This is a genomic window from Sinorhizobium sp. M4_45 (genome assembly GCF_002885915.1).
GTDB classification, from domain to species: Bacteria; Pseudomonadota; Alphaproteobacteria; order Rhizobiales; family Rhizobiaceae; genus Sinorhizobium; species Sinorhizobium meliloti_A.
The window spans coordinates 1-55,715 of sequence record NZ_NWVE01000010.1 but is presented as its reverse complement, the minus strand read 5'-3'; the positions used below and the strand labels follow the sequence as shown (position 1 = coordinate 55,715).

55 protein-coding genes and 2 pseudogenes (1 of these 57 running past the window's edge) are annotated in these 55,715 nt (G+C 62.4%); 15 read left to right on the top strand and 42 right to left on the bottom strand.

Annotated elements, in window-relative coordinates; all coding sequences use genetic code 11:
- Positions 1–406 carry the beginning of an osmoprotectant NAGGN system M42 family peptidase gene (locus CN933_RS24300; protein WP_102762796.1) on the bottom strand. It extends 752 nt beyond the left edge of the window, so only the first 406 of its 1,158 coding nucleotides appear in the window; it begins with the start codon at positions 404–406; the stop codon falls past the left edge of the window.
- 177 nt (positions 407–583) lie between these two features.
- Here CN933_RS24300 and CN933_RS24295 point away from each other — a divergent pair, with 177 nt between their 5' ends.
- Complete coding sequence (locus CN933_RS24295; protein ID WP_102762660.1) at positions 584–1,654, top strand: ROK family protein; 1,071 nt, start codon at positions 584–586, stop codon at positions 1,652–1,654.
- 152 nt (positions 1,655–1,806) lie between these two features.
- On the top strand, positions 1,807–2,109 hold the full coding sequence (locus CN933_RS24290) for a hypothetical protein (protein WP_102762659.1): 303 nt from the start codon (positions 1,807–1,809) through the stop codon (positions 2,107–2,109).
- Positions 2,110–2,223: 114 nt separating this feature from the next.
- Here CN933_RS24290 and CN933_RS24285 read toward each other — a convergent pair whose 3' ends face one another.
- The 6 genes from CN933_RS24285 to CN933_RS24260 are packed head-to-tail and all read right to left on the bottom strand — an operon-like array spanning position 2,224 to position 8,217.
- On the bottom strand, positions 2,224–2,733 hold the full coding sequence (locus CN933_RS24285) for a DUF995 domain-containing protein (RefSeq protein ID WP_100672326.1): 510 nt from the start codon (positions 2,731–2,733) through the stop codon (positions 2,224–2,226).
- Positions 2,733–3,710 carry a glycoside hydrolase family 26 protein gene (locus CN933_RS24280; protein WP_102762658.1) on the bottom strand — a complete coding sequence of 326 codons (978 nt, stop codon included), beginning with the start codon at positions 3,708–3,710 and terminating at the stop codon, positions 2,733–2,735. The genes CN933_RS24285 and CN933_RS24280 overlap by 1 nt, the downstream gene beginning before the upstream one ends.
- Positions 3,707–4,318: a DUF995 domain-containing protein gene (locus CN933_RS24275; RefSeq protein ID WP_180980797.1), complete on the bottom strand. Its 612-nt coding sequence runs from the start codon at positions 4,316–4,318 to the stop codon at positions 3,707–3,709. The genes CN933_RS24280 and CN933_RS24275 overlap by 4 nt, the downstream gene beginning before the upstream one ends.
- Positions 4,319–4,322: 4 nt before the next feature.
- On the bottom strand, positions 4,323–6,188 hold the full coding sequence (locus CN933_RS24270) for a glycosyltransferase family 2 protein (RefSeq protein ID WP_102762657.1): 1,866 nt from the start codon (positions 6,186–6,188) through the stop codon (positions 4,323–4,325).
- Complete coding sequence (gene galE / locus CN933_RS24265) at positions 6,185–7,171, bottom strand: UDP-glucose 4-epimerase GalE (protein WP_102762656.1); 987 nt, start codon at positions 7,169–7,171, stop codon at positions 6,185–6,187. The genes CN933_RS24270 and galE overlap by 4 nt, the downstream gene beginning before the upstream one ends.
- Positions 7,171–8,217, bottom strand: coding sequence for a UDP-glucuronic acid decarboxylase family protein (locus CN933_RS24260; RefSeq protein WP_018098495.1), 1,047 nt, complete (start codon positions 8,215–8,217; stop codon positions 7,171–7,173). Before CN933_RS24260 ends, galE begins: the two co-directional genes overlap by 1 nt.
- 358 nt (positions 8,218–8,575) lie before the next feature.
- Here CN933_RS24260 and CN933_RS24255 point away from each other — a divergent pair, with 358 nt between their 5' ends.
- Positions 8,576–9,724 carry an AraC family transcriptional regulator gene (locus CN933_RS24255; protein WP_102762655.1) on the top strand — a complete coding sequence of 383 codons (1,149 nt, stop codon included), beginning with the start codon at positions 8,576–8,578 and terminating at the stop codon, positions 9,722–9,724.
- A 79-nt stretch (positions 9,725–9,803) separates the two neighbouring features.
- Here the strand turns inward: CN933_RS24255 and CN933_RS24250 are convergent, their stop codons facing one another.
- Positions 9,804–10,550, bottom strand: coding sequence for an SDR family NAD(P)-dependent oxidoreductase (locus CN933_RS24250; RefSeq protein WP_018098493.1), 747 nt, complete (start codon positions 10,548–10,550; stop codon positions 9,804–9,806).
- 105 nt (positions 10,551–10,655) lie between these two features.
- Here CN933_RS24250 and CN933_RS24245 point away from each other — a divergent pair, with 105 nt between their 5' ends.
- Positions 10,656–11,270, top strand: coding sequence for a TetR/AcrR family transcriptional regulator (locus tag CN933_RS24245; RefSeq protein WP_102762654.1), 615 nt, complete (start codon positions 10,656–10,658; stop codon positions 11,268–11,270).
- 106 nt (positions 11,271–11,376) lie between these two features.
- On the opposite strand, the gene CN933_RS24240 is transcribed toward CN933_RS24245, so the two are convergent.
- Positions 11,377–11,796: a DUF1236 domain-containing protein gene (locus tag CN933_RS24240; RefSeq protein WP_102762653.1), complete on the bottom strand. Its 420-nt coding sequence runs from the start codon at positions 11,794–11,796 to the stop codon at positions 11,377–11,379.
- A gap of 259 nt (positions 11,797–12,055) precedes the next feature.
- Between CN933_RS24240 and CN933_RS24235 the strand changes: the two genes are divergently transcribed.
- Positions 12,056–12,967 (top strand): SMP-30/gluconolactonase/LRE family protein, encoded by a 912-nt coding sequence (locus CN933_RS24235; protein WP_102762652.1) that lies wholly within the window; start codon positions 12,056–12,058, stop codon positions 12,965–12,967.
- Between the two features lie 36 nt (positions 12,968–13,003).
- On the opposite strand, the gene CN933_RS24230 is transcribed toward CN933_RS24235, so the two are convergent.
- The 23 genes from CN933_RS24230 to ehuR form a co-directional block, all read right to left on the bottom strand.
- Complete coding sequence (locus tag CN933_RS24230; protein WP_026168975.1) at positions 13,004–13,342, bottom strand: slr1659 superfamily regulator; 339 nt, start codon at positions 13,340–13,342, stop codon at positions 13,004–13,006.
- A 14-nt stretch (positions 13,343–13,356) separates the two neighbouring features.
- A complete protein-coding gene (locus CN933_RS24225; RefSeq protein ID WP_102762651.1) occupies positions 13,357–13,914 on the bottom strand; it encodes a slr1658 superfamily regulator in 558 nt (185 codons plus the stop codon).
- A 4-nt stretch (positions 13,915–13,918) separates the two neighbouring features.
- Positions 13,919–16,279 (bottom strand): SpoIIE family protein phosphatase, encoded by a 2,361-nt coding sequence (locus tag CN933_RS24220; protein ID WP_102762650.1) that lies wholly within the window; start codon positions 16,277–16,279, stop codon positions 13,919–13,921.
- Positions 16,276–17,454, bottom strand: coding sequence for a class I SAM-dependent methyltransferase (locus tag CN933_RS24215; protein WP_102762649.1), 1,179 nt, complete (start codon positions 17,452–17,454; stop codon positions 16,276–16,278). Before CN933_RS24215 ends, CN933_RS24220 begins: the two co-directional genes overlap by 4 nt.
- Positions 17,451–17,969, bottom strand: coding sequence for a ubiquinone biosynthesis methyltransferase UbiE (locus CN933_RS24210; protein ID WP_100672339.1), 519 nt, complete (start codon positions 17,967–17,969; stop codon positions 17,451–17,453). Before CN933_RS24210 ends, CN933_RS24215 begins: the two co-directional genes overlap by 4 nt.
- A 72-nt stretch (positions 17,970–18,041) precedes the next feature.
- Positions 18,042–19,736: a putative bifunctional diguanylate cyclase/phosphodiesterase gene (locus tag CN933_RS24205; RefSeq protein ID WP_018098484.1), complete on the bottom strand. Its 1,695-nt coding sequence runs from the start codon at positions 19,734–19,736 to the stop codon at positions 18,042–18,044.
- Positions 19,737–19,985: 249 nt separating this feature from the next.
- A complete protein-coding gene (uxuA, locus tag CN933_RS24200; RefSeq protein ID WP_018098483.1) occupies positions 19,986–21,194 on the bottom strand; it encodes a mannonate dehydratase in 1,209 nt (402 codons plus the stop codon).
- 9 nt (positions 21,195–21,203) lie between these two features.
- Positions 21,204–22,247 (bottom strand): L-idonate 5-dehydrogenase, encoded by a 1,044-nt coding sequence (locus tag CN933_RS24195; RefSeq protein WP_026168974.1) that lies wholly within the window; start codon positions 22,245–22,247, stop codon positions 21,204–21,206.
- Between the two features lie 14 nt (positions 22,248–22,261).
- Positions 22,262–23,668 carry a TRAP transporter large permease gene (locus tag CN933_RS24190; RefSeq protein ID WP_018098481.1) on the bottom strand — a complete coding sequence of 469 codons (1,407 nt, stop codon included), beginning with the start codon at positions 23,666–23,668 and terminating at the stop codon, positions 22,262–22,264.
- A gap of 5 nt (positions 23,669–23,673) precedes the next feature.
- Positions 23,674–24,246 (bottom strand): TRAP transporter small permease, encoded by a 573-nt coding sequence (locus CN933_RS24185; protein WP_018098480.1) that lies wholly within the window; start codon positions 24,244–24,246, stop codon positions 23,674–23,676.
- A 67-nt stretch (positions 24,247–24,313) separates the two neighbouring features.
- Positions 24,314–25,288: a sialic acid TRAP transporter substrate-binding protein SiaP gene (locus CN933_RS24180; protein ID WP_018098479.1), complete on the bottom strand. Its 975-nt coding sequence runs from the start codon at positions 25,286–25,288 to the stop codon at positions 24,314–24,316.
- A 34-nt stretch (positions 25,289–25,322) separates the two neighbouring features.
- Positions 25,323–26,063, bottom strand: a complete 741-nt coding sequence (locus tag CN933_RS24175; RefSeq protein ID WP_050563214.1) for a FadR/GntR family transcriptional regulator — start codon at positions 26,061–26,063, stop codon at positions 25,323–25,325.
- A 253-nt stretch (positions 26,064–26,316) separates the two neighbouring features.
- On the bottom strand, positions 26,317–27,591 hold the full coding sequence (locus tag CN933_RS24170; RefSeq protein WP_018098477.1) for an MFS transporter: 1,275 nt from the start codon (positions 27,589–27,591) through the stop codon (positions 26,317–26,319).
- 406 nt (positions 27,592–27,997) lie between these two features.
- Complete coding sequence (gene doeB, locus CN933_RS24165; protein ID WP_018098476.1) at positions 27,998–29,002, bottom strand: N(2)-acetyl-L-2,4-diaminobutanoate deacetylase DoeB; 1,005 nt, start codon at positions 29,000–29,002, stop codon at positions 27,998–28,000.
- 4 nt (positions 29,003–29,006) lie between these two features.
- Positions 29,007–30,188 carry an ectoine hydrolase DoeA gene (gene doeA / locus CN933_RS24160; protein WP_018098475.1) on the bottom strand — a complete coding sequence of 394 codons (1,182 nt, stop codon included), beginning with the start codon at positions 30,186–30,188 and terminating at the stop codon, positions 29,007–29,009.
- Between the two features lie 42 nt (positions 30,189–30,230).
- Positions 30,231–31,220, bottom strand: coding sequence for an ectoine utilization protein EutC (eutC, locus tag CN933_RS24155; RefSeq protein ID WP_018098474.1), 990 nt, complete (start codon positions 31,218–31,220; stop codon positions 30,231–30,233).
- Positions 31,217–32,221, bottom strand: coding sequence for a hydroxyectoine utilization dehydratase EutB (eutB, locus tag CN933_RS24150; protein WP_102762648.1), 1,005 nt, complete (start codon positions 32,219–32,221; stop codon positions 31,217–31,219). The genes eutC and eutB overlap by 4 nt, the downstream gene beginning before the upstream one ends.
- Positions 32,218–33,003 carry an ectoine utilization protein EutA gene (gene eutA / locus CN933_RS24145; protein ID WP_102762647.1) on the bottom strand — a complete coding sequence of 262 codons (786 nt, stop codon included), beginning with the start codon at positions 33,001–33,003 and terminating at the stop codon, positions 32,218–32,220. Before eutA ends, eutB begins: the two co-directional genes overlap by 4 nt.
- Positions 33,003–33,665, bottom strand: a complete 663-nt coding sequence (gene ehuD / locus CN933_RS24140; protein ID WP_018098471.1) for an ectoine/hydroxyectoine ABC transporter permease subunit EhuD — start codon at positions 33,663–33,665, stop codon at positions 33,003–33,005. The genes eutA and ehuD overlap by 1 nt, the downstream gene beginning before the upstream one ends.
- Before the next feature lie 2 nt (positions 33,666–33,667).
- The gene (ehuC, locus tag CN933_RS24135; protein ID WP_003525889.1) at positions 33,668–34,327 is read right to left on the bottom strand and encodes an ectoine/hydroxyectoine ABC transporter permease subunit EhuC; all 660 of its coding nucleotides are present in this window, start codon (positions 34,325–34,327) and stop codon (positions 33,668–33,670) included.
- A 103-nt stretch (positions 34,328–34,430) separates the two neighbouring features.
- Positions 34,431–35,282, bottom strand: coding sequence for an ectoine/hydroxyectoine ABC transporter substrate-binding protein EhuB (gene ehuB, locus CN933_RS24130; protein ID WP_003525887.1), 852 nt, complete (start codon positions 35,280–35,282; stop codon positions 34,431–34,433).
- Positions 35,283–35,340: 58 nt separating this feature from the next.
- On the bottom strand, positions 35,341–36,126 hold the full coding sequence (gene ehuA, locus CN933_RS24125) for an ectoine/hydroxyectoine ABC transporter ATP-binding protein EhuA (RefSeq protein ID WP_018098470.1): 786 nt from the start codon (positions 36,124–36,126) through the stop codon (positions 35,341–35,343).
- Between the two features lie 169 nt (positions 36,127–36,295).
- Positions 36,296–37,681 carry a MocR-like ectoine utilization transcription factor EhuR gene (gene ehuR, locus CN933_RS24120; RefSeq protein WP_102762794.1) on the bottom strand — a complete coding sequence of 462 codons (1,386 nt, stop codon included), beginning with the start codon at positions 37,679–37,681 and terminating at the stop codon, positions 36,296–36,298.
- A 104-nt stretch (positions 37,682–37,785) separates the two neighbouring features.
- Here ehuR and CN933_RS24115 point away from each other — a divergent pair, with 104 nt between their 5' ends.
- The 4 genes from CN933_RS24115 to CN933_RS24100 all read left to right on the top strand — a co-directional run bounded on the left by CN933_RS24115 (position 37,786) and on the right by CN933_RS24100 (position 42,516).
- The gene (locus CN933_RS24115; RefSeq protein WP_100672351.1) at positions 37,786–38,280 is read left to right on the top strand and encodes an Lrp/AsnC family transcriptional regulator; all 495 of its coding nucleotides are present in this window, start codon (positions 37,786–37,788) and stop codon (positions 38,278–38,280) included.
- A 157-nt stretch (positions 38,281–38,437) separates the two neighbouring features.
- Positions 38,438–39,934, top strand: a complete 1,497-nt coding sequence (locus CN933_RS24110; protein ID WP_102762646.1) for an NAD-dependent succinate-semialdehyde dehydrogenase — start codon at positions 38,438–38,440, stop codon at positions 39,932–39,934.
- A 120-nt stretch (positions 39,935–40,054) separates the two neighbouring features.
- Positions 40,055–41,431: an aspartate aminotransferase family protein gene (locus CN933_RS24105; protein ID WP_102762645.1), complete on the top strand. Its 1,377-nt coding sequence runs from the start codon at positions 40,055–40,057 to the stop codon at positions 41,429–41,431.
- Between the two features lie 11 nt (positions 41,432–41,442).
- Positions 41,443–42,516, top strand: coding sequence for an alcohol dehydrogenase family protein (locus tag CN933_RS24100; protein ID WP_102762644.1), 1,074 nt, complete (start codon positions 41,443–41,445; stop codon positions 42,514–42,516).
- Positions 42,517–42,623: 107 nt separating this feature from the next.
- Here the strand turns inward: CN933_RS24100 and CN933_RS24095 are convergent, their stop codons facing one another.
- The 5 genes from CN933_RS24095 to ugpB form a co-directional block, all read right to left on the bottom strand.
- Positions 42,624–43,250 (bottom strand): glutathione S-transferase family protein, encoded by a 627-nt coding sequence (locus CN933_RS24095; protein ID WP_102762643.1) that lies wholly within the window; start codon positions 43,248–43,250, stop codon positions 42,624–42,626.
- 120 nt (positions 43,251–43,370) lie between these two features.
- Positions 43,371–44,420, bottom strand: a complete 1,050-nt coding sequence (locus CN933_RS24090; protein WP_102762642.1) for a sn-glycerol-3-phosphate import ATP-binding protein UgpC — start codon at positions 44,418–44,420, stop codon at positions 43,371–43,373.
- A complete protein-coding gene (gene ugpE / locus CN933_RS24085) occupies positions 44,420–45,268 on the bottom strand; it encodes a sn-glycerol-3-phosphate ABC transporter permease UgpE (protein ID WP_003525871.1) in 849 nt (282 codons plus the stop codon). The genes CN933_RS24090 and ugpE overlap by 1 nt, the downstream gene beginning before the upstream one ends.
- 8 nt (positions 45,269–45,276) lie before the next feature.
- Entirely contained in the window at positions 45,277–46,158 is an 882-nt protein-coding gene (ugpA, locus tag CN933_RS24080; protein ID WP_102762641.1) for a sn-glycerol-3-phosphate ABC transporter permease UgpA, read from the bottom strand.
- 116 nt (positions 46,159–46,274) lie between these two features.
- Positions 46,275–47,567, bottom strand: coding sequence for a sn-glycerol-3-phosphate ABC transporter substrate-binding protein UgpB (gene ugpB / locus CN933_RS24075; RefSeq protein ID WP_102762640.1), 1,293 nt, complete (start codon positions 47,565–47,567; stop codon positions 46,275–46,277).
- Positions 47,568–47,934: 367 nt separating this feature from the next.
- On the opposite strand from ugpB, the gene CN933_RS24065 reads away from it, so the two are divergent.
- Complete coding sequence (locus CN933_RS24065) at positions 47,935–49,224, top strand: SDR family oxidoreductase (protein ID WP_102762639.1); 1,290 nt, start codon at positions 47,935–47,937, stop codon at positions 49,222–49,224.
- Positions 49,224–49,697 carry a DUF2269 family protein gene (locus tag CN933_RS24060; protein ID WP_102762638.1) on the top strand — a complete coding sequence of 158 codons (474 nt, stop codon included), beginning with the start codon at positions 49,224–49,226 and terminating at the stop codon, positions 49,695–49,697. The genes CN933_RS24065 and CN933_RS24060 overlap by 1 nt, the downstream gene beginning before the upstream one ends.
- 140 nt (positions 49,698–49,837) lie before the next feature.
- On the opposite strand, the gene CN933_RS24055 is transcribed toward CN933_RS24060, so the two are convergent.
- From CN933_RS24055 to CN933_RS24045, 3 genes are read right to left on the bottom strand one after another with little or no spacing between them, the layout of a single operon-like run.
- The gene (locus tag CN933_RS24055; protein WP_102762637.1) at positions 49,838–52,078 is read right to left on the bottom strand and encodes a xanthine dehydrogenase family protein molybdopterin-binding subunit; all 2,241 of its coding nucleotides are present in this window, start codon (positions 52,076–52,078) and stop codon (positions 49,838–49,840) included.
- Positions 52,078–52,575: a (2Fe-2S)-binding protein gene (locus tag CN933_RS24050; RefSeq protein ID WP_102762636.1), complete on the bottom strand. Its 498-nt coding sequence runs from the start codon at positions 52,573–52,575 to the stop codon at positions 52,078–52,080. Before CN933_RS24050 ends, CN933_RS24055 begins: the two co-directional genes overlap by 1 nt.
- Before the next feature lie 2 nt (positions 52,576–52,577).
- Positions 52,578–53,966 (bottom strand): c-type cytochrome, encoded by a 1,389-nt coding sequence (locus CN933_RS24045; protein WP_102762635.1) that lies wholly within the window; start codon positions 53,964–53,966, stop codon positions 52,578–52,580.
- 141 nt (positions 53,967–54,107) lie between these two features.
- Here CN933_RS24045 and CN933_RS24040 point away from each other — a divergent pair, with 141 nt between their 5' ends.
- Positions 54,108–54,281, top strand: a complete 174-nt coding sequence (locus CN933_RS24040; protein WP_100672369.1) for a hypothetical protein — start codon at positions 54,108–54,110, stop codon at positions 54,279–54,281.
- A 25-nt stretch (positions 54,282–54,306) separates the two neighbouring features.
- Entirely contained in the window at positions 54,307–54,570 is a 264-nt protein-coding gene (locus tag CN933_RS24035) for a hypothetical protein (protein ID WP_102762793.1), read from the top strand.
- Between the two features lie 11 nt (positions 54,571–54,581).
- Here CN933_RS24035 and CN933_RS31985 read toward each other — a convergent pair.
- Positions 54,582–54,716, bottom strand: a pseudogene (locus tag CN933_RS31985) (alpha-ketoglutarate-dependent dioxygenase AlkB); the annotation flags it as partial.
- Here CN933_RS31985 and CN933_RS32280 point away from each other — a divergent pair.
- A complete protein-coding gene (locus CN933_RS32280) occupies positions 54,704–54,829 on the top strand; it encodes a hypothetical protein (RefSeq protein ID WP_268815810.1) in 126 nt (41 codons plus the stop codon). The pseudogene CN933_RS31985 and the gene CN933_RS32280 sit on opposite strands and share 13 nt — an antisense overlap.
- Before the next feature lie 298 nt (positions 54,830–55,127).
- Positions 55,128–55,313 carry a hypothetical protein gene (locus tag CN933_RS24025; RefSeq protein WP_018098454.1) on the top strand — a complete coding sequence of 62 codons (186 nt, stop codon included), beginning with the start codon at positions 55,128–55,130 and terminating at the stop codon, positions 55,311–55,313.
- 287 nt (positions 55,314–55,600) lie between these two features.
- Here CN933_RS24025 and CN933_RS24020 read toward each other — a convergent pair.
- Positions 55,601–55,715, bottom strand: a pseudogene (locus CN933_RS24020) (IS5/IS1182 family transposase); the annotation flags it as partial.

Sequence of the window (55,715 nt, the reverse complement as noted above, 5' to 3'; positions counted from 1 at the left end):
CGACCTCCTCGTTGAAAGTGTGACCGGAGGCTTTCAGCGGGAGAATTGAACCGCGATAGGTGCCCTTGCCGGAAAAGATCGAGGCGCGAGCCCCTTCCGCGAACCGTGCAGACCAGTGCCCGATCGATACCAGTTCGAGGCGGCCGTTTTCCTTCAGCGCCTTCACCTGCGCGCCGAGGGTGTCCAGGTGCGAGACGATCCCGCGGGCCGGGCGCTCGGCAGCCCCCGGCCGAAGAGCGCGGATCGCACCCCGGCGGGTCAGCTTGACTTCCAGGCCGAGCCGCTCGAGCTCACGCGCCGTGTGGCGCACCGCCTCATCGGTGAAACCGGTCGGGCTCGCAATGTCGAGCAGAGCTTTCAGGCGGCTGGTGAGATAGTCCGGGTCTATATTGATCGGTGTCTGCATGAATGCGTTGTCGCAATCATGGATGCCTGCGTCAACAATGTTGCCGAAGCGACGCGCGCTCCCGCAGATCGTCGCGCGCGTCTCGAAAATCGCCAACGGGAACATCGCACCGCCCGCCACGTTGTAAGGTACTCAGCTATTCGGCAAGGCCAGGCCAGGCGTCACTCGGGAGGTTGCGTGGGCAAATCCGCGAACGAAAAACGAAACGGCGTCCCGCTCATTCATGGCGCCAGCAATCTGCCGTCGGTGACGGTCGACGATTATAATCTGGAGCTGCGTGACGGCGACGGCTTCCTTGGCGACAGAGCCAACAAATTTGCCTTCCAGGAGAAGCTCGACGCCTGGCGCAAACGCGTGCGCAAGGGCGGCGACGACCCGCTGGGCCAGGCCCTGACCCAGGATCTGTCCAAAAAGCGGGTCGATGCCCTTCTGCGCGGCGACGACAAGGAGGCGGCCGCGCTGATCATGGGTGCGGTCGACGAATTCGCCGGCGAGCTCGCCAGCGTTCTCGAACGATTCCTGCAACAAAAGAGCTGGAAAAATACGGAGCGCGTCGTCATCGGCGGAGGCTTCCGGGGAAGCGCAGCGGGCGAACTGGCCATTGCCCGCGCAATGGTGCTGCTGAAGGCTGAAGGCATCAAGATCGAACTTTCCCCCATCGTTCACCATCCCGATGATGCCGGGCTCATCGGCGCCGCGCATCTCATGCCCGCCTGGATGCTGAAGGGCCACAAGGCGATCCTCGCCATCGACATCGGCGGCACCAATATCCGCGTGGGCATAGTCGAGCTGCACCTGAAGGATGAAACCGACCTCTCCAAGGCAAAGGTCTGGAAATCGGACATCTGGCGACATGCGGATGACAAGCCCAACAGGAGCACCACCATCGAGGAGCTCATCGGCATGATCGAGAAGCTTATAGCCAAGGCGGACAAGGCGGACCTCGCGCCGGCGCCGGTCATCGGCGTGGCCTGCCCCGGCGTGATCAACGAAGATGGCTCGATCCTTCGCGGCGGCCAGAACCTGCCGGGCGGCAACTGGGAAAGCGAGCATTTCAACCTGCCTGCCGCGCTCAAGGGCGCCATTCCGCAGATCGGCGACCACGAGACCTTCGTGATCATGCACAACGACGCCGTCGTGCAAGGTCTGTCGCAGATACCTTTCGTACAAAATGCATCGAGCTGGGGAATCCTGACGATCGGGACCGGCCTCGGCAACGCGCATTTCAGCAACAAGGCCGAAAATTGAGCAGCCGCGCGGCAGCTTCCGGGCCGCCGTGAGTGCCCGAATGGTTAAGCGCCTGATGCGCAATCCCGGCGAATTGTCGGCTTTTCCTCGACCGTGAGTTAAAGGCTTTCGGCTAACCTTCCTTCACAAGCAAAAAACGGGGAGTTCCGATTGTGAAGGTAAAGTCGAAAGCATTGGCCGGACTGTTCGAAGCCCGCAAAACCGTCGCCCGCAGCACCCTTGCCGTCATCCTTGCCGTGACCACCTGGGGCTGCTCCTCGACGGTCAGCCAGGAAACGACCGCTTCGATCGCCAGGGAAGTCGGCTATCCTTTGCCTGAAAGAAAGCCCGCGCCGGGCAAGCAAGCGGTCACGCAAAAAACGCCCAAACTCGTGCGCTCGGTCTATCTCGGGCGGGCTCCCTATGTCTGCACGCCCAGCGGCTTCGGCAGCACCTCGCGCTGTTTCCTTCGCTGAGCGATTCCGAAAAGGCGTGGGGCGGGGTTGCGGGCCTTTCGACGCCGGGCTCATCTGCGGAGCCGGTTTGAACTGCTGACACCGGCCAGCCGCGCAACCCCTTCCCGGCCGGGGTTACTCGACCCGGCCGAGTCTCGCCTCGATGCGGCTCAGGCTCGCGCCCACGTAATTGCCGCGTCGAAGCTTGGCGAATTCGTCATCTGGCCTTACCCGTGCGTTCTTGAAGACGTACCAAGTGCCGTCCGGCTCTCGCCTTTGATAGATCACGCCACCCCGCTTGGCGTGGCTGAAGCAGGTCGTCGCCGGCGCCGAGCCATCCCTGGCGTGCCATTCGGCGCGGAAGCAGAGTTTCCCCGGGCCAGTGATGAACCAGCGGCCGACCCCATAGGACGGTTTGCCGTTCTCCTTGGACCAGGCGGTAAACCGGCGCGCCTGTACCGAGAAATAGCCCGCTCCCTCTTTCCATATCCAGGATTTCTGGCCGTAGAGTTGGAGCAGTTCCGCGTGCGTCAGCGGAGTTGCCTTCCTCTCCGGGCGCGCAGTGGCGGCCTCGGCGAACGAAGCACCGGCTAAGCTGGCGGCCAGCGCGATTGCCAAAGGTATTCCTCGGGATATCGATTTCATCACATGCCTCCATCGGGCACCTGCCCGCTAATGGTTTCGCGGACGACCCGCCAATCGGGGCGGCCGTAGCCCTGCGGCCAGTCATAGATCTCGCGATCGTTGAAATAGACTACGGCTGTCAGCTGCGGGAACTCGGCGTGGCGCTCGGCGACCGTTGCCGCCCAGCTTGCTACGTATGAACCACCGCCCTCGTAGCCGAGTTCGGCGACCATGATCGGCTTGCCATAGTTCATCACCCGGCCGTATCCGGGCGCCAGTCGCTCCGCAAATGTCTGATCACGGCCGGTCGTGCCCTGGTCGTAAGGCTGGTAACCAAACACCGAGAGCCCGACGATATCGACGACATCGTCACCTGGATAGAAGGCTTCCAGCCCCTCGTTGCCCTTGGGAGACCACATGAACTTTGCGTTCTTCAGGTGGCTGCGGCAGACGTTCACCACGCGGCGATAGGCTTTTTTGAAGTCGTCGCCCCCCCAATGGGACCAGGAGAACTGGTTGTCGGTTTCGTCCATTTCCTGGCCCCAGCGGATGATGACGGGACTCTTGAGGGCAGCAGCGGCGGAGCAGACCTGGGCCATGTTCTCGTCGCGTTCGCCGCTCAGGATCGAACGCAGGAGCTCCCCTTCGGTCACGCGCCACTCGGGCGACCATGACCAGGGTTCGATGGTGATCATGAGCGAACGGCCGCGGGCTTGGGCATAGTCGTCGGCAAGCGTCAGTGTCGACAGATCGACGTCTTCCCAGGGCAGGAAGAGATGCTCGATCTTCGAGCTGCCCGGCGCGCCGAAGTCGCCGTGGGGATCGTAAGCGCCGAAATCGATCGAGTTCTCCGTCAGTATGGGCCGCTTGTCCGATGGTGTCGCCATCGTCGGCGAGTTGGGTTCGGGGATACCCCTCGGCATGTTGGCCGCGAGCACGGTACCCGACAGCAACAGTCCGAGAGATGCAAAGGTAATGGCCTTTGATTTCCTGTTCATTGAACACCTCCAACAGCGTTCATCCCGGCTTGCCGGCCAACGCTATTCTTTGTTTCTTTCACTTGTCCCTCGATACGCTCCTTGAAGACTGTGAGCTTGGCGGCAACCAGATCCTCCCTGACCAGACGGTTGAACTCGTCGCCTGTCTGCGTCTTGGCATGTCTGAAGACGTACCAGTCGCCGGACGGCTCCCTCTTCTGGTAGATGGCTCCGTCGAGCGTGCGGTGGCTGAAGCAGGTCTTGTCGCGGGCGGCGGAACCCTGGCTGTGCCACACGGCCGTCAGGCAGAGTTGCCCGCGGTCATTCACGCTCCAGCGGCCTTCGGCCCAGCTCTCCCCCGTGGCCGATTGCACCCAGGCCCGAAAGGCGCGGCCTTCACGGTCCATCCGGCCGGCGCCGCTCTCCCATTTCCAGGTCTTGTCCTGGAAGATCATGTAGAGCTCGACGCCCGTCATGGTGCGGGCCTTTTCGGGAACTGCAACTTCCGCGGACGCCGGTGATTGGCAGAGGGCAAGGACGGTCAACATGCCAAGGGTGAAGCGCCGGCCGGGCAGCGCATGTCGGGTGCCGCGGCCCTCTCTCCCGAAGAATGGGACTTTCACTTTCATGTTCTTATCCCCTCTTAGAGTTGCCGTCCCGCTGTTCCGCGGGGGCGGAAATCCAGCGTGGCCGGAAGACGATCTTGCGCAATGCCGTACCGCCCTGCCCGGCTCCGGCCACCGCATAACGCTCCTCGAAGAGGCGCAGGTGCCCACTGCCCCATGCAAGCGCCTCGAGCCCGTCCTTCCCGTGTTCGGCAGTCGCAATGCCGGGCAGTGCGACGACCGCCAGGAGTCCGGCCGCTATTGCAGGACGATAGAAACGGGAGGCGGAACCAACGGCGTTTTCTCTCGAATGCCGCAGGACGATGACTAGCAGAAGCAGGCAGTAAATTGCCGCATTGAGGATCGCGAAGAGGTAGAACCCCTTGGCCTTCGCGGCATCTTCGACGAACAGGACCGGCAGGGCGGCCGAGACCGCCAGGAAAAAGTAGGGCGCGAGCACGCGCAGGGGCAGCGGATCGACCTCGGATGATCCCTTCGGCGTCACACGGAAATCCACGAAGGACCCGGTGAGCCAGTCGCGCAGAGCGGCCAGCGTACCGGCAAGCGCCCAGGGCCAGCGCGCAAACAGGAAGAGCATGCACTCCCAGCTCAGGATGTTCGCGTCGTAAGGTCGGAAGGCGCCGGTTGCCCGCCAGCGATAGGCCAGCAGGACGAGGATGATCGAGAGCGGCGCGAAATAGGCCAGAAACTCCGGATAGGTCACGGCGACAAAGGTCTCGCCGCGCGCAAGGGCGAGGATCGGCATTGCAAACATCAGCGCCATAAAGCACGCGAAGAGCGGATACCAGAGCTGCGAGAAGAGGAACTGGAACTTCAGTCGCAGCGGCAGCCGGCCGACGAGACGCGGCGAATACTGCAGCAGGAGCATCACGAGACTGCGCGACCACTGGAACTCCTGGGTCACCAGGTCGGCAAAGGTGCGCGGTCCGTCGCCATGGGCGATCGCGTCGAGCGCGTGAATGCCGCGCCAGCCTGCCGCATTCATCATCAATGTCGTCGAATGGTCTTCGGCAAGCTCCGGGCCGAGACCGCCGATCTCCTTGAGGGCAGCCGTGCGCACCGCGTAGTGAGAGCCGATGCAGAGTGGCGCAAGCCCGCCATTGTATCCGGCCTGGAGAGCACCGTGCATGCTCGCCTCCGCATGGAGGCGGCCGCGTGCCGACCAGCTTTCTGAAGCATTGCGGTCGCAGATGCTCGGCGCCGAGACGTAACCCACTTCCGGGTCGGCAAATGGGCGCAGCATTTCGAAGAGGTATCCGGGTGCGGGCACGTGGTCGGCATCGAGCTGGGCCACAAAATCGTACCGGTCATAACCGTAGTGATCGTAGAAGAAGGCGAGATTGCCTTCCTTGCAGCGGGTGCGCCGTGGCCATGTGGCCCGGTGATAGTCTGCCCGGCCTTTGCGGGTGGAGACGAGGACGCCATGGCTGCGGCACCAGTCGAGCGTCGCTTCGGAAGGATCCTCGTCTGCAAGCCAGGTGTCGTGCGGCACGTCCTGCGCAAGCATCGCCTCCAATGTCTCGGCGACGACGGAAAAGGGTTCCGACGGTGCCTTGGTGACGACCATGGCAATGCGACTGCCGGCCGGGAGCCGCAACGGCCCGTTCGGTTTCAAGGCCCCATAAAAGACGGCAATGAAATAGGCCGGCAGCAGGGTGACCCAGGCAAGGACCGCGGTCACGATGGCACTGCCCAAGGCGTCCACGTGATGGCGCGGCTCCAGCCACCACGACCAGAAATGGACGAGCGCCGCGACCCAGAGCCCCGCGCCGAGCAGAAATTCCATCCGGCGTCCGCGCGTGAGCACAGGCACAAGCCGCGGCTCACCGTCTTCGGAAATGCGCGTCGGCTCATTGGCGGAAAGGACGGTCATGACCGCACCTCCAGCCCGAAGAACGGGGCGGCGGTTCGCACGATCGTCTCGAGATTGGAATATCGCGGCAGGAAGCCGAGCGTCCGGCAGGCAAGCCCGGCATCCGCATAAAGCGCCGGCGGATCTCCGGCACGACGCCGGCGAAATACGACCGGGACGTTATGCCCGGTAATTTCGCCGATCGTTCGCAGGACTTCCTTTATCGAGAAGCCGCGGCCGGTACCGACGTTGAGCGCGAGGTTGCCGCCGCCATTGGCGAGATGCCGGTATGCCAGCACATGGGCGCTCGCAAGATCGGCCACGTGAATATAATCGCGCACGCAGGTTCCGTCCGGGGTGTCGTAGTCCTCGCCGAAAATCTCCAGATGCGGAATGCGGCCTGCCGCGGCCATCAGAGCCCGCGGAATGAGGTGCGTTTCCGGGTCGTGCCATTCACCGAGGTCGCCCTCTGGATCAGCGCCACATGCGTTGAAATAGCGCAACGAGACGTAATTCAGCGCAAAGGCGGCCGCATAGTCGGCGAGCATGTGCTCGGCCATCAGTTTCGTCTTGCCATAGGGGTTGATCGGTGCCTGCGGCGTCGCCTCGTCGATCGGCAGCAACGCCGGTACGCCGTAGGTGGCGCAGCTCGATGAGAAGATCACCTTGTCGACACCCGTCTGGCGGCATGCATCGAGGAGCGACAGCGTGCCGGCGACGTTGTTGTTGTAGTATTTCGCAGGATCGGCGACGGATTCGCCGACATAGGCGGATGCGGCGAAGTGGATGACGGCGTCCGGCTGATAGGCCTCGATGGCCTCGATCAGGTGGCGGCCGTCCAGGATATCTCCCTGAATGAATGGTCCCCAGCGCACGGCGGAACGGTTTCCGGTCGTCAGATTGTCGTAGACGACGGGCTCGATGCCCTCGAGGCGCAGAAGCTTCGCGGTGTGACTGCCGATATAGCCGGCGCCACCGGTGACGAGGATACGTGGCGCAACCATCAGACCAGCTCCGCGCTTTCCCGTATCGACCGGGAGAGAAGGTCGTCGAAATAGCGGATCGTGTGCGCAAGCCCCTCGGCCAGATCGACCTTCGGACGCCAACCGAGCTCTCCCGTCGCGAGCGAGATGTCCGGGCGGCGCTGGCGGGGATCGTCGACAGGCAGGGGCCGACGGACGATCTTCGAACGCGAGCCGGTCAACCGGACCACCTCTTCGGCGAGTTCGCCGATCGTGAACTCTGCCGGATTGCCGAGATTGACCGGTCCGGTAAGGGACGGCGGCGATGCCATGAGGCGGACGAAGCCGTCGATCAGGTCGTCGACGAAACAGAAGGAACGGGTCTGCGAGCCGTCGCCGTAGATCGTGATGTCCTCACCCTTAAGGGCCTGGACGATGAAGTTGGAAACGACACGGCCGTCATCCGGGCGCATCCGCGGGCCGTAGGTGTTGAAGATACGGACGATCTTGATTTCGACCCCATGGGACTTGTGGAAGTCGAAGAACAGGGTCTCTGCGCAACGCTTGCCCTCGTCATAGCAGGAGCGCGGGCCGAATGGATTGACGTTGCCCCAATAGCTCTCCACCTGAGGGTGGACGTGCGGGTCGCCGTAGATTTCCGATGTGGACGCCTGGAAGATGCGGGCGCCACGACGCGCGGCCAGATCGAGGAGGTTGAGTGAGCCGATCACGCAGGTTTTCGTCGTCTGGATCGGGTCTGCCTGGTAATGCGGCGGCGATGCCGGGCAGGCGAGGTTGTAGATCTCGTCGACCTCGAGGTCGATCGGCTCCACGACGTCGTGGGCGATAACGCGGAAGGTATCGAAGCGCTTGAGCGGCGCGATATTGCGCCTCAGGCCCGTCGAGAAGTTGTCGAGGCAAATGACCTCGTGCCCGGCGCCGAGAAGCAGCTCACAAAGATGCGAGCCCAGAAAGCCGGCACCGCCCGTAACAAGTATTCTCTTTTGAAGGCTTCGGCGCCGCAGTGAATCTGTATCTTCATTCGCGCCGAAGAGCGTTCCCCTGAAGTCATTTCTGAAATAGTTCACGGAATAATCCTCACACTATCTGCCAACTTCCAAAACTCATCCACAGCAGGCACAATAAATTGGTGATCGAAACTTTACCGTTCGAAACTACCTTAATTACTTTCGGGCAATGCTTGGAACAACTGTAGGTGTTTAATACAATCAGCGGATGGGGATTGTCATTATCACCCAATCCCGATTGTTATCCCGCCGTGCATTTCTACATATAAAGGGGTATAAATTGGATACTGGCAGGTGTGCCCCGCCGATTCGATTCCACCCTGGGGCGAGTTGCGTCAGGGTGGGACAGATTCGCCGCTCGGGTAAATCGCTCGTTCGGGCTCACCCGAATGGGCAATCCATTTCGCTGGAGGGTTGCATGACGAAGGACTCCGGATCAGGAGATGACCCCGTCGAAGTTCCGGCGTGGCCTGCCCATATGGAGCGGCGCCGTTGGCCACGTGATCCCACGCCCCCAAGGGACCGTTCAGCCGAAAGGTCACCGGCGCTCGCACCTTCACGATTCTCGACCCGTGATTTGCCGCCGCAAGAGCAGTTTAGATCCTGGCGGGCGCATATGGCGCCCCTCGTGGACGTACGCCTGCCCGATGGGGTATCCGAAGAGGACGGCTTTGCGGCCGAACTGACCGGTTGGCATCTCGGCGATTTGCTGATCGTTCAACAGGTGACGCCGGCACATAGTTACGAGCGCTCCCAGACTATGTTGCGCTCGAGCCCCATCGATCATTGGAACGTCGGTCTCTTTCGCAGCGGCCGGTCGTGGACCGAAGCCGACCGCCGCGTCACCGAGACGGGGCCGGGAGAGTTTTTCTTCCGGTCGCTCGGTTATCCTTATCGTGGGCGCATGACGGATGCCGCATCGATCCTTCTCTTCATGCCCTATGAACTGCTTGCGGACGATGCTGGCAAGCTCGAAGGCGCCAACAATTCGGTCTTGTCCGGCAGCCTCGCCGACCTGCTCGCAAACTATATCAACGGCATGGAAGAAAACCTCGGCAACATCACCGTGGAAGAAGTGCCGCGCATCGTTCGCACGATACGTGACATGGTCGTCGCCTGCGTGGCGGCTGTGAGACCGGATGCGGGGGGCTCCCAGGCAAAGATGGGAGTGATGGAGCGCGCGCATCGGTATATCCACCTGAACCTGCACTCGGCCGACCTGACGCCTGAAGCCATTTGCCGGGAGCTGGGCATTTCCAGAACCCGTCTCTATCAGCTATTCGAACCGAGCGGCGGCGTGCTGAACTATATCCGCAGACGTCGGCTCCTGCAGGCGCACGCGCAGCTCAGCGATCCGACGAACAACCGGCCCATCGCGGAGATCGCTGAGGCGGCAGGATTCGACCTCGCCGCCAATTTCACACGCGCCTTCAGCCACGAATTCGGAGCGAGCCCGCGCGAAATCCGCAAGGCTGCGGCCGCCGAACGCCTCGCCACGCCCGTTGCCCCGCCGGAGCGGGACCGCGGGGCGACGATCGGCGACTGGCTCAAGTCGGTTCAAGGATAAGGGATGAGCGGCGCACACGTAGCACATGTTCGGGCGTCATGGATTATCGACATCGTCATGATCGCCGTGGTTACCGGCATTAAGCGTTGGCGCCGCCGTCTATGGTCAGCGAAGTACCGGTGACGAACTTGCCTTGCGGGCCCGCAAGCCAGGCGACCAGTCCGGCAATGTCTTGCGGCTCACCGTAGCTACCGGTGGCGATACGTTCCCGTTGCGCTTCGGCATGGTCGCCATCGGCCGGGTTCATATCGGTGTTGGTCGAGCCTGGATGAACGATGTTGACGGTGATCCCGCGCGGTCCGAGGTCACGGGCCAGGCCTTTCGTCAGGCCGGCCAGAGCCGCCTTGCTGGCCGAATAGAGGCTGATCCCCGGCCAGGGAACCAGTTCGGCCAGGTTGCTGCCGATCGTGATTATCCTGCCGCCGTCACCGAGATGCCTTGACGCGGAACGAATGGCCACGAAGGGCGCACGGAAGTTGACGGCCATCACTTCGTCGAAATCGGCGACAGTCGTCTCCTCCAGAGGAGCCGAGTGCCAAATGCCCGCGCTGTTCACCAGAATGTCCAGCCCGCCCAAGGTTTCGACAGTCTGGCGAACGGCCTGCTCGATGGCTTCGGCGTCGCGGTTGTCGGCGCGGATGGCTACCGCGCGGCCGCCCGCCTGCTCGATCTCGGACACGACCGCCTGCGCCTGGTCGGCCGCATTCACATAAGTCAGCGCCACCGCTGCCCCCTCCAGAGCAAGCCTCTTGGCGATAGCCGCGCCGATACCCCTGCTGCCGCCGGTAACGAAAGCGGTCTTTCCGCCCAAACTGATCGATGTCATCGAAAAACTCCATTTTTGTAATGATCGATACATAAAGCTTGCCTGAGCTTGCCAATGCCTGTCAAGCGATATATTTATCGATCGTTACAGAATGGAGTTGATCCTATGTCCGACAAAGGCCGGCCCCGCAGCTTTGATCGTGCCGATGCGCTCATGCGCGCCATGCAGGTGTTTTGGGAGAAAGGATACGAGGGCGCGTCCCTGACAGCGCTGACCGCCGCCATGGGCATCAATGCGCCCAGCCTTTATGCCGCATTCGGCTGCAAGGAAGCGCTCTATCTGGAGGCAATGGAGCTCTACGCGCAAACGGTCGGCACTGAGATCTGGGAGCCGCTGGAGACAGCGCCGACGGCAAGGGAAGCGGTCAAGAGATTCCTTTTCGCGACAGCCGAAGCCTATTCTCAGCCGGATGCCCCGCACGGCTGCCTGATAGCGCTCGGAGGACTTCACCAGGCAGCGATTCCCGAAGCGGTCTGCGAAGCGTTGACCCGTCACCGCACGGAAAACATCGATAAGCTATGCCACCGGCTGGAGGCTGCAATTGCCGGAGGCGAGTTGCCCGACGGGGTGGATGCCGGCGCCGTCGCGACCTTTTATGCAACGGTACAACATGGAATGTCGATCCTCGCGCGCGACGGCGGCAGCTATGAAGCGCTCAAAAACGTCGCCGACGGCGCAATGGCCGCCTGGGGCGTGTTGACGCAGAACGCGGCGTCATAGGAATGCCCGGCGGGCTTCGGACACCCGCCGGGCAAGCTTGAGGTTCACAGCAGGAGAGGAAAGGCTACGCGGCTTCTCTCGCTCGAACGCGTGTAATAGCCATAATTTACTGAACGACCTGCACCACCGTGCGGCTCTTCGGCTCAACGATGACGCGCTTCTCGTTGACAACCGCGTAGGCATAGCGCGTGTCGTCCGGGATCGGCGTGACCACCACCGTCTCGGGCAGCGGCTTTCCGACTACGATCTCCTGTTGAACGACGACCGGCTCTGCCGGAAGCGGCTGCGCCTCGACATACTCGATTACCTTCGGCGGCGGCGGGTCGAGCGCCGCACCCGCGACTGCTCCTGCGACACCACCAACGGCAGCCCCGACAGGGCCTCCTATGACTGCACCTGCAGCAGCTCCGCCGGCTGCGCCGGTAACGGTGCTGTTCTTGGTCGTGCTCTGCGCTGCTGCTGGAGCAGCAAAGCAGCCGAGCCCGAGACCCAGAACAATGGCACCTTTGACGATCAGATCTTTCATCAGGCATTCTCCCGTTATGCGAAATGCGTCCCTTCCGCCAAACAACCCGTTGGGCTCAGGAGTTGTTCCGTGGCCTGGCGGAATGCGTCACGCAGCGAGCTGGCGAAATCGCGCCTTCATGCCCTGCTGGAGGAAATCCATGCAGGCGATGGGGTGGCGCCTGTTCCCTTCGGCCGGTGTCGAACTATAAGTGAAACCCTACAGCCGGTGATATTTGCCCGCACGCACGCCAAGGCTCTCGGGAAATGGAGGAACAGCATTGGCCGACAATCCGCTCTACGACATTCGCGACGAACGTTTCCGTTCGTTGATCGTTCGCAGCGCAGCGCTCGAAGAACTTTATCGCAACTGCCGCTGGGCGGAAGGGCCGGTCTGGTTTTCCGACCTCGACTGCCTGATCTGGAGCGATATACCGAACCAACGCATGATGCGGTGGACGCCGCACGGCGGCGCTTCCGTCTTCCGCTCCCCCTCGAACTACGTAAACGGCAACACGCGCGACCGCCAGGGCCGCCTGATCTCCTGCGAGCACGGCGGCCGGCGCGTGACCCGCACGGAACATGACGGCCGCATCACCGTGCTCGCCGACAGTTATGAAGGAAAGCGGCTCAATTCGCCGAACGATGCCGTGGTGCACTCCGACGGCTCGATCTGGTTTACCGATCCGACCTACGGCATCATATCGGACTATGAGGGCCACAAAGCGGAACCGGAACAGCCGACACGCAACGTCTACCGCATCGACCCTCTATCCGGCGCTATCAAAGCCGTCGTCAGCGATTTCATCCAACCGAACGGGCTCGCCTTCTCACCGGACGAGGCGCGGCTCTTTATTGCCGACTCGGGATCTGCAAAGCACGAGGTTCCTCGCCATATTCGCGTATTCGACGTCGCCGCTGGCGGCGTCCTCGCAAACGGCCGCTATTTCTGTTCCATCGACAACGGCAATCCGGACGGCTTCCGTTTCGACGTGGCGGGAAATCTTTGGTGCAGTGCAGCCGACGGAGTGCATTGCTTCGACACCGACGGGACCCTGCTCGGCAAGATCCTCGTGCCGCAGACGGTATCGAACCTCACCTTCGGCGGTCCCAAGAAGAACCGCCTCTTCATTACGGCCACCCGGTCGCTCTATTCCATCTACACGGCAACGAACGGCGTGCAGTATCCGTGATGCCTTCAGCACGCCTTCGAACTGGGGGAGCGCCCTTCAGCTTAGCCTCAGATCGACGCCGGGGTGGAGTTTCTTGAGGTTCGGCAGGGACTTCGTCTGCCAGGGGAACTCGGAGCTTCCGCGAACGGTAAACTGGATGTTCGGCCGCTTGCGCGCTTCGATGGTGAGCTTCGCGAGCAGGTTGATTCCGGAGGAATTGAGGAACTGCAGCCCCGTGAGATCCACGGTCATGCGCTCCGGCTCGGCTTCGAGCATGTCCATTACGAGGGAGAAAATCGGGGCGTAGGCTTCGGTGCTCGGCAAGCGCATCGTCCCGTCGAAATAGATGTCCTTGTCTTCCGACCAAACGCGATATTCGTCTTCCTTGATTTCCATGTTTTTGTTGTCCGTCAATTCGAGAGGTCGGGGATGGCGATCGAAGCATAGGTTTCCAGCGGGATCTTGCCATCCGCTTCGCCGGATCCGAATATCCAGGCGAAGTGTGCACCATAATCGCTCATGAGCGTCAAAAGTCCAAGGCCGGAACCGGAGCCGGATCCCGTTGCGTTCGCCTCTATCCGCTCAATCAGAAGGTCGGACGGATCTCCTATCGTTATTTCAGAAAGCAGATGCCGGAACTTGTCGGCCGTGCCCTCGTCGACAAGATTGGAAATCTTGGTTCGGAACGTGTTGGAGGCGATCGCCGCCTCTACGACGATTTCGCCGCCTGCACGGAATTTTACGGCGTTCTCTATCAGCTCGTTTGTCAGATAGCCGACATTGTGCCGGACTTCCTTGTAGAGGCCGCGGGACGTCTTGTAGCGCAGAGCCGCGAACTCGGCGACGAAGTCGGACGTCATCGCGCAATGCTTCCAACCGAGATCGAGCGGGCCGTCGAAGAGACGTAGTTTCGTCGAATTCTCGCCCGTGCCGACGGCAAGGTCCTCCAGTCCATATAAGGTCGTCATACGCTCACCTGTGCCTCATCACCACCAGAGTGATATCGTCATGAATTTTCTGGGTACCGATATGCGCCATCAAATCCTCGATGATACCGGACTTGACGTCCTCGGCGCTGCTGCCATAGCGGCATCGCGCGCTTTCGCAGAGCCTTTCGATGCCGAAGAGTTCGCCGGTTCCGCTCTCCGCCTCCGTCACGCCATCGGTATGGAGGATGATCATGTCGCCGCGACCGAAGGAGATTTCGCGCGTTGCGACAAAGGCGGAAATATCCGGCTCCAAACCGATGGGCAGACCGAGATCGAGAGTGTCGATCCGCTCCACCCTTTCCAGATCTCTGATGACGATCAGCTCCTCGTGCTGACCGGAGAGCGTCAGCCTTGCGCCGTCATAGTCGAGAAATGCCAGGGAGAGATGCTTGTTGGTCCTGGTCCTGACGAGGTTCTTGTAGATCGCCCGGTTCACGCGATTGAGGAATTGCGCCGGCTCCATCTCGCCCATCTCCTGCAAGGCGCGGGCTACGGATTGGACCATCAGCATCAGCACGCCGCTCTCGAGACCATGCCCCGTCACGTCGCCGATGCCGATCTTCAGCCGCTTTCCGTCCTTCAGCACGTCGTAATAGTCGCCGCCGACCTCGTCGGCGGGTCGCATATAGGCGGCGATCTCCAGTTCTGCAATTTCCTCGAGTTCGCCGGCCTTCGGCAGGACCATCATCTGGATATGGCGGGCAACGGCGAGTTCCGCACCGAGACGCAGGTTCTCGCTGCGCAACTGCTGGTTCAGCGCTGATATCTGGAGGTTCGCCTCCTCGATCTCTTTCGTCCGATCCTCGACCAGCTGTTCGAGGTTCTCGGTGTGGAAGCTGATCTCTTCCGCCATACGATTGAAGGCGGCGCCGGCGTCACCGACCTCGTCACGCGTCGGAATGTCGACCCGCACCGAATAGTCCTTGGCCTCGATGCGCTTGGCGGCATTGGCAAGGGCGCTTATGCCGCCGGTGATCCGCTTGGATATGGCGAATACGGCGGCAATGACGAAAAGCAGGGATACGAGGAGCGCCAGGACCTGATAAATCAATATCCGGTTGGTCGCCTGCGAGATCCCGGCCTGGGCGGCAAACAGCGAAGCGTAGATTTCCCGCTCGGGCACGGCGATGCCGAGCAGCATCGCTTCACGGCGGACCGGGCCGGATGCCCAAAGGTTGGTCGGCTGCAACTGTTTCAGCACGACCAGATAGGGTACCCTCTCGCCGTTCTCCTCGAGGAAAATATGCTTGAGCAGGCCATCCTCGCCCAAGGGCAATTGTGCAATTTCCGGCTGGGCGCTGCGACGGAGAGAGCGATCGAGACCCGTCACACCTCCGCTGGCAGCCGCGTTCGAAGCCCGAAGGCCAATGATCTTTTCTCCAACCGGATTGATGGCAACGACATTGCCGTCTGACATCGTCAGAAAGCCGAAGCCGGTCTCGGCAACCTTAACGTTCTCGACGATCTCGGCCAGCTGGTCGAGCGTGATATCCGTGCCGGCAGCGCCCAGCACACGGCTGCGGTCGCGCGACCACAGCGGCTGGAAGAAACTCACGATGAGCTTGCCGGTTATCGCGTCGGTATAGGGCGCCGTCTGAGTGACGTCGCCATTCACGGGACGTGATTTCGGATCATGCACCCATTGTTCCCAGGATTCGTAGAGCCCGGGAAAGAAGAAAGACCAGAACTCCGCCGAATTGTGTCCCGGGTAGAGCTTATCGAAGGTTTGGGCCTGGTCCGTATAGGGCGCCGTCCTGAATATCGGTCGCTCTTTCGGGCCGATATAGTACATCTGCAGTTTCGACTGACCGTTTGCGAGCAGGCTCGGCGCGACAAGGTCTAGAACCGCGCTGTTCTCGATGTCCGTCTGCACGTCGGGAAGCGGAACGTGATTCTGGTCAAGAAGATAGCCCCAGACGCTGACGACCGATGGAGGGCCCGGCAGGTTCTGAGCCCATCCGCCTTTCTGATCATACGCGACCGTCACGGTTCCCGGCGCGCCGCGCGCCATTGCCTCCCCGATTTCCGATTTTCTCACCGGCCGATCGATCTGCTCCTGAAGAACCCCCGCCAGTGTGCCCACATCGGAGTGGACTTGGTTGAGCAGCAGGTTGACCCGAGCAGCCGTGGTTGCCGCATAGGAGCGGATATAGTCCTGGTTGGCCTCCTCAAGGCCGCGGCCGACTTCCGCCGCCGCGTCGCGGGAAAGTCTCTGCACGTTCCAGAGCGCAAGACCGCCGGTCACGAGCAGATCAAAAAGCACCGCGCTTCCGACGACCAGCACGAACTTGGCGCGGAAGGAGCGCAGGCCCAAACGGGAGGTGTTTTCCCCGGGCAGGCTCATAGCGGCTTGCGCCCTGAGGCGGCCCAGATCGGCCAGCCGGCATAACCCTTGGGATGGAGGGCCGCGAATATGTGGTCCCGGAAGCCCTGCCGGAAACGTTCGACGAACTCTGGCGGGTCGCCGCGCTTTACGGCCATTTCACCGGCATAGACGTTCTCCCAGGCCGCGATGATATCGGCGAAGTCCTGGGGGTCTCCGTCGAGATTGGTGACCATGAACGATTCAACGACGATATCGTCGAAGCCGGCGTCGACAAGATAGCGCTTGCTCTTCGGTCCGAACTCAACATCCATTTCGAAATGGCTAAACAGCCTCGCGACCTCGTTGTAGGTCCATTGGATGCTCTGCGCGCGCGGTTCGCCGAGACAGTGCGAATTTTTTTCGTTGGTTATATAGACCCGCCCGCCCGGCTTGCAGATCCGGAAGAGTTCCTTCAGCAGCACATCCGGCTGGTTGAAGATCTGCAGCGAATGGCGGCAGGTGACGAAATCGAATTGATTATCCTCGAGCAGCATCTCGGAAGCATCGCCATAGGTATATTCGATATCCGTGACGCCGAATCCGGATGCCACGTCGCGCGCATAGGCGAGGCTCGCCTTCGAATGGTCGAGCGCGACGATGCGTGCCGGCTGGAACTCCTTTCGCACCAGCATGGCGAAGTCGCCGATGCCGCAACATATGTCTGCCATCGTCATACCCGGGCGCAGGCCATGACGCGGGAGGATCGTGCGCTCGTGGCGCCAGGTCAGTTTCGTTTGCGTGCGCAGGATCGGGATAAAGCTCGTGTTTTCCACGAAGCTCTGCCCGGGATAGAACTTCGAGTCGTAGACCTCGACGGTCACTTGCGGCTCGATCTTGTTCAAATGAGCGAACATGCGCTCGGTCCAGCCCACGACGCTCGAAGTCACGACGACGAAGCGAATGTCCGACCGCGTGCGACAGGCATCGAGAAGGACGCGCGCGAAGGCGTGATAGGCCGTGTTGTTCATCTGTACCAGGCGCTTGACGTTGATGTAGAGAACGCCCCGCACCTCTTCGATTGCGCCTTTGAGCATCGATATGCATGCGGCAATCTCGTCGGCCGAGCGCGGCCGCATCACCCCGGAAAGAGCGAATTCCTGGCTATTCGGGTCGAATTCCACCTTGAAGGGAACTGCAAACGCTGTCGTACTCACCTCACCACTCCTTCAAGAGGCAGATCCACGACAAGCGTGATCGATGGCGGATCGCTTTCGTCGAGCCGGACGTCGGCATCGAAATTGATCGACAAGTCCAGAAGAACGGCCTCGCGACTCGGTGCGAGATCAGTGGAGATGGAATCAAGGTAGCGCGCATGGGCGTCGCCGTCGCGGGTCTTCGACACCGCCTCGCGATAAAACTGCCTCTGCCCGGGCGGGCACGGGAACGTAAGCTCCACCCGCTCCGTCGGCCCCCATCGATAAACCGCACAGCCGATCCGGCCGTCGGGCGAGCCGCTGCGAAACGAGACCTCGAGGAGTTCGTTCAGGGCGGACGAGAAGAAATTCGAGTGGCGAACGGGATCAGTGCGATTGTGACTTATCATTCGCGCCATGAAGGTCGACAGCTGATCGCAATGGTTCCAATCGGAAAGAAAGGCGCCCATCTCCATCTCGAACTGGAGCAAGGGCTCGAAAGCGGCTTCCGTGGGCTGGTTCTCGGCTCCGTGCATGCGGCTCCCTCCCTTACGCAAAAACGCCACGAGATTCAAAGGCTATACTAAATAATTCCGGCATTGACCCGCTCATCTTCGCTGAAGACCTGCCGCAGGGATGGCCGGCGTTTTGCGGAGAAAGTCGGCTATCGCTTCCGCGCGCATAGGCACCCCTAAAAAATATCCCTGCAGGCGATCGCAGCCTTCATTCCTGAGCCAGGCTGCTTGCTCCGCGGTCTCCACTCCTTCGGCGGTAACATCCATGCCGAGGCCGTGGGCGAGCGCGATGATGGAGCGCACGATCGTCTGGCTCTTCTCGTCCCTTTCCAGGTCCCTGATGAAATATTGGTCGATCTTGATCGTGTCGAAGGGGAAATTCTTCAGGTAGCTCAGCGACGAATAGAAGGTGCCGAAATCATCAAGCGAAATCTGCACGCCTAATACATTCAAAGTATTGAGCGTATCGAGGTTGTTGGTCGTACGCTCCAGAAGCACCGACTCGGTGATTTCGAGCTCGAGACGGTCTGCGCGCATGCCGACCAGGTCGAGCGTCTGGGCCACGCGGTCCGTAAGCCCCTCGTGAAGGAATTCGGCGGGAGAGAGATTGACGGCGATCGTGAAGTGGGACGGCCAGTCCATGGCAGCCCGGCACGCCCGCTCCAGCAGCCATCGCCCTATGTCGCTCATCAAACCGTCGGCTTCCGCCATCGGAATGAAGACACTCGGAGGGATGATGCCGACCAGCGGGTGACGCCAGCGCAAAAGAGCTTCGAAGCCGACCACCGCCGAGGAGGGCTTCACCAAGGGCTGATATTCAAGGAAGAACTGCCCCTCCTGAAGGGCGGTGCGCAGGCTTCGGCGCAACATTTCCCTTTGTTCCAGCACCATGAGCATCGAGCGGCTGAACGTGCTTGACCGGCCCCGACCGTCCTTCTTCGCAGCATAAAGCGCGATATCGGCAGCTTTCATCAGTTGCTCGACCTCGTTGCCGTCCGCCGGCGCGACGGCAATTCCGACGCTTGCTCCGACGAAGACGTTGATGCCCTCGACCGTGAACGGTTCCTTGAACGCGTTGATCAGTGCGTCTGCCAGACGTTCTGCTTCGCTCGGCTGATCGGCCCTCCACTGAATGACCGCGAACTCGTCCCCGGCCAGACGGTAGGCGAATTCCCGATCCCTCAGGACGCTCCTGATCCGGTCCGCCGCCATCTTGAGAACGGCGTCGCCTGCCCCGTGTCCCAATGTGTCGTTGATCGGCTTGAAATCGTCGAGGTCGATCTGCATGAGCGCCAATCGGACGCCGTTCGGCACAGGCAATGCGCCCCGCAGCTGATCGCTGAACTGCCGCCGGTTAGGCAACCCAGTGAGAACGTCATGGGTCGCCTGATGCAGGAGAAGAGCACGGTCGCTCTCGCCCTGACTGAACGCTTCGCGGTAGGTGGAACTGCTTTCAACTTCGACGACCCCGATGCCGCGCGCACTGCGGAAAATGACGAGCGTGCGTCGGCTCCCGGTCGATGCATGGGCAATCTCGACGGTTCGCGGCAATCCGCTTGCGACGACGAATTCGACGGCGGACTTCGGTCCGGGCGCCAGCAGTTCCGGATAGATGTACCAAAGGGACGCCTCGACGAGAGAATCAACGGCATAGGTCTGTCTGTGCCGCGGCGTGCATTCGACGAGCTGAAAACTCGCGTCATAAAGCGAGACAAGTTCGTCGGAACCGGCGAAAAAGTCGGACTCGACGGAAGATGAAGCAGGCAGTGTCGTATCGCCGTCCGGCATCCTCGCCTTTCCTTCCGTTCCGTGTCGCCCGAGCAAGCCCCTGAGGCTACAGTTCGCTATCTTCGATGCAACCCTGCCATTCCCAGAAAAATTATCGCGGAACGTGTCGCGGTCAATGGCGCACGACTGCAGAGAGTTAATTTGCGTGATTCCGGCGGAAAGATGGCTAAGGGTTGAACTCGGCTGCGGGCACGCAGCCGCGGCCGATCCATCTTGTCGGACCGGTTTCCGGACGCTACGGCGCAAGGATCAACTTCTCGCGGCAGGCAGACCATACGTCGCGTGCGAGAGAGCCCTCTCTATGCCGCGCAATTCTGCGAGCCCTTTCAGTCGGCCGATCGCCGGATAGCCGGGCTGGGCCCCACGGGAGAGATCGTCGAGAATCTCCTGCCCGTGATCCGGCCGCATCGGAATCTGGTGGTCCGACCGTCCGGCGGCGCGCCGCCGCTGCTCTTCCTTGAGCAGTTCGGCAATGACGGCCACCATGTCCGTGTCGCCCTCCAGATGCTCGTCCTCGTAGAAGGAACAGGGTGTCCGTTCCTCCTCGCGATGGACGTTGCGCAGGTGGACGAAATGAATTCGGGACGCGAACTGGCGGGCCATGGCCGGCAGATCGTTGGCGGCAAGGGCGCCGAGAGAACCCGTGCAGAGGGTGACGCCATTGGCCGGGCTGTCGACCTCCCGCAGCATAAAGGCGTAATCTTCGGCGTTCGAGAGAATGCGCGGCAGGCCGAGCAGCGCCCAGGGCGGATCGTCGGGATGGGCACAGATGTTGATGCCCGCCCGTTCCGCCACCGGCGTCACTTCCGCGAGGAACTCTACCAGGTGACGCTGCAGTTTTTCGCGACTGACGCCGTCATAGGTGCGCAGATGCTCTCGAAGCTGCGGCAGACTGTAGCCGTCGGCGGAGCCGGGAAGCCCCGCGCCGATATTGCGGGAGAGCGCGAGCCGCCGCTCCTCGGTCATTTCACGAAACCGCCGCTCGGCCGCCTCCACCGTCGGCGCGTCGTAGTCCTCGTAAGCGCCCGGCCGCTCAAGGAGATGGAGGTCGAAGGCCGCAAAGTCGATGCGGTCGAAGCGCATCGCCTTGGCGCCGTGGCGCGCGGTCCAGCGCAGATCGGTGCGGGTCCAGTCGAGGACCGGCATGAAATTGTAGCAAACCGTGTGGATGCCGGCGGATGAAAGACGGCGCAGCGTTTCCTGCCAATTGGCGATGTGCTCGCGCCAAGGACCGGTCTGGGTCTTGATGGACTCGGAAACGGGCACGCTTTCCACAACCTCCCACTCCAACCCGCCTGCGCGGACCTCCTCCTGCCGCTTGCCGATCTCTTCAACGGGCCAGACGTCGCCGGTCGGAATATGGTGCAGCGCGCTGACGATCCCGTGCGCACCGGCTTGCGCTGCATCTTGAACGCTCACCCGGTCCACCGGCCCGAACCAACGCCATGTATGTCGCATGTGAACTCCTCAGGAAAGAAATGTCAGCTGCACCTTGCATGCAGCGGATCGATCGCCGGCCTGCTCGAACGCCCGAACCGCCTCGTCGACCGGAAACTGATGGGACATGATCGGCCGCACGTCGATCCGGCGATTAGAGATGAGCGCGATGGCAATGGCGAATTCTCGGTCGAACCGCTGCGATCCGACGAGCCGCAATTCCTTGCCGACCAGCGAATGGAGCGGCAGGTTGATTTCGCCCGTCACGCCGACCTGTACGATCGTGCCGCGCGGCCGAACTGCCGCGACCGCGCTGCGCAGTGCAGGTTCGGCTGCCGAGCACTCGAAGGCCACGTGGAACTGGCCCTTATCGGCCTCGTATACGGCAAGTCCAGCCGGATCGCGACGGACATTGACGATGCGGGTCGCGCCCATGGCCTTCGCCCTGTCGAGTGCCGCATCGGCCAGATCCGTCACGACGATCTCATCGGCTCCCGCATGGCGCGCCGCCGCCACCACGAGCGCGCCGATAGGCCCCGCTCCGGTGACGAGTACCTTCTTTCCTCGGATCTCGCCGGCCTGGGCGACCGCGTGAAGACAGACGGCCAGCGGCTCGGCGCAGGCTGCCTCGCCGGGGCTGACCAGCGAGCCCGCGGGATGACATTGGACGGCCGGAACCACCAGCCAGTCGCGGAACATGCCCTGCGTGTGGGGGAGACGCATTGCACTGCCCAGGAAGCGCATGTCGAGGCAGTGGACCGGGAGGCCTTCGCCGCAAAAGCGGCAGGTCCCGCAAGGCTGGCTCGGATTGACCGCCACCAGATCATCGATAGCAAGGCCGGAGACGCCGGCCCCGAGCGCCGCGACGCGGCCCGAGGCCTCGTGGCCGGGTATGATCGGCTCACGAACCCGTACGGGCCCGAATCCCCCTTCCTGGTAATAGTGAAGATCCGAGCCGCAAATGCCGCCTGCGGCCATCTTCAACAGCACCTCGCCATCCCCCGGCGCAGGAACGTCGGCGACTTCCAGCCGAAGATCGCGTGGGCCGTAAAGCCGGGCAAGGCGTGTGCGCATGTGTGCTCCCGACATCAGCGGATCAGTCCCACGGACTGCGGCAGCCACAATACCACAGCCGGAACGAAGGTGATCAGAATGAGAGCGATGAACAGCGGCACAAGCCATGGCAGGATCGCCATGGTCGTCCGCTCGACCGAGAGCTTTGCCACCCGCGACAGTACGAAAAGCACCATGCCGAGCGGCGGGTGAAGCAGGCCGATCATCAGGTTGAGCGTCATGATCAGGCCGAAATGCACGGGATCGATTCCGAACTGGGCGGTCAATGGCAGAAGGATGGGCACCAATATGGTGATTGCCGCGATCGTATCGAGAAAACAGCCGACGAACAGCATCAGAAGGTTCACCAGGATGAGGAAAACCCATTTGTTGTCGGTGATCGTCAGGATCGCGCCGGAGAGCATCTGCGCGGCCTGACTGACCGTCAGGAGCCATGCGAAGATCGACGCCGCCGTGACGATGAAGAGCACCGATGCCGTCGTCTCGATCGTGTCGAAGGTCGCGCGGGCGAGCGTCGACATCGTCATCGTGCGGTAGCGTACCAGACCCAGGAACAGCGACCAGATCACGGCGGCGACGGCCGCTTCCGTCGGCGTGAACCACCCCATGGTCATGCCGCCGATCAGAATGATGGGCGTCATCAGCGCCATGACGGCGGAAAAGTCGAAATACCAGTCGAGGGCCAGCAGCACCACGAGTGCGATGCCGACCGCAAGGTTCATCGACAGTCCGGCCGCCATCAGAAGATAGATGAGAAGCGGAACGGCAAGCACGACCACGACCTCGAGCGAAGCCGCAAGCAGCCGCTTCATTTCGAAAGGCGTATCCGAGCCCCAGCCGCGTTTATAGGCGAAGATCGCCACCGTCAGCATCATCAGCACCGTCATCACCACGCCCGGCACGACACCGGCCATGAACAGCGCCCCGATGGAGACGTTCGCCATCATGCCGTAGATGACGAAGGGCAGAGACGGCGGGAAGATCGGACCAAGCGTCGCCGAAGCGGCGGTAACGCCGACCGCCGCTTCGACCGGATAGCCGTGATCCTTCATCGCCTTGATCTCGATCGTCCCGATGCCCGCGGCGTCCGCAAGCGCGGTGCCCGACATGCCCGAGAAGATCACCGAGCCGACGATGTTGACCTGTGCCAGCCCGCCCTTCATCCAGCCGACGAGGGCGACCGCGAAGGAATAGATGCGGCCGGTGACGCCGGCGGAGTTCATGAGGTTGCCGGCCAGGATGAAAAAGGGCACCGCAAGCAGCGGAAAGCTTTCGACGCCCGCAATCATCCGCTGCGCCGCGATGATGTCGGGCGCGACATTGTAGGAAACCAGATAGAGGACCGACGCTGCAGCCATGGAGATGGCGACGGGAACGCCGACCAGCATGAGGACGAGAAAGGAACCGACGAGCAGGAGCATGGGGATCAGTCCTCGACCTTGTGGAATTCTTCGGGCTTTTCGAGAACCGAATAGCCGCGGCGCTGATTGGCCACGAAGACCTGGACGGAGCGGATCAGCATCAGAACGAAACCGGCCATCACGCTATAGAAGACGATGTTGCGCGGCAGGTCGACGGTGACCATACGTTCGTGGGCGACGATCGCCACGTAGCGCCACATCAGCCAGCAGGCATAGGCGAAGAAGACGATACGCACCAGATCCACGAAGATCGCCAGGGTACGGGCGACGGTCGGCGGCAGATAATGGTAGAGCACGTCGACCTGGATGTGGCGCGACAGCCGCACGCACATGACGGAGCCCAGAAACACGACGCCGATCAGGCAGTTGGTGGCGATCTCCTCTGTCCAGGCATAGGAGTCGTTGAGCACGTAACGCGTGAAGAACTGCAGGAACACGCATCCGGCCATCAGCCAGAAGACGGCGAGCGTCACCCAATCCTCGAAGGCATAGTTGGAGAGATCCGCGGCTGGCGGAGCCTCTTCGAAGGCATGGGCGATTTCTTCGGGCGTCGTTTGCAAATGGACTTCCTGGGACATGGCATCATCCGGCGTCTGGAAAAACGAAACGCCGGCCCGCCATGGAGGGCGAGCCGGCGAGAGTGGTTCACTTGATGGCGCGGATGGCCTCCCAGTCTTCCTTGTTGTAGCCGAAGTCTTCGAGCTTCACCTTTTCATTGACGGTCCTCTCGAAGTCGGCCCTGTCGACCTCGGTCACTTCGATGCCACGCTCCTTGAAGGTGGCCACGAGCTCCTTTTCGCGCTCTTCGATGATCTTGGTGGCACGCACGGCGGCCTCCTGCATCACCTCGGTGAAGATCTGCTTGTCGGCATCGGAGAGCTGCGACCAGAGGTTCTTCGAAACGACCGTGTTCAGATGATCGACGATGTGGCCCGTCAGAACGATATGTTTCTGCACTTCGAAGAACTTCTTCGCCTCGATCGTCGTCAGCGGATTTTCCTGAGCCTCGACGGTACCGTTCTGGAGCGCGAGATAGACCTCGGCAAAGGCGATCGGGGTGGTGTTGGCACCGCAGGCCCGCGGCATGGCGAGATATGCCGGAACGTCCGGCACACGCATCTTCAGGCCCTGCATGTCGGCGCATTTGGCAATCGGCCTGTTCGATGTGGTGTGGCGCGTACCGTAATAGGTGACGGCGGTGATGTGGTTGCCCGAGGCCTCTTCATATCCCGCGGCCAGACGCTTGAATACGTCGCTTTTGGTATAGGCGATCATATGGGCGGGGTCGCGGAAGATATAGGGGAAATAGGTGACGCCGATCGGCGCATAATCGCGCGCGGCGAAGCTCGAGCCCGAAATGATGATATCGACGGTGCCGAGCTTCAGGCCCTGATTGATATCCGCTTCCTTGCCGAGCTGCGACGCCGGGAACACGTCGATCTTGTAACGCCCCTCGGTGCGTTTGGCGATCTCTTCCGCCGCCCAGACGGACTCGGTATGGAACGGCTCCGACGTTTCGTAGACATGGGCCCATTTGAGCGCCGTTTGGGCATGAGCCGATAGGGCCGATGCCAGGATCGTCGCGGTGGCACCGAGTAGCGTCAACAGTCTGATCGTCATCTTTTTCCTCCTCCCAAAGTGAAGTCTGTGTGGATTACCGCCCGACGCGCCTCCACGCGGCGGGTATCGTGCTGTCTGACGGCTCCTCATCGAAGCTTGCGGACAGGCGAAGCTGAGACTGGTCGAGATGCGCCCGCATGGCTGCGCGCGCGGCGGCGGGATCCCCGAGCGCGATCGCGTCGCGGATGACGCGATGCTCCTCCATCGCAGCCCGCCAGGTCTCGGTGTTTTCGAAATAGCTCGCCAGCTTTTCGAAATAGGGCGTCATGCGCATGTCGTGGATACTGCCGACGAAGCGGTTCAGAGTCGCATTGGCGATGATGCTCGAAACGATGACGTGAAACTCGCGATCGATCGCAAGCGCGAGGCGGCGATCCTCGAGTGTGGCGGCCATCCGGGCAAGATTGTCGTCGAGAACGGAGATATGCTCCGGGCGTGCCAGCCGGGCCGCTTCCTCGGCGATGGCGCATTCGACCACGGCCCTGGCCCGCAGCAGTTCGAAAGGGCCTTCGAAATCCTCGGGCGGCGCATCGGCCGCCGGCGCCGGACGCGCCGTCACATAGATGCCCGAACCCATGCGGATGTCGATGAAGCCTTCCACTTCGAGCACTATCAGCGCTTCTCGGATGGTGGGTCGCGAAACGCCGAACATCTGCGCCAGCTCGCGCTCCGCCGGAAGCCGCGACCCGTGCGCCAGTTCGCCCCGTTCGATCAGGGCTCGCATCTGATCCGCCACCTGGCGATAGAGGCGACGCGATTCCACGGCAGAGAACATCATGATCCCCGTTGAGGCGACCTGCGGCCAGGTGGCCAAGTGGTCATACCAATCGCTCCACATTACTCGTGCTTGCGTCCGTGTCAACGGTGACCGCTGGGCCGCCTCACGACAAGTTCCGCCTCCAACAAAAATGCCCGGCACTGAATGCCGGGCAGTCGGCAGGGAATTGGCTATCCCTGCAGGGGAAGTGGATATCGCGACGCATGGATCCCCGGACCACGACGGCCCCGCGGAGCGACGATCCGAACGGCTATCGCACAAGCGCGCCGGCCGGGACACCTCGGTCGGCCTCGCGCTTGATCTGCCGGATCGAGACATTCATCCAGACCATGGAGACGGCTACGATGACGAAGAGCAGCATGAAGCAGCTGGACCAAAGGCCGGTCACATCCTTAAGGAAGCCGAAGGCGATCGGCAGGACGAAGCCGCCGAGCCCGCCCATCATGCCGACGATGCCGCCGACGGCGCCCACATGGGAGGGATAATAGACGGGTATGTGCTTGTAGACCGCCGCCTTGCCGAGGCTCATGACGAAGCCGAGCACGAAGGTTACGACGACAAAGACGACCGGGGTCACCAGGATCGGCATCGCACCGCCGGCCCCACCTGCGGGTATCGAGAGAATGGCGGTCGCGACGGCAGACACGGCGAACATCGCATACATGATCTTGCGGGCCCCGAGCTTGTCCGACAAAGCGCCGCCATAGGCGCGAAAGATGCTGCCGGGAATGGAATAGGCGGCGGCGATCATGCCCGCGGTCTCGATGTCGAAACCGTAGACGCCGACGAGATAGCGCGGCAGCCAGAGCGCGAGCGCCACGAAACCACCGAAGGAAAAGAAGTAGTAGAGCGAGAAGCGCCAGACCTGAACGTTCTTGAGTGGCTCGAATTCGCTAAGGAAGCTCTTCCTGGGTGCACCAACATCGCGGCGGGCACGGAACTGAGGATCGTCTTCCGTCGAGAGCCAGAAGACAACCGCCGTGAGAAGGAGCGCGGCCGCCCAGACCTGCGCGACCGCCTGCCAGCCGAAGGCGACGAGAACGAATGGCGCCAGAAATTTCGTGACCGCGGCTCCGACGTTGCCGGCACCGAATATCCCGAGAGCCGTGCCCTGTTTTTCCGGCGGAAAGAAAGGCGAGACATAGGCGACCCCCACGGCGAAGGAGCCTCCCGCCAGTCCGACGCCGAGTCCTGCGAGGAGCATCTGCGGATAGGTCGTGGCATAAGCGAGCAGGAAGGTCGCGAGTGCGGCCGCCAGCATGGTGAGCGTGTAGACGAGGCGGCCGCCATAGCGGCTGGTCCAGATGCCCAGCACGATGCGGACGAGCGAACCGGTCAGGATCGGCATGCCGATCAGGAGGCCGAACTCGGCTTCGCTCAGGCCGAGTTCATCCTTTATGCGCACGCCGATGATCGAAAAAATGGTCCATATGGCGAAACAGACCGTAAATGCACCCGTTGAGACCCACAAGGCGCGTCCTGATGCGCCCTTGTAGGTCGACTGCGTCTGGTGAAGAGCGGACATGATATCTCCCTGCGCGATAGCTCGCGCGATACGCGTCGTTGATCATGGGAATAGCCGCGAACAGGCATCGCACTCACCCAAAGGGGCGCGTCGATCCTCTCCGGCAACCTTGCTCATGGCGCGCGACATTGGGCGCCACCGGTGGCTTGCTCGGGCTCAAAACATTGGATGCAAGCAGCGTGCCAAACCGAAATCCGCAGAAGGCGGGAGAGAATTCAAAAGATTAGCCGGCCCGGGTTTCATGCACTTTGCCGTGATGGCCAAATATTGGGCCGCCCGCCACGTCATGCCCAATTATCGTGCAGGCCGCACTTGCGCTTCGCAGATAAGCAAAGACCCGCCGTCCGGAGCAAGTCCGGAGACGGGTCTCTTGCAAGAAGTCCTACGACTCCGGGCTGGACTAGATCTATACCTCGACACCCAGGACTGCGCAGCAGTCGCCCGACTTGATCAGCCCGGGGTTATGTCGGGCCACCAGAACGCCATCCATCTTGGCTCGAACCTCGATCGGTGCGACACCGGTGCGTCCGATCGGATAGATGCACGCGATCACTGCGCCGCGGTCGACCGCTTCGCCAAGGTCGATGAGGAACTCGACGAGACCGCCATCCTCCGCGAAAGCGAAGCAATCGTCGCTGGGCATGTCCAGCCATTTGGTGGGTTCCGCCTCGATCTCGCCCTTGAGTATCCCGGCATGCCTCAGCACGTTCGCTACGCCGCGTTTTGCGACTGAAGCAGTCCGGGCAGTCGCCGAACCGCCACCGCCGAGCTCCGTCGTGATAAAGATCTTGCCCATCTCCTCGGCCGCGGTGTCGTACATTCCGACCGCGTCGATCTCCAGCATCTTCATGGAATAGGGTGCCCCGAATGCCCGGACGAAGTCGAAAGCTTTCGCTTCCTGGGCCTTGTCGGGCAGGATGTGCGCCGCGCAGAAGGGCAGGAAGTCGAGCGTCTTCCCGCCCGAATGGAAATCGAGCACGATGTCGGCGAGCGGCAGCAGGACACGCTGGAAGTAATCCGCGATTTTCTCGGTGACCGTTCCATCCGGCCTCCCCGGGAAGCTGCGGTTCATGTTGCCCTTGTCGATCGGCGACGTCCGCGTCTGCGCCTGGAAGGCCGGGTAATTCATCGCCGGAACGATGATCACCCTTCCCTCGACGTCGGCCGCATCCAGCTTGCGGGCGAGATCGAAGAGCGCGATCGGCCCCTCGTATTCATCGCCGTGATTGCCGCCCGTAAGGAGGGCAGTCGGGCCCTCCCCATTCTTGACCACGGTAATCGGAATCATCACCGAACCCCAGGCGGAATCATCGCGACTATAGGGAAGGCGCAGGAAGCCGTGCTGGACGCCATCGGCCTCGAAATCGACCGTCGCGCTGATCGGCGACGGCCGCAAGTGGTGCTCCCTCATGCTCTCAGTCCTTGACCATCAGCTTGCGCGGCACGGAGGCGAGGCACTCGACACCGCTCTCGGTGATGAGAATGCTCTCGGTGGTTTCGAAGCCCATATCCTCGAGCCAGAGCCCCGTCATGAAGTGGAATGTCATCCCCGGCTTCAGTTCCGTCTTGTCGCCCGGACGCAGGCTCATCGTGCGCTCGCCCCAATCCGGCGGATAGGAAAGACCGATCGGGTAGCCCGTGCGGTTGTCCTTGACGATCCCGTATTTCTTCAGCACAGCGAAGAAGGCGTTCGCGATGTCCTCGCAGGTGTTGCCCGGTTTCGCGACGGCAAGCCCTGCCTCCATGCCCTCGATCGTCGCCTTCTCGGCGTCCAGAAAGGCCTGGGTCGGCTTACCCAGGAACACCGTGCGCGACAGCGGCACATGATAGCGGTTGTAGCAGCCGGCGATTTCGAAGAAGGTGCCCTCGCCCCGCTTCATCGGCCGGTCGTCCCAGGTGAGATGCGGCGCTGATGCCTCGACGCCGGAAGGAAGAAGCGGCACGATCGCCGGATAGTCGCCGCCGATGCCGTCGACGCCGCGCGTACCCGCATCGTAGATTTCCGCCACCAGGTCGCACTTGCGCATACCCACTTCGATCTTGTCGAAGATGCGCTGATGCATGGCTTCGACGATCCGCGCCGCGTTGCGCATGTATTTGATCTCGGTCTCGCTCTTGACCGCACGCTGCCAGTTCACCAGCGCCGTGGCGTCGCTGAAACGCGCATTGGGCAGGTGTTTCTGCAGCGAGGCGAAGGCGGCCGCCGAGAACCAGTAGTTGTCCATTTCGACACCGATGCTGAGCGAACCAAAGCCGCGATCGGCGAGAATGCCCGAGAGATAGTCCATCGGGTGGCGTTCGGTCGACTGCACGTAGTGGTCGGGATAGCCGACGATATTCTTGTGATCGAGATAGGCAGTCAGCTTCGCGCCATTCGCATCCTGGCCGCGGCCGAACCAGATCGGTTCGCCCGAAGGCGGCACGATGACCGCCTGATGCACGTAGAAGGACCAGCCGTCATAGCCGGTGAGCCAGGCCATGTTGGAAGGATCGCTCACGATCAGGAGGTCGACGCCTTTCGCCTCCATCGCCTTTCGGGTCTTCGCAAGCCGCGCTTCATATTCTCCAAGGGAGAATTTGAGGTTGGGTTGGGTCATGTCTCTTCCCTCGTTCTTCCGGCCCCTTGCAGGGTGCCGGTCTCAACTTTCCAATGTGGTGCCTGCGTCCGCCGCGTTGGCCCGCGCGAAGGCGAGCGTGGCGATGGCCGTGTCCTGGATGCCGGTGCCGGTCAGGTCGGCAATGGTGATCTCGTCGGCGCGCGTGCGTCCGGGTTTCAGGCCGGCGATCACCTGGCCGAGTTCAGGGAACTCGGCCTCCGCCGACACGAGATGAGCGGCAATCGCGTGATGCAGCTCGCCGAGCCTGCGTGTCTGTTTGAGGCTGTCGGCGACGTAAGTCGCGCGGGCGATCGCATGCGGGTCCAGTTCGTTCTTGTGTTCGGCGTCCGAACCCATGGCCGTGACGTGCTGCCCCGGCTCGAGCCATTCGGCCTTGAGGACCGGCGTCTCGGACGGCGTCGTGGTGACGATGACGTCGGCACCTGCGATGGCCGCTCTCGGATCGGTTTCGGCTTTGATCGGAAAGCCGAGCTTCCCGGCAAAAGCAGTGGCCGCGGTTTCAGCCTTGGCCGCATCGCGGGCCCAGATGCGTGCTTCCCGGATCGGGCGCACGAGCGCGAGCGCTTCGAGCTGAAGCCTTGCCTGCATGCCGGCGCCGAAGACCGCGGCCACCGAGGAATCTTCCCGCGACAGATGTTTCGCCGCGACCGCCCCTGCCGCCGCCGTACGCACATCGGTCAGATAGCCGTTGTCGAGCAGCAGCGCCTGCACCAGCCCGGTTTTGCTGGACAGAAGCACCATCAGGCCGTTGGTGCTCGGCAGGCCGATCTTCGGATTGTCGAAGAAGCCCGGGCTGATCTTGATCGCAAAGCCGTCGAGCCCCGGCACATAGGCCGTCTTGACGTCCACCTCGCCGCGGTGCTCCGGAATATCGAGCCTCAGGATGGGCGGCATCGCCACCGCCTTGGTGGCGAGAGCGCGGAACGCATCCTCGACGCAGGCAACCGCTTCGCGATCGAGCGGCACGATGCGGCGCAGTTCCGCCTCGGTCAGTATCTTCATCCGTGTCATGCCGTCTCCTCGCGGAATGGATCCGTTTCGCCGTTCATCACGCGCAGGTGCAGGTCCATGTCGACGTTGCGCCCCGAGAGAATGACCGCGATGGGACCGTCGACGTCCTTGATCTTGCCGGCGAGAAGCGCCGCAATGCCGACGGCGCCCGCCCCTTCGACGATCTCGCGCTCCTCGGCATAGGCGTGGCGCATGCCGGCGGCGATTTCGGCTTCCGTCAGAAGGATGATGTCGTCGAGGAGGTCCCCGCACATGCGGAACGTGACGCGATTGTCGAGGCCGATGCCGCCGCCGAGCGAATCCGCAAGGCTCGGCTGTTCGTCGACGAGCACGGGTGTGCCGGCGGCGAAGCTCGCCTTCATCGCCGCGCCGCGCTCCATCGTCAGGCCTACGACACGCGTCGCCGGTCTTCGCGCCTTGACGGCTGCCGCCACCCCGGCCGCCAGCCCGCCACCCGAGACGGGTACAAGCACCATGGCAACATCGGGCATCTGCGCCACGACCTCGAGTCCGAGCGTCCCCTGCCCTGCGACGATCGCCGGATGGTCGAAGGGCGGCACCATTACGAGACCATTTTCCGCAACGAGCCGTTCGACTTCTTCCTGCGCCTCGTCCTGGGAATTGCCGACAATCCGCACATTGGCGCCGAGGCGTCTGATTTCGGAGACCTTGTTCACGGGCACCAGATGCGACATGCAGATCGTGGCGAGCGAGCCTTCCGCCTTTGCCGCGTGAGCAAGTGCCCGGCCATGATTGCCGGTCGAGGCCGCGATCACGCCGAGCGCACGGTCGCCGGCAGAAAGCGAAAGCACCGCATTGGTCGCGCCGCGCAGCTTGAAGCTTCCGGTCGTCTGGTGGTGCTCGAGCTTCAAGCCGACGGGCACGCCGCAGAGCTCGCTCAACGAGCCCGACATTGCCAGCGGCGTCGTAAGTACACGGCCGGAAATGCGTCGTGCCGCCACCTCGATGTCGTCGATCGTCACGGGGAGAGAAGCGCTCACGGCCTTTCCCCCTCGAGTGGCAGCTCCATCAGCCGTCCGAGTTGCGGGCGTGCTTCCCGGTCGCCGCAAAGGCGGAGGCAAGCCCAGGCGGTGGCGTAATTGCTGCTGACGACGGGCTTGCCGATCGCCTGCTCGATTTCGGCGATGACGCCTGCCGCGCGAACGGCAGTACAGGAAATGAAGAGCGCGTCCGATTCCGGCGCTGCCGCATCCTTTGCGAAGGCCACGATCTCCTTCGGGCTGATCCGCGCCATCTCACGGTCGTCGGTAAGACCCAGGCAGGTAAACCTGTCGATTGCGAAGCAGCGCTCGGCGAAATAGTCGGCCATGGGCCGGCTGGTCTCGATCGTGTAAGGGGTGAGCACCGAAATCCTGTTTGCGCCCAATGCACGCAAGCCTTGGACCGAAGCAGCCGTCGGCGTCACGACGGCCGCCTCCGGCTTTGCGGCCTTGATCGCCGCAGCCACCTCCCTGTCGCCGATGACCACGGAGGCCGAGGTGCAGGAATACATGACGACGTCCAGGGTCTCGTCCGGCAGGATCAAGGCTGCCGCTTCGGTGAGCGACGGCTGCATCGCCCGCAGATTCTCCGGCGTCACCGGATTGGCGTAGGGGATACGGGTGACATAGACCCCGATCCGGTCCGACGCGACGATGCGCTGGAAATCGACTTCCGTCGTATGGTCGGTGGCGAGGATGACGAGGCCGATCCGCTTGTCGAGCGGCCGATCGTCGAGACGCGGCCTGCGCGCCGCAAGCGAGAGGGCGACAGGGGATCTCATCAGCGCTCCTCCACCCGGGAATAACGCTCTTCGAGCCAGCGCAGGAAGAAGACCGAGATCAGGCTCATGATCAGGAAGAACACCCCGACCAGCGTCATCGGCTCGATATAGCGATAATTGCTGTTGGCGATGCTCTTTGCCTGGTTCATCAGTTCGAGCACCGTGATTGCCGAAAGCAGGGGTGTCTCCTTGAACATGGCAATCAGGTAATTGGCGAGCGCCGGTATCATCGGCGGGATCGCCTGCGGCAGGATCACGTGTATCCAGGTCTGCCGGGTCGTGAGGTTCGCCGCCTTGGCCGCCTCCCATTGTCCGCGCGGCACGTTCTCGATGCCGGCACGATAGACCTCGGCGGCATAGGTGCCGTAGTGGATGCCGAGACCGATGACGCCGGCGACCAGCGCAGGCAGGCGGATTCCGATGTCCGGAAGCACGTAGAAGATGAAGTAGAGCTGCACGAGCAGCGGCGTTCCGCGGATGAACTCGACGGCAAAGCTCGTGACACGCGCTATCGGAGCCGGTGCGGTCATCCGCAGGATGGCGAAGACAAGGCCGATCACCGCTGCGACCACCGAGCCGAGCGCCGTCGCGAGGATCGTGATCTTCAGCCCCTCGATGAGGGTCGGCATGATCTGGCGGACGAATTCCCAGTCCCATTCCATGGTCAGACCCTCACACCGTCGAGGCCGCGCGAAACGCGCCTCTCGAGCCACCGCATGCCGAGCGAGATCAGCCAGGCCATGACGAAATAAAGCAGCAGGATAGTCGCGAACGGGATCAGCGTGCTCCCGGTCTGGGCGCGGACCACCTGGGCCTGAAACGTCATGTCGCTGAGCGAGATCAGCGACACGACCGCCGTTCCCTTCAAGAGCTCGATGGCGTTGTTGCCGAAGGTCGGCAGCATCAGGGGCAGCGCCTGGGGCAGGACGATGTGGCGCATCGCCTGGAACCGCGTTAGGTTGAGCGCGATGCAGGCCTCGCGCTGCTCGCGGCCGATCGCCTTTACCGCGCCCCGCACGACCTCCGCTCCATAGGCACCGACATTGAGGCCGAGCGCGAGGACGCCCGCCTGCAGCGGCGTCAGCGTTATGCCGGCGAACGGCAATACGAAATAGACCCAGAAGAGCTGCACGAAAATGGAAGTGCCGCGGAAGAATTCGATATAGGTCGTGGCAAGCGCGCGCACGGCCATGAACCGGCTGAGGCGCCCGAGGCCGGCAGCGAAGGCAACCACGACGGCGAGCGCCGAACCCATGAGGGTCAGTTGCACGGTCACCCAGGCGCCCTGCAGGATCAATCCGATATAGCCGGACCAGTCGATCATCGTTTCGTTGTTCCAGTCAGAGTTTCGGCTTGGTCGTCGCCGCCCACACCGCCTTCCTCCGCGTGGTGCGAACGGAAGGCGGCGGGAAGCCCCAGCCCGGGGCTTATTTCGCGGCGCAGAGCTTTTCGCGGGTGGTCGACATCGCAGCCTTGGCCGAGAAGCCATAGGGTTCGATGATCTTCGCGAATTCGCCCGACTCCTTCAGCTTGGCGAGCTCGACATCGAAGGCGTCACGGAGCGCCTCGTCGCCCTTTCTGAAGGCGGCGCCGTCGCAATAGACCGGCGCACCCTCGACGGGGGCCAGCACCTCGACGTTCGGGTCGTTCGCCTTGGAGACGAGATCGTTGATCGAAAGGACCGGCAGCGAGTAGACGTCGATGCGGCCGTCCTGCAGCATCTTCAATCCGCTCTGGCCATCCGGCACCACGATGACGCGGTCGCGCGGCACGCCGGCTTCGAGCGCCAGCTTCTCCTCGGTACCGCCCCCCGGCGCGCCGATCTTGGCGTCCGGATTGTCGGCGATGTCCTTGTAGCTCTTAAGTCCGAGCGGGTTGCCTTTCTTCAGCGCGAAGGCCTCGGCGTCGCAGAGGATCGGCTGCGAATAGGCGACGGCGGCGCAGCGTTCCGGCTTCATGAAGAGACCGGCGGTGATTGCGTCATGGCGCCCGGCCTGCAGGCCCGGGATCATCGCGCCGTATTCGGAAATGGAGGCGACGACGTCGGCAACGCCGAGCCGCTTGAAGATCTCGCGGGCGACATCCGGTGCTGCACCGGAGACCTTGCCGTCGGCTCCGACGGCGGTAAAGGGCGGCTCGTTGGCGATGGCGATGCGCGCGAAGCCCTGCTCTTTCAGCTCCTCGAGCTTGTTCTCGTCCGCGGCGGCTGGCGTCGCCGCAGCAACTGCCATCAACGCGGTGGCGCCTGCCGCCATTGCCATAAAATCTCTCAGTTTCATCGTTCCCAACTCCTCTGTTCTCTCGATGTTTTCCTTGAGGCAATGTCGGCCGTAAGGCTTAGACGCGGTGCCCTGCCGCTATGATCTTGCGCAGGAAAGTCTGTGTGCGCTCCTGCTTGGGATGCCGGAAAATGTCCTCGGGTTTTCCCTCCTCCACGATTTTGCCGCGGTCGAAGAAAAGCACCCGGTCTGCGAAATCATGGGCAAAGCCCATCTCGTGGGTGACGAGCAGCATGGTCATGTCCGTCTCGGATGCGAGCTTGCGCATGACGTTCAGGACTTCCTCCACGAGCTCGGGATCGAGCGCGGAGGTGACCTCGTCGAAAAGCATGATCTTGGGTGAGAGCGCCAGCGCCCGGGCTATCGCCACACGCTGCTTCTGCCCGCCGGAAAGCTGTGCCGGCATGCTCTTAGCCTTGTCGGCCAAGCCCACCATGTCGAGCAGTTCCATCGCGCGCTTTTCCGCCGCAGCGCGCGCCATGCCCTTGGTCAGCATCGGCGCCAGCGTAACGTTGTCGAGAACGCATTTATGAGGAAACAGGTTGAAGTGCTGGAAGACCATGCCGATCTTCTCGCGCATCTTATGAAGATGCCGCTCGTCGGCAGGGACGAGGTTGCCCGCCTTCTTCATGTGATAGAGATGCTCGCCGTCGACCTGGATGAAACCGTCGCTGATGGTTTCGAGGGTCATCAGAATGCGCAGGATGGTCGTCTTACCCGAACCGGACGGCCCGATGAGAGCCAGCTTCTCGCCCGGCATCACCTCCATCGACAGGCCGTCGAGCACGGTGAGGGAACCGTATCGCTTGACGATGTTGTCGATGCGAATGATCGGCTGGGACATTCACGCCTCTCCCTTTGAGACTGAAGCGCATGACGTCGCTCCAGACCGCTGCATACTTCTGGGCGCCATGCGTTAATGTCCTAACGATGATCCGGTTCCAAAATCATGTCAATCTGAATAATAATATCATGACAATTATTTGAAACATGCTCAAAAGCTGAGCATTCGCTCAAATGACGAGGAGCAGCGCCTCGGGCTCACCGAGCGCCAGAGAGGCGACGATGCCGAGCCCGGACTTCAGCTCCAGCTCGGTCGTCGAGCCGAGCGATATCCTGACCGCCGGACGCCAGCCGCTGTCCGCCGTTCGGAAGGACGCGCCCGGCGCGATCGCGACCCCGCGCAAGCGCGCCTGGGAAACGAAAGCATCTTCCTGGTGCCCCTCGGGCAGCGGCAGCCAGACATGCAGGCTCTGCGGATGGGTGTGATGGGCAAGGCTTGCCAGAACTTCCTTGGCGATCGCATGGCGAGCGGCGAGCGCTCGGCGCTGCCAGTTCACAAGCTCGATCGCCGTTCCGTCGCTCACCCATTGCGTTGCGATCTCTGCAATCGCGGGGGTCGCCATCCAGTTCGAAACCAGATGCCGGTTGGCGACGGCGGCCACGTAGCGGTCAGGCGCCACCAAATAGCCGATCCTCAGGCCCGGCACGGTGATCTTGGTGAAGCTCGTCACATAAAGGGTGCGCTCCGGCGCCAGTGCGGCGACCGGGGGCAGGCGTTCTTCCACCAATGGTCCGAGAATGTCGTTCTCTATGATGGCGATGTCATGCCGGCGCGCCACCTCCGCCAGCGCTGCCCGCCGCTCGGCGCTCATCAGGGTCGCGGTCGGGTTGATGACCGAGGGCTGCAGGAAGACCGCGCGGATCACGCCCTTGCGGCAGGCTTCGTCCAGCGCATCCGGGATCATGCCGTCGCCGTCTATCGCGAGACCCTGAAGGTGGATGCCGAGATAGGTCGAAAGCGGCACGAGCGTATGATGGCTGACGGCCTCCGTCGCGACCGTCGAACCGGGCGGCGCGACACTCATCAGCGCCACGGTCATGGCCGAGGTGGCGCCGTTCGTCAGGTTGATGTTGAGCGGCGAAACATCGAGCCCGCAGCGCAAGAGCCATTCGGCCGCGACATTGCGGTGACGCGGGAACACCATGTTCGGGCGGAAGGAAAGCGCGGAACTCGGCGGCAGGTTCTCGGCAAGCCAGGCAAAACCCTGCCGCATCTTTTCCAGATGGTACTGCTCGCATACGGGCTTCAAGATCGAAAGATCGATCAATTCGCCAAGGCGTTCCGGCAGATAGGGCGGCTCCGGCTCGCGCGGCCGCGTCTGTACGAAGCTGCCGCGCCCGACCTCCCCGGAGATCAAGCCGCGCCGTATGAGCTCGTCATAGGCGCGACTCACCGTCTGCACCGAGAGCTTCAGATCGTCGGCGAGCTTGCGATGCGTCGGCAGCCGCGTGCCGTTCTGGAGCCTCCCCTCCTGGATGGCGCGGGCGAACTGGTCCGCCAGAGAGAGATAGGCGGGGCGGCGCAGAAGTGTCGTGTCGGGCGTCCAATTTGTCATGATTTGAACAGTGATCAAAATCAGCTCAATTGACAATGTAAAAGTGAGCACCCAATGTCATTTCCCGGCTTTGACGTGACCAACACCGACGGAAGGACCTCTTTATGAAGCTCGATGCGATCGATCTGCGGATCCTCGAAGCGATCCAGGCCGACGGGCGTATCACCAAGCTGGCGCTCGCCGAGAAGGCCGGCCTGTCGCCGACGCCCTGCTGGATGCGGCTCAGAAAGCTGGAAAAAGCCGGCATCGTCACCGGCTATCACGCCCGCGTTGCGCTGCGCCGCGTGGCGCCGGTCGCCAGCGTCATGATGGAGGTGACGCTCGGCAATCACCGCCAGGCCGATTTCGACCGCTTCGAGCGCGCCATAGCCGCGATCCCCGAGATCGTCGCCTGCTGGTCGGTCGGCGGCGGGGTCGACTATATCCTCAAGGTCATGACCGCGGACATCGATGCCTATCAGCGGCTGGTCGACGGTCTGCTCGAACGCGAACTCGGCATCGACCGCTATTTCACCTACATCGTCACGAAGACGGTAAAGGAAGAAACGGTGCTGCCGTTCGGCTCGCTGCTACCGCACGCGCCGGCAGGGCAGGAATAGTCGGCAGCGGGTGTAGCCACCCCACCGGCACGCCACATAGACAATCTCTCTCCCCATTGCCCGCACTTTGGTCAAACTCTCTCCTCCGCCACCGCCGATTGGACAATCTATCTCGACAAGCATGGCACTCTTCCCGCAACAGTCGAGGAGAACCGATATGACCGCCGTCTTTGCGCGCACAGCCTTTCACGACGCGTTGAAAAACCTGAACGACCGGCAATTGCTGCGGGAGCTGGCCTATGTCGGCGGCCGCTGGGTTGCCGGCCGGGACGGCACATGCCTGGAGGTGAGCGACCCGGCCAGCGGCGCCGCCCTCGCCTTCGTCGCCTCGCTCGACGCTGCCCAAACCTCCGAGGCGATCGACGCGGCGCAAAAGTCGTTCAGGTTCTGGCGCAACATGCTGCCGCAGGCACGCGCCGCCATCCTGCGCAAATGGCACGACCTGATGCTCGAAGCCCGCGAGGACCTCGCCTTGTTGATGACCCTTGAACAGGGCAAGCCGCTTGCCGAGTCGCGCGGCGAGATCGATTACGCGGCATCCTTCATCGAGTGGTACGCCGAGGAAGGCAAACGCCTCAATGCCGAAAGCGTGACGAGCCATCTTCCCGGGGCCGAAATGATCGTGCGCCGCGAAGCGCTCGGCGTCGTCGGCATCGTCACGCCCTGGAACTTCCCTTCCGCGATGATCACCCGGAAGGCGGCCGCCGCCCTTGCCGCAGGCTGCACCGTGGTGGCGCATCCTTCCTCCGAAACCCCTCTTTCGGCGCTTGCCCTGGCCGAGCTCGGCGAGCGCGCCGGTCTTCCCGCAGGCGTCTTCAATGTCGTCACCGGCAAAGCCGCAACGATCGTGGGGCGAATGTGCGAAGACGCACGGGTACGCGCCATGAGCTTCACCGGCTCTACGGAGATCGGCCGCCTGATCGCCTCCCAATGTGCGCCGACGATGAAGCGACTGGTGATGGAGCTCGGCGGGCATGCCCCCCTGATCGTCTTTGCGGACGCGAATGTCGAGAAAGCCGCCGATATTGCGATCGCCGCGAAGTTCGCGACGTCAGGACAAGATTGCCTTGCCGCCAATCGGATTTACGTCGAGCGGCCCGTTCTCAAGGCATTCCAGGAAGCTTTTGCCGCACGAATTGCCGGCCTAAAAGTCGGCTCCGGGATGGAGCCGGGCACCGATATCGGTCCGCTGATGCACGAACGCGCCGTCGCCAAGGTCGAGGAACAGGTCGCGGACGCAGTGAAGCTGGGCGCCAGGCTTGCCGTCGGCGGCAAGCGCCACGCCGCCGGGCCGCTCTTTTTCCAGCCCACCCTTCTAACGGATGTGCCCGACGACGCGCTCATCATGCGCGATGAGACCTTCGGCCCCGTCGCGGCCGTAACCGCCTTCGACAGCGAAGACGAAGTGGTCGCGCGGGCGAACGACACGGAATACGGGCTCGTCGCCTATGTCGTGACCGAAAACGGCGCCCGCCAGATGCGGCTCGCCCGCGCCCTCGAATACGGTATGGTGGCAGTCAATCGGGTGAAGATCACCGGCGGCCCGATCCCCTTCGGCGGCTGGAAACAATCGGGCCTCGGCCGGGAAGGCTCCCGCCATGGCATGGAGGCCTTCACCGAGCTCAAATATCTCTGCATCGACACCGCTGCCTGACCTGGGCTGTTTCCAGCAAAACTGCGTAGCGATTTTGCGTCCGGAATTGGATGAAGAAAACAGGATAGGGCGTTTTCGCGGTTCGGCCGAAATGCTCCGGATTTCATGAAAGGAAAGACCATGCTCGAAAGAAGCAACGAACTCACCGCCTGGGACCGCGACCACTTCTTCCATCCCTCGACCCATATGGGGATGCATGCGCGCGGCGAAACCCCGACCCGCGTGATCGGCGGCGGCGAAGGCGTCTACATCACCGACATTTCGGGCAAGCGCAGCCTCGATGCCTTTGCCGGCCTCTATTGCGTCAATGTCGGCTACGGCCGCCAGAAGATCGCCGACGCGATTGCCGAACAGGCTAAGAACCTCGCCTACTACCATTCCTATGTGGGCCACGGCACCGAGGCGTCGATCCGGCTTTCCAAGATGATCATCGACCGGGCGCCGGAAGGCATGAGCCGCGTCTATTTCGGACTTTCGGGCTCCGACGCCAACGAAACCAACATCAAGCTGATCTGGTACTACAACAACATTCTCGGCCGCCCGGAGAAGAAGAAGATCATTTCGCGTTGGCGCGGCTATCACGGCTCGGGCGTGATGACCGGCTCACTGACCGGCCTTCATCTCTTCCACAACGCCTTCGACCTGCCGCGGGCGCCGATCCTGCACACGGAAGCGCCCTACTACTTCCGCCGTCCCGATCGCTCGATGGGCGAAGAGCAATTCTCGCAGTACTGCGCCGACAAGCTGGAAGAGATGATCCTCGCCGAAGGTCCCGACACCGTTGCCGCCTTCATCGGCGAGCCGATCCTCGGCACCGGTGGCATCGTGCCGCCGCCGAAGGGCTACTGGGAGAAGATCCAGGCCGTCCTCCAGAAATACGATGTCCTGCTTGTCGCCGACGAGGTGGTCACCGGCTTCGGCCGTCTCGGCACCATGTTCGGTTCCGACCATTACGGCATCAAGCCGGACCTGATCACCATTGCCAAGGGGCTAACCTCCGCCTATGCGCCGCTTTCCGGCACGATCGTCTCCGACAAGCTCTGGCAGGTGCTGGTGAAGGGCTCGGACGAGCTCGGCGCCATCGGCCATGGCTGGACCTATTCGGCTCATCCGATCTGCGCTGCCGCCGGCATCGCGAACCTGGAACTGATCGACGAACTCGGTATCGTCGAGAATGCCGGTTCGACGGGTGCCTATTTCCGGGCCGAACTGGAAAAGGCCGTGGGCGATCATCGCCATGTCGGTGAAGTGCGCGGCGACGGCCTGATGGCGGCGATCGAGTTCGTCGAGGACCGCGATGATCGCGCCTTCTTCGATCCGGGCCGCAAGGTCGGACCGCAGGTCGCGGCAGCGCTCCTCGAACGCGGCGTCATCGGCCGCGCCATGCCGCAGGGTGACATTCTCGGCTTCGCGCCGCCGCTCTGCCTGACGCGAGACGAAGCCGACGTCGTCGTCAAGGCGGCAGCCGAAGCCATCCGATCCGTACTCGGCCGCTGAGGAAAATTCGTATGATGCATTCGGTTCCGAAGACCATGACCGCGGTGCTTCTGACGGGGCACGGGGGCTTGGAGAAGCTCGTCTACAGCCGGGACGTACCCGTCCCGGCTCCGGCTGCGGGCGAGGTGCTGATCAAGGTCACTGCCTGCGGCATGAACAATACCGACGTCTGGGTGCGCGAAGGCGCCTATGGGACGGAGGACGATCCGTCCGCCGTCTCGACCTGGCGCCGCCACGGCAACACCCTGACCTTCCCGCGCATTCAGGGTACGGACACGGTCGGCCATATCGTTGCCGTCGGCGAAGGCGTCGACCGGGCGCGCATCGGCGAACGCGTCATGGTCGATTTCTCGATCTACAACCGCGACGACGACAGTCTTGCCGACATCGATTACATGGGTCATGGCCGCGATGGCGGCTATGCCGAATATATGGCGCTTCCGGCCGAAAACGCCCATGTGGTCGCGACCGACCTGACCGATGTCGAGCTCGCCACCTTCTGCTGCGCCTATCTCACCGGCGAGCGAATGCTGGAACGGGCGCGGCTTGCCGCCGGCGAGACCGTGCTTGTGACCGGTGCCTCGGGTGGCGTCGGCTCCGCGATCGTCCAGCTCGCCCGCGCCCGTGGCGCCGTTCCGATCGCCGTTGCCGGTCCGGGCAAGGAAGCGGCGATGCTCGACATCGGCGCGCAAGCCGTCGTCACCCGCGGTCAAGGCGACCTCGCCGAAGCGGTGGAGGCGGCAAGCGGCGGCCGGCCGATCGATGTGGTCGCCGATCTCGTCGGCGGCCCCCTCTTCAACGACCTGTTGAAAATCCTGCGCCCGGAAGGCCGCTACACCACCGCCGGCGCAATCGCCGGGCCGGTCGTGCAGCTCGATCTCAGGACGATGTATCTGAAGCAGTTGGAGCTGCACGGATCGAGCCAGGGCAGCCGCGCCGATTTCCGCCGCCTCGTCCGTTATATCGAGGAGAGAAAGATCCGGCCGCTCGTCGGCGGCGTCTATCCGCTATCGGAATTCCATCGGGCACAGACGGACTTCATGGCGAAGAACTTCGTCGGCAAGCTCGTGGTCGTGCCTGATTAAGGGCACAACGGAGCGAAGCGGCAGAGCGGGACCAAGCACCCCCCTCTGCCCTGCCGGTGGCCGGCAGGGCAGAGGGATCAGCGCTCTGGATCATTCCTGATCCCGTTTTAGCTCTGAAGGTTCGCAACGGCCTCCGCAATGCGCTGCGGCGCCCTGGGACGCGCATACATCCGTTTCAGATATGCGTTGAGATTTGGAAAGCTGTCGATCAGCCCGTTTTCGTTGCCCCAGTCCAGAACATAGGCAGTGACGCAGTCGGCTACGGTTATGTTGTTGCCGACGATGAACGCGCGCCCGTCCATGTGCCGGTCAAGCACTGCTGCCATGGCCGCGAATTCCTCTTTGGCGAGAGCGATATCTTCAGGCAGGCGCTTGTCTTCGGGATAAAGAAATGTGTGCTTGGCTATCCGCCATAGCGGCTGTTCGAGTTCGGTAACCGCAAACAGAGACCATCGATATGCCTGCGCCCTTTCCTTCAGGTCCGCCGGCATAAGCCCTTTGTCACCATACTTTTCCGCCAGATACATGACGATCGCGGCGGATTCCGTGAGGACGAAGTCGCCGTCGACCAGCACCGGAAGCTTGCCCGCCGGGTTGAGGCGCAGGAAATCCGGGTGAAGGTTCTCGCCGGCCAGTATGTTGACGCGCACGAACTCGAACTCCGCATCCAGCTCCTGAAGCGCCCAAAGCGCGCGAAGCGAGCGCGTCGGACCTAATCCATATAATTTCATCATCTCGGGTCTCCTGATTTTTCGCCATCGTCGGAATGGCTACCCACAAGGACGTTGCAGGAAAGGCCGTGCCGACAAAGGATTGCAAAAACTTGACGAGCGGGGCGCCCTTACCCTTTCGCGCTATGAACGCCGGCCGGCGGCGTCGAACCAATGCAGGCTTTCCGGCGCCGCGGCGACTTCGACCTCCTCGTCAATGGCTATGCGGGAACGGCCGGCAACCCTGAAGACGAGCGGCTCACCGTTCGGCAGGGTGCCGTGCACATAGCTTTCCGCGCCGACGAGTTCCACGGCGCCGACGCGCACGCGGGCTCTGAAGCGGTCGCCGCCGTCCGTGGTGCCGGCGAGGGTGATGTCCTCAGGTCGGATTCCAATCGTCGCAGACCCCGGCTTCTCGACGAGCGCCGCCGGAGCGGACCAGGCAGCATTGCCGGTGTCGACATCGAGAAGGTTCATCGACGGCGAGCCGATGAAAGTTGCGACGAAAGCCGTCGCCGGCTTCTCGTACAGCTCGATCGGCGTACCGACCTGCTCGATCCTGCCCCCGTTCAAGACCACCAGGCGGTCGGCGAGCGTCATCGCTTCAAGCTGATCGTGGGTGACGTAGACGCTGGTCGTGCCTAGCGCCCGTTGAAGGCGCTTGATTTCGACACGCATCTGGACCCTGAGCTTGGCGTCGAGGTTCGAGAGCGGCTCGTCGAACAGGAAGGCCGCAGGCTCCCGGACGATGGCGCGCCCCATGGCCACGCGCTGGCGCTGCCCGCCTGAAAGCTGACGGGGCTTTCGATCCAGGAAGGGCTCTATCTCCAGGGACTTCGCCGCCTTGGCTATCCGGCGTTCGATTTCTTCCTTCGGCGTGTTGCGGTTCTTCAGGCCATAGCTGAGATTCTGACGCACCGTCATATGCGGATAGAGCGCATAGTTCTGAAAGACCATCGCAATGTCGCGCTCGGAAGGCTCCAGCCCGTTGACGACGCGGTCGCCGATGGAGATCTCGCCTGACGTGATGCTCTCGAGCCCCGCGATCATCCTCAGCAGCGTCGATTTTCCGCAGCCGGAAGGGCCGACGAGCACGATGAACTCGCCGTCGGCAATCGCAAGCGAAACGCCGCGGATCGCGGCGATGTCGCCGTGATAGGTCTTGTGGACATCCTTGAGAGTGATCGTTGCCATTACTTCTCCGTTTCGACGAGGCCCTTGACGAACCAGCGCTGCATCAGGACGACCACAGCGACAGGCGGGATGATCGCGAGGATGGCGGTCACCATGACGTAGTTCCACGGGGTCGACGCATCCGTGAAATCGACCATCTTCCTCAGACCGATGATGATCGTGTTCATCCGGCTGTCATTCGTGACCAGCAGCGGCCAGAGATATTGCGTCCAGCCGTAGATGAAGAGGATCACGAAAAGTGCCGCGATATTCGTCTTTGAAAGCGGCAGCAGAATATCCCGCATGAATCGGAACGGCCCGGCATTGTCGATGCGGGCCGCTTCAACGAGCTCGCCCGGTATGGTGAGAAAGAACTGCCGGAAAAGGAAGGTGGCCGTCGCCGAGGCCATCAGGGGAAGCGTCAGCCCCGCATAGGTGTCGATCAGTCCGAGATCGACGATCACCTTGTAGGTCGGCAGGATGCGCACCTCCACCGGCAGCATCAGCGTGATGAAAATCATCCAGAAGAAGGCCATGCGCAGCGGGAACCGGAAGAATACGATGGCGAAGGCCGAAAGGAAGGAAATGACGATCTTGCCGACGGCGATCGCGATCGCCACCACGAATGTGTTGAACAGCAAGCGTTCCAGGCTGACGCCGACCACGCGCTCGACGCCACCGGAAAGCGCTTCGCCATAGTTCTCGGCAAGCCGCGTGCCGGGAACGAGCGGCATCGGCGGCCGGATGATCTCGACCGAGCTCATGCTCGAGGCGACGAAGGTGTAATAGATCGGGAAGACCACGATGATGATGCCGATGATCAGCATCAGGTGCCCGATGAGGTTGGATATGGGGCGCTTTTCAATCATTGGCGACTTCAACCATAGTGGACACGCCTTTCGACGAACCGGAACTGAAAGGCGGTAAGGCCTATGACGATCGCCATGAGGATCACGGACTGGGCCGCGGACGAGCCGAGGTTCAGATTGACGAAGCCGTCGTTATAGACCTTGTAGACCAGGGTTTCCGTCGCCCTCGCCGGCCCGCCGCCCGTCACCGAGTGGATGATGCCGAACGTATCGAAGAAGGCGTAGACGGTGTTGACCACCAGCAGGAAAAAGGTCGTCGGCGCCAGCAGCGGGAAGATGATCGTCCAGAAACGCCGGGTGCCGCGCGCTCCGTCGATCGCCGCCGCTTCGATGAGCGACTTGGGTATGGCCTGGAGCCCGGCGACGAAGAAGAGGAAATTGTAGCTGATCTGTTTCCAGGCCGCGGCAACGACGATCAGGATCATGGCGTGATTGCCGTTCAGCAACGGATCCCAATGAATGCCGTTGCGCCTCAGCATGTAGGCGAAGGTGCCCATGGCCGGATTGAACATGAAAAGCCACAGCATGCCCGCGACGGCCGGTGCCACGGCATAGGGCCAGATCAGCAGGGTGCGATAGAAGGTCTTCCCGCGCACGACACGGTCGGCGGCCGTGGCGAGAAGCAGGGCGACGCCCATCGCCAGCAGCGCGGTGAGAATGCTGAAGATCACCGTGACCTTCATTGAGTTGAGATAATTCGCCTCCGACAGCACGGCGCTGAAGTTTGCGAAACCGACGAAGCCGCTTTTCAGGCCGAACGGGTCTTCACGGATCACCGATTGGTAGAGCGCCTGGCTTGCCGGCCAGAAGAAGAAGACGATCGTCAACACGATCTGCGGAGCGACGAGCAGGTAAGGGAGGATTTTGTTCGGAAAGACGACACGCTGCACGAGCAATCTCCTGTATCACGATGATCTGGGGCCGGATCGGCCCGAGATCACGTCAGGGTGGCACGACCGCAGAAAGCACGACGCCGTCGAACGACGGCGCCGGGCACCTGCTTCGATCAATTGCTGATTGCTGCTGCGATTGCGGCGTCGCCGCGTTCGACCGCCTTGTCGAGGGCCGTCTTGGCATCCTGTTGCCCGGACAGCATCGCTTCGAACTCCTCGTTGAGGATGTCCCGAACCTGGGGCAGGTTGACCAGCCGGACGCCCTTCGAGTTTTCGGTCGGCGCCTTGCCCATCATCTGCAGGAGCGGCGTTTCGCGCCCGGGGTTCTTCTCGTAGAAGCCCGACTTCTTCGTTTCCTCGTAGGCGGCCATCGTGACCGGCATATAGCCCGAGACCTGGTGCAACTTGGCCTGAATTTCGGTCTGAGAAAGGAAGTTGAAGAACTCCGCTACGCCCTTGTATTCCTCGTCGGACTTGCCGGCGAATACCCAGAGGCTCGCTCCGCCGGGGATCGTGTTCTGCGGACCGTGACCCTCATAATAGGGCAGTTGCCCGATACCGTAGTTCACGCCGCTCTTGGCGATGTCGCCGAGACCGCCCGAAGACTCGGTCAGGATGGCACATTCACCTGAGGTAAAGAGTTGCTTTGCCTCCGAGGTGCGCCCGCCATAGCGGAAGGCGCCCTCCTTGGCGAGATCCGCAATGGCCTGGAAATGCTCCACGTAAAGCGGCGCATTGATCTGCAGCTTCACGTCGGTGCCGCCGAGGCCGTTTTCATTGGTTCCGTAGGGCACGTTGTTCCAGGCCGCGAAGTTCTCCGTCTGGATCCACGTCAACCAGGTCGACGTCATTCCGCAAGGCGCCGCACCGCTCGTCTTGATCTTCTTCGCCGCTTCGAAGACTTCCGGCCACGTCTTCGGCGGGTTGTCGACGTTCAGGCCCGCCTTCTGAAAAGCGTCCTTGTTGTAATAAAGGATTGGCGAGGAGGAGTTGTACGGAAAGGACAGCATCGTTCCGTCCGGTTTTGAATAATAGGCGACGATCCCGGGCAGATATTGCGACTTGTCGAAGGTAAAGCCGCCCTTCTGGAGGATCTCCGCTGCCGGCACGATCGCACCCTCGGCGGCCATCATCGTGCCGCTGCCGGCATCGAACACCTGAATGATCGCCGGCGGCTGCTTCGACCGGAAAGCCGCGATCCCGGCATTCAGCGTCTCCGGATAGGTTCCCTTGAACACAGGCACCACCTTGTAGGTGCTCTGGCTCGCGTTGAACTCCTTGGTGAGTTCCTCGATCATTTCGTTGTTGGCACCCGTCATTGCGTGCCACCACTGCAGTTCCGTGGCGGCCTGCGCCTGAAAAGCGAAACCGAAGGCAATGGTCGTGGAAATGGAAATCAACCGCATAATATTCTCCTCCCTTGTACTCAGCCACACCCGAGACGCTCGCAGACACTCCCGATGTCAAGCGAACCACTCGTCTTCCTCTCCACTGCGTCTTCCCTTGAATCCCGATGACTCCAAGACAAAAACATGCAGTAAATCAAAGTGCTACAGCCACCTTTTCGCATCCAGCACCGCCTCGATCCAAATAGAGTAGAGCTGGCCATTGTCGAGAGCCCTCGCGGAGAGGGTCTTAAGACTCTTTCACCGGGAGAGTGCCGCATAAAAAGCGCAGGTCAAGTCAAAAGGAACATCTTCCTTGCCGCGATTGTTTGGCGTCGGACATAGGCGAGTGCGAATAGCGGCTCGCCCGGGAAGATTGTGAGGACGAATGACGAGAGTGCTTGTGGTCGGCGCGTCCGGCCTGATCGGCTCCGCCGTGTGCGCGGGGCTCCATGGCCGCGGAAGCGAGATCGTCCGCGTGGTCCGGCCCGGCTCGGCACCAAGCCCCCGCACGGCCGGCAGGGCCCTTGAACTCGACCTTCGGTCCGTCGGCCCTGAAGACTGGCTGCCGCATCTCTCAGGTATCGACGCCGTGGTAAACTGCGCGGGAACGCTCCAGGACGGTCCGGGGGAGGATACGACGGCGGTCCATGCCCGCGGTCCCGCCTCCCTCTTCAAAGCCTGCGAGCAGGCGGGGGTGCGCCGCGTCATCCACTTTTCGGCGATGGGGGTCGACAGGGCCCAGCCGTCGCCCTTTTCGCGGACCAAGCTTCAGGGCGACGAAGCGCTGATGGCATGCGATCTCGACTGGATCATCCTGCGCCCCTCCGTCGTGCTCGGCCCTGGAGCCTACGGCGCCAGCGCTCTTTTCAGGGGCCTCGCCGCTTGGCCCTGGCTGCCGGTCATGCCGAATACCGGCTTGCTTCAGGTCGTGCGCCTCGAAGACGTAGTGCGCACGGTCGAGACATTCGTCGACCGGAAAGCTCCTTCGCGGCTTATCCTTGAGGTTGCGGGACCCGAGGCCCTGTCGTTCAAAGACGTGGTAGGCGCCTACAGGCGCTGGTTCGGATGGCCCGCCGCTCGCGTCGTGAACATGCCAACGCCGCTCGCGAACCTCACCTATAAGCTCAGCGACATCGCCGGGGCACTGGGCTGGCGGCCGCCGACCCGTAGCACCGCGCAAAAAGAGATCGGGCGCGGCGCCGTCGGCGACGTGCGGGCGTGGGCCGAGACGACCGGGATAGAACCGGTGGCGCTCGCAGACGCACTGGCGAGAACGCCGGTCTCCGTCCAGGAGCGCTGGTTCGCCAAACTCTATCTGCTCAAGCCCGTCATCTTCGTCGTCCTCCCGCTCTTCTGGATCACGACGGGCGTCATCTCGCTCACATCGGGGTATGAGATCGGCGTTGATCTGATGGAACGAGGAGGCGCCGGCGTTCTTGCAGGGCCGAGCGTCATTGCCGGAGCCCTTGCCGATATCCTGATCGGCATGGCAATTGCGTTTCGCCGCACCAGCCGCATCGGCCTTTACGGCGCGGTCGGCCTCTCGCTTTTCTATGCCATCGCCGGAACGGTCCTGCTCCCGGAATTGTGGAACGAGCCGCTTGGGCCGCTTCTGAAGATCTGGCCCATCCTGGTACTGCATCTCGCTGCCCTCGCAATCCTGGAGGAGCGTTGATGCTGTACTTCGTTCTCAAGTTCCTGCACATCATCGGCGCCTCCGTCCTCCTCGGCACAGGCGCCGGGATCGCGTTCTTCATGCTTCTGGCGCATCGGACCGGCCGCACGGAAACGGTCGCGGCAGTGGCCCGCATGGTCGTCGTCGCCGATTTTCTTTTCACCGCCACCGCCGTGGTGTTGCAGCCCGTCACGGGGATCGCCCTTGCCTGGAACGTCGGCTATTCGCTCACGGAAGGATGGATCCTGCTCTCGCTTCTCCTCTACGTGATCACAGGTGCATTCTGGCTGCCGGTGGTGTGGATGCAGATGGAAATGCGCCGGCTCGCCGAAACGGCACGCAAGTCCGGCGAGCCGCTGCCGAAGCGCTATCATCAGCTTTTCCGCCTATGGTTCGCCTTCGGCTTCCCGGCCTTCGGCGCCGTCGTCGCAATCTTCTGGCTCATGATCACGCGGCCGATACTCGACTGGTAAAGTCGGACGCGGGTACCGGCAAAGTGATTGGGTCGATGACTGCGTCATCCATCTGTGAAAAGCTCGACATCACGACGGAGCGCGAACTCTTCCTGCAGGTCTTCCAGCAATATCGGCTGTCGTGAGGACCTGCCGTTGGATCACGCGCGCCCGACGGCGCTTCGAATTCGATCCCTGGTAAAAGGCAGATCGTAAAGGCGCTTGCCGGTCGCATCCCTGATCGCGTTGGCGACGGCTGCGGCCGCCGGGCCCTGGGCCGCCTCCCCGGTGCCGAGGAAAGGCTCCCCGGGACGCTCGACGATGTGGACCTCCACGCTTTCCGGTACACTGGCGAAACGCAGGATCGGATAGCTCGACCAATCGGTGCTGGTGATCCTGGTCCGGTCGAAGGCGACGGCCTCATAGAGCGTCCAGCTGATCGCCTGCAAGATTCCGCCTTCGGTCTGATTGCGGATGCCGTCCGGGTTGACGATCTCGCCGCTGTCGATGGCCGAAACGGCGCGGACCACGTGAACACGGCCCGTTTCGGGTTCGACATCCACCTCCATCGCCACCGCCAGATAGGCGGCAAGGTTCTTGTAGCGGGCGAAACCGAAGCCGCGTCCGCGGTTGCGGGGCATTTGCGCCTTGTCCCAGCCGAAGCGCTGCGCCGCCAGCTCGATCACGGCACGGGCTCGCGGGTCCTCCATGTGGCGTAGCCGGAATTGGACCGGATCCGCTTCGGCGATCAGCGCCAGCTCATCGATCGTGCTTTCGATCGCGAAGACGTTGGCATAGGCCCCAAGCGCGCGAAGCGCCGATACGCGGAGCGGCATTTCGGCCACGAAATGCCAGAGCACGCGCTTGTTCGGGATCACATAGAGCGGATTGGCATTTCGGTCGCCGTTGCCGGACGGGCTGATATTGAGCTTGGCGGGCTTCGGCTGGAAGGCTTCGGCCTTGTGGCGCGCAGCCAGGAGCGCACCGGCTCCGCCCGGACGGGTGGAGTGGGTATTGCTCCAAAGGTCATAGGCCCAGCTGGCGATCCTGCCCTGGTCGTCCAGTGCTGCACTGATCTTCATGAGCATTGCAGGACCATAGGGCTCCCAGCTGTGCTCCTGCTCCCGCATCCACTGGACCCGGATCGGCTTGCCCGGCAGTTTGCTGGCGATGAGGGCCGCATCCGCAGCTGCGTCATCGGCGCCATTGTGGCCGTAACAGCCCGACCCTTCCATATGGACGACGTGGACCCTGTCTTCCGGCATGGCCAGCATCTCGGCAATCGCCGCCCGATCGGGAAAGACACCCTGCGTGTGCGACCAGACCTCCAACGCCCCGTCCGCGTTCATCCGCGCGACGGCGCAGGACGGGCCGATCGAGCCGTGGATCTGATAGGGCCGGCTAAACGTCGCCTCGAAGACCTTGCCGTCAGACGAAAGCATGCCGGCCTCGGCGACCGTCCCCACCTCGCTCTCGAGTCTTTGCAATTCCGCCGGCAGGTCGGTCTGGTCGGGGAGCGTCTCGCTTTCCTGCCACCGCGCGGCCGCCGCCAGCGCCCGCATGGCGTTCACCGCCTGGAACTCTTTCGAGGCCACCACCGCCAGGAAATTGCCGTCGCGCACGACCGAGACGACGCCCGGCAGCGCCTCGGCGGCGCTCGCATCCACCTCCGAAAGTCTGGCAGCGGGGCTCGGGGGGCGCACGACGCGTGCATGCAGCATGCCCTCCAGGCGAAGATCATGAACATAGGCCGCCTCGCCCGTCACCTTACCCGGGATGTCGACGCGCGGCAGTGTTTTCCCGATCACGCGGAAAGTGCCAGGCGGCTTCAATGCCGATTGCGGCTGGGCTTCCACGTGCAGCATCTGTCCGGAAACGAGTTCGCCGTAGGTCGCCCGCCGTCCGTCTTTTGCCAGCACCGCCTTGTTTTCCGCCCTGAGTTCCGTCGCCGCCATGCCGAAGCGCCTGGCAGCTTCGGCCAGTAGCAGGACCCGCACCTGCGCTGCAGCGTTCCTGATGGCGGTACCGCTGTTTTGCATCGACTGGCTGCCGGCCGTGAACCCTTCATTAGGGGTTCGGCCGGTGTCGGCCGTGATCAGCCGGATCTCCGCGGGGTCGACTTCGAGCTCCTCGGCGGCAACCTGCAACAGGGCCGTTCGAATGCCCTGCCCGAGTTCCGCCTTGCCGGTGAAGACCGTGACCGAATTGTCGGGATCGATGCGTATCCATGAATCGAGGAAACGCTCGTCATCAAGGCTGCCCGGCGGGGACACCGGCGCAGCCGGCGGCATTGCCGGCGGAAGCTCCTGGGCAAATGCACGGCCGAGCGAGAAACCGACGACAAGCCCGCCGGCACCTGCGATGACGCTGCGGCGGGTGATTTCTTCCTGAAGCATGCCCATCAGCCGGCCCTCCCCTGATCAGTGGCAGGCAACGAGGCGGCCTGCATCAGTTCGCCGGCGCGCCGGATCGCCGCTAGAATCCGCATATGGGTGCCGCAACGACAAAGATTGGTCGCAAGCGCCTCGCGGATGTCCTCTTCGCTCGGCTGCGCGTTGCGGCGCAAAAGCGCATGCGCGCTCATCATCATGCCCGGGATGCAATAGCCGCATTGCGCCGCCTGCAGCACGATGAACGCCTCCTGCAGCGGCCCCGGCGCGTCGATCGTTCCCAAGCCCTCGATGGTGGTGATCTCCCGCCCTTCCACCAGCATGATTGGCACCATGCAGGAAAGCACCGCCTCGCCATCGACGACGACGGTGCAGGAACCGCACTGCCCAAGTCCGCAGCCGTATTTGGCCCCGTTGAGCGCCAGTTCGTCACGCAGCACGTAAAGCAGCGGCGTCGCCGGATCTGCCTCGATCTGATGCGGGCTGCCGTTGACTGTCAGCGATACCATCTTCAATCCTCCTCGGCGCCGACATGGTGCGGCGCCCTTTCAATGCCGTCAGAGGGCCGGATTGCCACCTTGTACATCCCGGAACGGGTTCTGGCCGTCTGCTCGACGAGCCCGGCCCAGGGTGGCTCCTCCGAGAACCGCTCGCGCATGTAGGCAAGGAGATCGGCCACCTGCTGATCGTTCAGCAGATGGCGGAAAGCCGGCATCACTGCGCTCGCTTCGCCATCGGCCGGCGGAAGGCCGAACAGCACCACGTTGACGATGTTTTGCGGGTTCGGCGCATTGACGGCGGTGCTGAGTCGGAAATTCAGCCCTCCGAAGGGCTGACGCCGCTCGCTCTCGTGACAGCTTGCACAGGCGGCAAGATAAATTGCTTCGCCGGGCTGGCCGCCCACCACGCTGGCCGGTGAACGCTGGCTGTCCGCCGCCTGCTCCGGGCGTTGCCCTCCAAAAGCCTCGCGCAACTGTGCCGCTCTTTGCTCGCGTTCCGGCGTCGGGGCACCGATGATCGACATTACATAGGTGGCGATCGCCGCGATATCGCTGTCCGGCAGAAAGGCCAGATTGCCCGTCACCTCGGCCATGGGCCCGCGCGAAACGCCATGGAATTCGTGCCAGCCGTTGCGAAGATAGAAGGCGAGGCTTTGCTCGTCCCAGGGGATCGGCGCCTTCGACTCCGTGTTGATCGCATAGGCCTGCCAGCCTTCCGCTTCGCCGCCGCCGAAATGCCGGTCGCGGTCTTCGGCGCCAAATGGGTTTCGGGGCGTATGGCAGGCGCCACAGTGGCCGAGGCCCTCGACAAGATAACGCCCGCGGTTCCAGGCCTCGCTCTGGCCGGGATCCGGCTCCCGCTCGCCGCCGTCGAGGAAAAGCAGCTTCCAGCCGGCAAGCAGGGGCCGGAACTGCAGGGGAAGCGGAAGGTCGTTTTCCGGCGCCTCGGCTTTCACTGCAACACGCGTCATGAGGAATGCGTAGAGGGCGCGATTGTCGTCTGCCGAAACACGCGTGAAGTGCTCATAGGGGAACGCCGGATAGAGGTGACTTCCCTCCCGGTCGACACCTTCCCTCATGGCGCGCTCGAAGGCCGCCTCGCTCCAGCCGCCGATGCCCGTTTCGCGATCAGGGGTGATGTTGGTGGAGTAGATCGTGCCGAAGGGGGTGGGCAATGCAAGGCCGCCGGCAAATGCCGGTCTCCCAGGCACGGTGTGGCAGGCGATGCAATTGCCGAGCGCCGCCAGTTGCGCGCCCTTGGCAACTAGCTCCGGAGCAAAGCGCGCCTCCGCCGCCGCGGTGTCTTCGGGTAACTCCGAACGCCACGCAAATAAAAGGAAACCAGCCGCAGCCACAAAGATGACCGCCGCGATGCCGATCGCCACCCTCAAAGCTCGCATCGGGAATCTCCGCCGATTGGGGAAAACGCCGCAATTCCCGATGTGTTCCAAGCGGCTTTGACGTTTGCCCGACGTAAACGCTGCCCCGGAACAGAAGCGCTCGCCTGTGGTTACACAGCAGCAATCAGAGGAGTTCCCAAGATGAGCAAGACCAATGTCGAGCAAGCCCAGAAGGACGCACGAAAACAGGCCGAGAAGACGAGCGCCGGGGGCCATCTGGGTGGCACCTATTACGGACAGGAGCCGGATGCCAAGACAGCGACGACGGTGAAGAAGAAGGGCGACAAGGCAAGGCCGAACGATGGCCGGAATTAGCTTTGCCGCGACCGAGGAGGTCCCGATGTCCGTCTATCAGCGGCTTCCGGAAGGACCCGTGCCGGGCGCCATGGTCGTGAAACTCTACCACTCCGGCAACGCCGTGCGGGGATATGTGCGAAAGGTCACCGATCCCTCCGAGGATGACGTCATCTTTCCCGGAGAGGAAATGGAGGCCGAGTCGGCCTTCAGGTTGGCGGCAAGCCACAGCGAAGCGTCGGCCCCGATCTATGTCGAGCTCGTGGAGGACGTCGAATGGGACCCGTCCTGGGGCACGTTGATCGGCTGATATCGACAGAGTCACGCACGGCCGCCGGCGGTAATCCCTGAGCGCAGCTCCCGGAAGGTGATCGAATAGCGCAGGCGCTCTACCGGCGGGATGGAATGCTCCCATTCGGATCTCGCACTGCCGGAGAGGAGATATGCCGAACCCGGTCCACCACGTCAAAATGGCGGACGACACCTACCGTGTGTACGAGCACAAGTCGGATCATTTGATGATGGTGGCACCGAGCTGGCACGACGATGGCGATCGGCGCGGCTCATGAAGCAACGCTCGGCCTAGCGGATACGATGACACCAGAGCGCACGCTCGAGGCCGCAACGCAGCAGCACTTGGCGAATACTAGCCGCGGCGCGTGCAAAATCACCACGGGATATTTGCTTCACAAGCCGCTCTACGAGTTTGTGTTCGAATCCCGGCGGCGAAGCCACCTGCTTAAGCTCAGCCGGCCTACGGTAATCTTCTGGTCCAGAGGCGCAATCTGTAGTTACCCTGAACGTTGCTACATATTGACTTTGGGGTGTATAATTCAACGTGGCCGCTTAAGTCACCGGAGGAAAGCGATGGCAGTTGTGATTTTGCTACTGGGCATACTGCAGATTGCCGGCGGCGTGTTCGTTGGGCTTAACGCTACATCCCCTGTTCACCAGATAATTGGCGCCGTCGCTATCGGCTTCGGCCTGATCACCTTCTCGCTCGCGATCATTATTGAACGGATCAACGTCTTGATAAAATCGAACAAAGATTGATCAGTTCACGGGCAAGAAGGCGCTGCTGCGGCCGCAGCTCGAAAACAGTAGGATCATCCACCGCTCTCTAACCCCCTTGAACGAAAGCGTGCCGCTGCTTTCCGTCGTCTGTCCAAGAAGCGTCATGTTCAACAACATTGAGACACTCTCGCGGGATGCCGCGCCTCGAGCGCAGTCGCATTGCGCTAGAGCAGTACCCACTTTGGGCGGTGCCTCTAATTTTTGACTACAACCTGCATGTGTGAGACCCTGAATTCCTCTTGGTTGTACTGCGTTAGGACGTCGACTCATAAACTCTGACACCATATCCTCGCGGCGACGAGCTTTACGGCGGCGAGGTAGTTTTCCGGGTGCTTATCGTATCGGGTTGCGATGCCTCGGAACTGTTTGATCCTATTGAAG

Bases quoted from the DNA above. Each gene is read 5' to 3' on its own strand.
- CN933_RS24285 (WP_100672326.1), bottom strand. From the start codon at position 2,733: ATGAAATCGATATCCCGAGGAATACCTTTGGCAATCGCGCTGGCCGCC.
- CN933_RS24280 (WP_102762658.1), bottom strand. From the start codon at position 3,710: ATGAACAGGAAATCAAAGGCCATTACCTTTGCATCTCTCGGACTGTTG.
- CN933_RS24275 (WP_180980797.1), bottom strand. From the start codon at position 4,318: ATGAAAGTGAAAGTCCCATTCTTCGGGAGAGAGGGCCGCGGCACCCGA.
- CN933_RS24270 (WP_102762657.1), bottom strand. From the start codon at position 6,188: ATGACCGTCCTTTCCGCCAATGAGCCGACGCGCATTTCCGAAGACGGT.
- galE (WP_102762656.1), bottom strand. From the start codon at position 7,171: ATGGTTGCGCCACGTATCCTCGTCACCGGTGGCGCCGGCTATATCGGC.
- CN933_RS24255 (WP_102762655.1), top strand. From the start codon at position 8,576: ATGACGAAGGACTCCGGATCAGGAGATGACCCCGTCGAAGTTCCGGCG.
- CN933_RS24250 (WP_018098493.1), bottom strand. From the start codon at position 10,550: ATGACATCGATCAGTTTGGGCGGAAAGACCGCTTTCGTTACCGGCGGC.
- CN933_RS24245 (WP_102762654.1), top strand. From the start codon at position 10,656: ATGTCCGACAAAGGCCGGCCCCGCAGCTTTGATCGTGCCGATGCGCTC.
- CN933_RS24240 (WP_102762653.1), bottom strand. From the start codon at position 11,796: ATGAAAGATCTGATCGTCAAAGGTGCCATTGTTCTGGGTCTCGGGCTC.
- CN933_RS24230 (WP_026168975.1), bottom strand. From the start codon at position 13,342: ATGGAAATCAAGGAAGACGAATATCGCGTTTGGTCGGAAGACAAGGAC.
- CN933_RS24225 (WP_102762651.1), bottom strand. From the start codon at position 13,914: ATGACGACCTTATATGGACTGGAGGACCTTGCCGTCGGCACGGGCGAG.
- CN933_RS24220 (WP_102762650.1), bottom strand. From the start codon at position 16,279: ATGAGCCTGCCCGGGGAAAACACCTCCCGTTTGGGCCTGCGCTCCTTC.
- CN933_RS24210 (WP_100672339.1), bottom strand. From the start codon at position 17,969: ATGCACGGAGCCGAGAACCAGCCCACGGAAGCCGCTTTCGAGCCCTTG.
- CN933_RS24205 (WP_018098484.1), bottom strand. From the start codon at position 19,736: ATGCCGGACGGCGATACGACACTGCCTGCTTCATCTTCCGTCGAGTCC.
- uxuA (WP_018098483.1), bottom strand. From the start codon at position 21,194: ATGCGACATACATGGCGTTGGTTCGGGCCGGTGGACCGGGTGAGCGTT.
- CN933_RS24195 (WP_026168974.1), bottom strand. From the start codon at position 22,247: ATGCGCACACGCCTTGCCCGGCTTTACGGCCCACGCGATCTTCGGCTG.
- CN933_RS24190 (WP_018098481.1), bottom strand. From the start codon at position 23,668: ATGCTCCTGCTCGTCGGTTCCTTTCTCGTCCTCATGCTGGTCGGCGTT.
- CN933_RS24185 (WP_018098480.1), bottom strand. From the start codon at position 24,246: ATGTCCCAGGAAGTCCATTTGCAAACGACGCCCGAAGAAATCGCCCAT.
- CN933_RS24180 (WP_018098479.1), bottom strand. From the start codon at position 25,288: ATGACGATCAGACTGTTGACGCTACTCGGTGCCACCGCGACGATCCTG.
- CN933_RS24175 (WP_050563214.1), bottom strand. From the start codon at position 26,063: ATGTTCTCTGCCGTGGAATCGCGTCGCCTCTATCGCCAGGTGGCGGAT.
- CN933_RS24170 (WP_018098477.1), bottom strand. From the start codon at position 27,591: ATGTCCGCTCTTCACCAGACGCAGTCGACCTACAAGGGCGCATCAGGA.
- doeB (WP_018098476.1), bottom strand. From the start codon at position 29,002: ATGAGGGAGCACCACTTGCGGCCGTCGCCGATCAGCGCGACGGTCGAT.
- doeA (WP_018098475.1), bottom strand. From the start codon at position 30,188: ATGACCCAACCCAACCTCAAATTCTCCCTTGGAGAATATGAAGCGCGG.
- eutC (WP_018098474.1), bottom strand. From the start codon at position 31,220: ATGACACGGATGAAGATACTGACCGAGGCGGAACTGCGCCGCATCGTG.
- eutA (WP_102762647.1), bottom strand. From the start codon at position 33,003: ATGAGATCCCCTGTCGCCCTCTCGCTTGCGGCGCGCAGGCCGCGTCTC.
- ehuD (WP_018098471.1), bottom strand. From the start codon at position 33,665: ATGGAATGGGACTGGGAATTCGTCCGCCAGATCATGCCGACCCTCATC.
- ehuC (WP_003525889.1), bottom strand. From the start codon at position 34,327: ATGATCGACTGGTCCGGCTATATCGGATTGATCCTGCAGGGCGCCTGG.
- ehuB (WP_003525887.1), bottom strand. From the start codon at position 35,282: ATGAAACTGAGAGATTTTATGGCAATGGCGGCAGGCGCCACCGCGTTG.
- ehuA (WP_018098470.1), bottom strand. From the start codon at position 36,126: ATGTCCCAGCCGATCATTCGCATCGACAACATCGTCAAGCGATACGGT.
- ehuR (WP_102762794.1), bottom strand. From the start codon at position 37,681: ATGACAAATTGGACGCCCGACACGACACTTCTGCGCCGCCCCGCCTAT.
- CN933_RS24115 (WP_100672351.1), top strand. From the start codon at position 37,786: ATGAAGCTCGATGCGATCGATCTGCGGATCCTCGAAGCGATCCAGGCC.
- CN933_RS24110 (WP_102762646.1), top strand. From the start codon at position 38,438: ATGACCGCCGTCTTTGCGCGCACAGCCTTTCACGACGCGTTGAAAAAC.
- CN933_RS24105 (WP_102762645.1), top strand. From the start codon at position 40,055: ATGCTCGAAAGAAGCAACGAACTCACCGCCTGGGACCGCGACCACTTC.
- CN933_RS24100 (WP_102762644.1), top strand. From the start codon at position 41,443: ATGATGCATTCGGTTCCGAAGACCATGACCGCGGTGCTTCTGACGGGG.
- CN933_RS24095 (WP_102762643.1), bottom strand. From the start codon at position 43,250: ATGATGAAATTATATGGATTAGGTCCGACGCGCTCGCTTCGCGCGCTT.
- CN933_RS24090 (WP_102762642.1), bottom strand. From the start codon at position 44,420: ATGGCAACGATCACTCTCAAGGATGTCCACAAGACCTATCACGGCGAC.
- ugpE (WP_003525871.1), bottom strand. From the start codon at position 45,268: ATGATTGAAAAGCGCCCCATATCCAACCTCATCGGGCACCTGATGCTG.
- ugpB (WP_102762640.1), bottom strand. From the start codon at position 47,567: ATGCGGTTGATTTCCATTTCCACGACCATTGCCTTCGGTTTCGCTTTT.
- CN933_RS24065 (WP_102762639.1), top strand. From the start codon at position 47,935: ATGACGAGAGTGCTTGTGGTCGGCGCGTCCGGCCTGATCGGCTCCGCC.
- CN933_RS24060 (WP_102762638.1), top strand. From the start codon at position 49,224: ATGCTGTACTTCGTTCTCAAGTTCCTGCACATCATCGGCGCCTCCGTC.
- CN933_RS24055 (WP_102762637.1), bottom strand. From the start codon at position 52,078: ATGGGCATGCTTCAGGAAGAAATCACCCGCCGCAGCGTCATCGCAGGT.
- CN933_RS24050 (WP_102762636.1), bottom strand. From the start codon at position 52,575: ATGGTATCGCTGACAGTCAACGGCAGCCCGCATCAGATCGAGGCAGAT.
- CN933_RS24045 (WP_102762635.1), bottom strand. From the start codon at position 53,966: ATGCGAGCTTTGAGGGTGGCGATCGGCATCGCGGCGGTCATCTTTGTG.
- CN933_RS24040 (WP_100672369.1), top strand. From the start codon at position 54,108: ATGAGCAAGACCAATGTCGAGCAAGCCCAGAAGGACGCACGAAAACAG.
- CN933_RS24035 (WP_102762793.1), top strand. From the start codon at position 54,307: ATGTCCGTCTATCAGCGGCTTCCGGAAGGACCCGTGCCGGGCGCCATG.
- CN933_RS32280 (WP_268815810.1), top strand. From the start codon at position 54,704: ATGCCGAACCCGGTCCACCACGTCAAAATGGCGGACGACACCTACCGT.
- CN933_RS24025 (WP_018098454.1), top strand. From the start codon at position 55,128: ATGGCAGTTGTGATTTTGCTACTGGGCATACTGCAGATTGCCGGCGGC.